57 protein-coding genes and 1 pseudogene (1 of these 58 cut by a window edge) are annotated in these 57223 nt (G+C 72.1%); 31 read left to right on the top strand and 27 right to left on the bottom strand.

The genetic code is table 11. The features are described from left to right. Window positions 1-162: 162 nt before the first annotated feature. Complete coding sequence (locus FS641_RS06275) at window positions 163-765, bottom strand: DUF1992 domain-containing protein (RefSeq protein WP_313957795.1); 603 nt, start codon at window positions 763-765, stop codon at window positions 163-165. Between the two features lie 18 nt (window positions 766-783). After that, on the bottom strand, window positions 784-2607 hold the full coding sequence (locus FS641_RS06280) for a glycoside hydrolase family 15 protein (protein WP_144761603.1): 1824 nt from the start codon (window positions 2605-2607) through the stop codon (window positions 784-786). A 100-nt stretch (window positions 2608-2707) separates the two neighbouring features. Between FS641_RS06280 and FS641_RS06285 the strand changes: the two genes are divergently transcribed. Further along, entirely contained in the window at window positions 2708-3565 is an 858-nt protein-coding gene (locus tag FS641_RS06285; RefSeq protein WP_186317607.1) for a DUF1206 domain-containing protein, read from the top strand. A 67-nt stretch (window positions 3566-3632) separates the two neighbouring features. Here FS641_RS06285 and FS641_RS06290 read toward each other — a convergent pair whose 3' ends face one another. The 3 genes from FS641_RS06290 to FS641_RS06300 form a co-directional block, all read right to left on the bottom strand. After that, window positions 3633-5345, bottom strand: a complete 1713-nt coding sequence (locus FS641_RS06290; RefSeq protein WP_144761609.1) for an alkaline phosphatase family protein — start codon at window positions 5343-5345, stop codon at window positions 3633-3635. A 73-nt stretch (window positions 5346-5418) separates the two neighbouring features. Next, a complete protein-coding gene (locus FS641_RS06295) occupies window positions 5419-6078 on the bottom strand; it encodes a response regulator transcription factor (protein WP_144761610.1) in 660 nt (219 codons plus the stop codon). Next, complete coding sequence (locus FS641_RS06300; RefSeq protein WP_260855710.1) at window positions 6075-7121, bottom strand: sensor histidine kinase KdpD; 1047 nt, start codon at window positions 7119-7121, stop codon at window positions 6075-6077. Before FS641_RS06300 ends, FS641_RS06295 begins: the two co-directional genes overlap by 4 nt. A 211-nt stretch (window positions 7122-7332) precedes the next feature. On the opposite strand from FS641_RS06300, the gene FS641_RS18410 reads away from it, so the two are divergent. After that, window positions 7333-7971, top strand: a complete 639-nt coding sequence (locus FS641_RS18410) for a DedA family protein (protein WP_395879075.1) — start codon at window positions 7333-7335, stop codon at window positions 7969-7971. Then, window positions 7968-9854 (top strand): alpha/beta fold hydrolase, encoded by a 1887-nt coding sequence (locus FS641_RS17975; protein WP_186317609.1) that lies wholly within the window; start codon window positions 7968-7970, stop codon window positions 9852-9854. The genes FS641_RS18410 and FS641_RS17975 overlap by 4 nt, the downstream gene beginning before the upstream one ends. 71 nt (window positions 9855-9925) lie before the next feature. Here FS641_RS17975 and FS641_RS06315 read toward each other — a convergent pair whose 3' ends face one another. From FS641_RS06315 to FS641_RS06330, 4 genes and pseudogenes are all read right to left on the bottom strand, one after another. Then, a complete protein-coding gene (locus FS641_RS06315; protein WP_144761612.1) occupies window positions 9926-11119 on the bottom strand; it encodes an NAD(P)/FAD-dependent oxidoreductase in 1194 nt (397 codons plus the stop codon). A 26-nt stretch (window positions 11120-11145) separates the two neighbouring features. Next, window positions 11146-11652: a Dps family protein gene (locus tag FS641_RS06320; protein WP_144761614.1), complete on the bottom strand. Its 507-nt coding sequence runs from the start codon at window positions 11650-11652 to the stop codon at window positions 11146-11148. 140 nt (window positions 11653-11792) lie between these two features. Next, the gene (locus FS641_RS06325) at window positions 11793-12314 is read right to left on the bottom strand and encodes a MarR family winged helix-turn-helix transcriptional regulator (RefSeq protein WP_144761617.1); all 522 of its coding nucleotides are present in this window, start codon (window positions 12312-12314) and stop codon (window positions 11793-11795) included. Between the two features lie 132 nt (window positions 12315-12446). Further along, window positions 12447-13003: pseudogene (locus tag FS641_RS06330) on the bottom strand (NADPH-dependent FMN reductase). Window positions 13004-13114: 111 nt separating this feature from the next. On the opposite strand from FS641_RS06330, the gene FS641_RS06335 reads away from it, so the two are divergent. From FS641_RS06335 to FS641_RS06355, 5 genes are all read left to right on the top strand, one after another. Next, complete coding sequence (locus FS641_RS06335) at window positions 13115-14752, top strand: glycoside hydrolase family 13 protein (RefSeq protein ID WP_144761620.1); 1638 nt, start codon at window positions 13115-13117, stop codon at window positions 14750-14752. Window positions 14753-14909: 157 nt separating this feature from the next. Next, window positions 14910-16838: a lectin-like domain-containing protein gene (locus tag FS641_RS06340; RefSeq protein ID WP_144761623.1), complete on the top strand. Its 1929-nt coding sequence runs from the start codon at window positions 14910-14912 to the stop codon at window positions 16836-16838. 130 nt (window positions 16839-16968) lie between these two features. Beyond that, entirely contained in the window at window positions 16969-17610 is a 642-nt protein-coding gene (locus FS641_RS06345; protein ID WP_144761626.1) for a hypothetical protein, read from the top strand. Continuing rightward, window positions 17607-17870: a hypothetical protein gene (locus FS641_RS06350; protein ID WP_144761629.1), complete on the top strand. Its 264-nt coding sequence runs from the start codon at window positions 17607-17609 to the stop codon at window positions 17868-17870. The genes FS641_RS06345 and FS641_RS06350 overlap by 4 nt, the downstream gene beginning before the upstream one ends. A gap of 61 nt (window positions 17871-17931) precedes the next feature. Continuing rightward, window positions 17932-19314: an MFS transporter gene (locus FS641_RS06355; RefSeq protein WP_395879251.1), complete on the top strand. Its 1383-nt coding sequence runs from the start codon at window positions 17932-17934 to the stop codon at window positions 19312-19314. A gap of 97 nt (window positions 19315-19411) precedes the next feature. Here the strand turns inward: FS641_RS06355 and FS641_RS06360 are convergent, their stop codons facing one another. Beyond that, entirely contained in the window at window positions 19412-20356 is a 945-nt protein-coding gene (locus FS641_RS06360; protein ID WP_186317610.1) for a LysR family transcriptional regulator, read from the bottom strand. 48 nt (window positions 20357-20404) lie between these two features. On the opposite strand from FS641_RS06360, the gene FS641_RS06365 reads away from it, so the two are divergent. Together FS641_RS06365 and FS641_RS06370 are read left to right on the top strand one after the other, a co-directional pair. Beyond that, window positions 20405-21676, top strand: a complete 1272-nt coding sequence (locus FS641_RS06365) for an MFS transporter (protein WP_144761638.1) — start codon at window positions 20405-20407, stop codon at window positions 21674-21676. Between the two features lie 65 nt (window positions 21677-21741). Further along, window positions 21742-22362, top strand: coding sequence for a hypothetical protein (locus tag FS641_RS06370; protein ID WP_144761641.1), 621 nt, complete (start codon window positions 21742-21744; stop codon window positions 22360-22362). A gap of 481 nt (window positions 22363-22843) precedes the next feature. On the opposite strand, the gene FS641_RS06375 is transcribed toward FS641_RS06370, so the two are convergent. Further along, complete coding sequence (locus tag FS641_RS06375) at window positions 22844-23758, bottom strand: cation diffusion facilitator family transporter (RefSeq protein WP_144761645.1); 915 nt, start codon at window positions 23756-23758, stop codon at window positions 22844-22846. Window positions 23759-23804: 46 nt separating this feature from the next. Between FS641_RS06375 and FS641_RS06380 the strand changes: the two genes are divergently transcribed. After that, complete coding sequence (locus FS641_RS06380) at window positions 23805-24536, top strand: DUF4166 domain-containing protein (protein WP_144761648.1); 732 nt, start codon at window positions 23805-23807, stop codon at window positions 24534-24536. Next, window positions 24529-25506, top strand: coding sequence for an epimerase (locus FS641_RS06385; protein WP_144761655.1), 978 nt, complete (start codon window positions 24529-24531; stop codon window positions 25504-25506). Before FS641_RS06380 ends, FS641_RS06385 begins: the two co-directional genes overlap by 8 nt. On the opposite strand, the gene FS641_RS06390 is transcribed toward FS641_RS06385, so the two are convergent. Further along, entirely contained in the window at window positions 25475-26506 is a 1032-nt protein-coding gene (locus FS641_RS06390) for an EamA family transporter (protein WP_144761657.1), read from the bottom strand. The genes FS641_RS06385 and FS641_RS06390 overlap by 32 nt on opposite strands. Window positions 26507-26577: 71 nt before the next feature. On the opposite strand from FS641_RS06390, the gene FS641_RS06395 reads away from it, so the two are divergent. Further along, on the top strand, window positions 26578-27486 hold the full coding sequence (locus FS641_RS06395) for a LysR family transcriptional regulator (protein WP_144761659.1): 909 nt from the start codon (window positions 26578-26580) through the stop codon (window positions 27484-27486). Window positions 27487-27534: 48 nt separating this feature from the next. Here FS641_RS06395 and FS641_RS06400 read toward each other — a convergent pair whose 3' ends face one another. From FS641_RS06400 to FS641_RS06420, 5 genes are all read right to left on the bottom strand, one after another. Continuing rightward, window positions 27535-28362 carry a L,D-transpeptidase family protein gene (locus tag FS641_RS06400; RefSeq protein WP_260855712.1) on the bottom strand — a complete coding sequence of 276 codons (828 nt, stop codon included), beginning with the start codon at window positions 28360-28362 and terminating at the stop codon, window positions 27535-27537. A gap of 2 nt (window positions 28363-28364) precedes the next feature. Then, a complete protein-coding gene (locus FS641_RS06405; protein WP_144761661.1) occupies window positions 28365-29549 on the bottom strand; it encodes a hypothetical protein in 1185 nt (394 codons plus the stop codon). A 121-nt stretch (window positions 29550-29670) separates the two neighbouring features. Next, a complete protein-coding gene (gene purB / locus FS641_RS06410; RefSeq protein WP_144761663.1) occupies window positions 29671-31056 on the bottom strand; it encodes an adenylosuccinate lyase in 1386 nt (461 codons plus the stop codon). Next, window positions 31053-31574 carry a low molecular weight protein-tyrosine-phosphatase gene (locus FS641_RS06415; RefSeq protein WP_144761665.1) on the bottom strand — a complete coding sequence of 174 codons (522 nt, stop codon included), beginning with the start codon at window positions 31572-31574 and terminating at the stop codon, window positions 31053-31055. The genes purB and FS641_RS06415 overlap by 4 nt, the downstream gene beginning before the upstream one ends. Further along, a complete protein-coding gene (locus FS641_RS06420; RefSeq protein WP_144761667.1) occupies window positions 31571-31969 on the bottom strand; it encodes a phage holin family protein in 399 nt (132 codons plus the stop codon). Before FS641_RS06420 ends, FS641_RS06415 begins: the two co-directional genes overlap by 4 nt. Window positions 31970-32012: 43 nt before the next feature. Between FS641_RS06420 and FS641_RS06425 the strand changes: the two genes are divergently transcribed. The 5 genes from FS641_RS06425 (at window position 32013) to FS641_RS06445 (ending at window position 37591) form a co-directional block, all read left to right on the top strand. Further along, window positions 32013-33110 carry a histidinol-phosphate transaminase gene (locus FS641_RS06425; RefSeq protein ID WP_144761669.1) on the top strand — a complete coding sequence of 366 codons (1098 nt, stop codon included), beginning with the start codon at window positions 32013-32015 and terminating at the stop codon, window positions 33108-33110. Between the two features lie 5 nt (window positions 33111-33115). Further along, complete coding sequence (locus tag FS641_RS06430; protein WP_144761671.1) at window positions 33116-34252, top strand: thiamine pyrophosphate-dependent enzyme; 1137 nt, start codon at window positions 33116-33118, stop codon at window positions 34250-34252. A gap of 86 nt (window positions 34253-34338) precedes the next feature. After that, complete coding sequence (locus tag FS641_RS06435; RefSeq protein WP_144762850.1) at window positions 34339-35298, top strand: alpha-ketoacid dehydrogenase subunit beta; 960 nt, start codon at window positions 34339-34341, stop codon at window positions 35296-35298. A gap of 59 nt (window positions 35299-35357) precedes the next feature. After that, window positions 35358-36950 (top strand): dihydrolipoamide acetyltransferase family protein, encoded by a 1593-nt coding sequence (locus FS641_RS06440; RefSeq protein WP_144761673.1) that lies wholly within the window; start codon window positions 35358-35360, stop codon window positions 36948-36950. Between the two features lie 65 nt (window positions 36951-37015). Next, entirely contained in the window at window positions 37016-37591 is a 576-nt protein-coding gene (locus tag FS641_RS06445; protein WP_144761676.1) for a GNAT family N-acetyltransferase, read from the top strand. Between the two features lie 33 nt (window positions 37592-37624). Here the strand turns inward: FS641_RS06445 and FS641_RS06450 are convergent, their stop codons facing one another. The 5 genes from FS641_RS06450 to FS641_RS06470 all read right to left on the bottom strand — a co-directional run bounded on the left by FS641_RS06450 (window position 37625) and on the right by FS641_RS06470 (window position 43067). After that, a complete protein-coding gene (locus FS641_RS06450; RefSeq protein ID WP_144761680.1) occupies window positions 37625-37804 on the bottom strand; it encodes a hypothetical protein in 180 nt (59 codons plus the stop codon). Further along, the gene (locus FS641_RS06455; protein ID WP_260855713.1) at window positions 37801-39147 is read right to left on the bottom strand and encodes an esterase family protein; all 1347 of its coding nucleotides are present in this window, start codon (window positions 39145-39147) and stop codon (window positions 37801-37803) included. Before FS641_RS06455 ends, FS641_RS06450 begins: the two co-directional genes overlap by 4 nt. Continuing rightward, a complete protein-coding gene (locus tag FS641_RS06460; protein WP_144761683.1) occupies window positions 39147-41147 on the bottom strand; it encodes a bifunctional lysylphosphatidylglycerol flippase/synthetase MprF in 2001 nt (666 codons plus the stop codon). Before FS641_RS06460 ends, FS641_RS06455 begins: the two co-directional genes overlap by 1 nt. A 116-nt stretch (window positions 41148-41263) precedes the next feature. Further along, the gene (locus FS641_RS06465) at window positions 41264-42448 is read right to left on the bottom strand and encodes a sensor histidine kinase (protein ID WP_144761686.1); all 1185 of its coding nucleotides are present in this window, start codon (window positions 42446-42448) and stop codon (window positions 41264-41266) included. Further along, window positions 42441-43067, bottom strand: a complete 627-nt coding sequence (locus FS641_RS06470) for a response regulator transcription factor (RefSeq protein WP_144761689.1) — start codon at window positions 43065-43067, stop codon at window positions 42441-42443. The genes FS641_RS06465 and FS641_RS06470 overlap by 8 nt, the downstream gene beginning before the upstream one ends. A gap of 75 nt (window positions 43068-43142) precedes the next feature. Here FS641_RS06470 and FS641_RS06475 point away from each other — a divergent pair, with 75 nt between their 5' ends. Next, window positions 43143-43937 (top strand): GntR family transcriptional regulator, encoded by a 795-nt coding sequence (locus FS641_RS06475; RefSeq protein WP_260855714.1) that lies wholly within the window; start codon window positions 43143-43145, stop codon window positions 43935-43937. Window positions 43938-44049: 112 nt separating this feature from the next. On the opposite strand, the gene FS641_RS06480 is transcribed toward FS641_RS06475, so the two are convergent. Both FS641_RS06480 and FS641_RS06485 read right to left on the bottom strand, forming a co-directional pair. Then, a complete protein-coding gene (locus tag FS641_RS06480; RefSeq protein WP_144761692.1) occupies window positions 44050-44502 on the bottom strand; it encodes a PTS glucose transporter subunit IIA in 453 nt (150 codons plus the stop codon). Further along, complete coding sequence (locus FS641_RS06485) at window positions 44499-44735, bottom strand: PTS transporter subunit EIIB (protein WP_144761695.1); 237 nt, start codon at window positions 44733-44735, stop codon at window positions 44499-44501. Before FS641_RS06485 ends, FS641_RS06480 begins: the two co-directional genes overlap by 4 nt. A gap of 177 nt (window positions 44736-44912) precedes the next feature. On the opposite strand from FS641_RS06485, the gene FS641_RS06490 reads away from it, so the two are divergent. The 9 genes from FS641_RS06490 to FS641_RS06530 all read left to right on the top strand — a co-directional run bounded on the left by FS641_RS06490 (window position 44913) and on the right by FS641_RS06530 (window position 53182). Further along, entirely contained in the window at window positions 44913-46178 is a 1266-nt protein-coding gene (locus FS641_RS06490; protein ID WP_144761698.1) for a PTS transporter subunit EIIC, read from the top strand. Window positions 46179-46280: 102 nt separating this feature from the next. Next, entirely contained in the window at window positions 46281-47117 is an 837-nt protein-coding gene (locus tag FS641_RS06495) for a metal ABC transporter ATP-binding protein (RefSeq protein ID WP_144761701.1), read from the top strand. Continuing rightward, on the top strand, window positions 47117-47980 hold the full coding sequence (locus FS641_RS06500) for a metal ABC transporter permease (protein WP_144761704.1): 864 nt from the start codon (window positions 47117-47119) through the stop codon (window positions 47978-47980). The genes FS641_RS06495 and FS641_RS06500 overlap by 1 nt, the downstream gene beginning before the upstream one ends. Window positions 47981-48299: 319 nt before the next feature. Next, window positions 48300-48536, top strand: coding sequence for a 50S ribosomal protein L28 (rpmB, locus tag FS641_RS06505; RefSeq protein WP_022903747.1), 237 nt, complete (start codon window positions 48300-48302; stop codon window positions 48534-48536). Next, the gene (rpmG, locus tag FS641_RS06510; protein WP_056123557.1) at window positions 48536-48706 is read left to right on the top strand and encodes a 50S ribosomal protein L33; all 171 of its coding nucleotides are present in this window, start codon (window positions 48536-48538) and stop codon (window positions 48704-48706) included. Before rpmB ends, rpmG begins: the two co-directional genes overlap by 1 nt. Window positions 48707-48708: 2 nt before the next feature. After that, window positions 48709-49014: a 30S ribosomal protein S14 gene (gene rpsN, locus FS641_RS06515; protein ID WP_144761707.1), complete on the top strand. Its 306-nt coding sequence runs from the start codon at window positions 48709-48711 to the stop codon at window positions 49012-49014. Between the two features lie 275 nt (window positions 49015-49289). Further along, window positions 49290-49577, top strand: coding sequence for an HU family DNA-binding protein (locus tag FS641_RS06520; protein WP_071299873.1), 288 nt, complete (start codon window positions 49290-49292; stop codon window positions 49575-49577). Between the two features lie 201 nt (window positions 49578-49778). Then, window positions 49779-51872: a cytochrome c oxidase assembly protein gene (locus FS641_RS06525; protein WP_144761711.1), complete on the top strand. Its 2094-nt coding sequence runs from the start codon at window positions 49779-49781 to the stop codon at window positions 51870-51872. Continuing rightward, a complete protein-coding gene (locus tag FS641_RS06530; protein WP_144761714.1) occupies window positions 51869-53182 on the top strand; it encodes an ATP-dependent RecD-like DNA helicase in 1314 nt (437 codons plus the stop codon). The genes FS641_RS06525 and FS641_RS06530 overlap by 4 nt, the downstream gene beginning before the upstream one ends. Window positions 53183-53474: 292 nt before the next feature. Here FS641_RS06530 and FS641_RS17980 read toward each other — a convergent pair whose 3' ends face one another. Beyond that, window positions 53475-53921: a DUF4383 domain-containing protein gene (locus FS641_RS17980; RefSeq protein WP_186317611.1), complete on the bottom strand. Its 447-nt coding sequence runs from the start codon at window positions 53919-53921 to the stop codon at window positions 53475-53477. Between the two features lie 361 nt (window positions 53922-54282). Between FS641_RS17980 and FS641_RS18535 the strand changes: the two genes are divergently transcribed. Both FS641_RS18535 and FS641_RS06545 read left to right on the top strand, forming a co-directional pair. Further along, window positions 54283-55086, top strand: coding sequence for a phosphatase PAP2 family protein (locus FS641_RS18535; protein ID WP_186317612.1), 804 nt, complete (start codon window positions 54283-54285; stop codon window positions 55084-55086). Window positions 55087-55173: 87 nt separating this feature from the next. After that, window positions 55174-56313, top strand: coding sequence for an LLM class flavin-dependent oxidoreductase (locus tag FS641_RS06545; RefSeq protein ID WP_144761723.1), 1140 nt, complete (start codon window positions 55174-55176; stop codon window positions 56311-56313). A gap of 138 nt (window positions 56314-56451) precedes the next feature. Here FS641_RS06545 and FS641_RS06550 read toward each other — a convergent pair whose 3' ends face one another. Both FS641_RS06550 and FS641_RS06555 read right to left on the bottom strand, forming a co-directional pair. Further along, window positions 56452-56823: a multidrug efflux SMR transporter gene (locus tag FS641_RS06550; protein ID WP_144761726.1), complete on the bottom strand. Its 372-nt coding sequence runs from the start codon at window positions 56821-56823 to the stop codon at window positions 56452-56454. Window position 56824: 1 nt separating this feature from the next. Further along, complete coding sequence (locus FS641_RS06555) at window positions 56825-57139, bottom strand: multidrug efflux SMR transporter (protein ID WP_144761729.1); 315 nt, start codon at window positions 57137-57139, stop codon at window positions 56825-56827. Between the two features lie 81 nt (window positions 57140-57220). On the opposite strand from FS641_RS06555, the gene FS641_RS06560 reads away from it, so the two are divergent. Next, a protein-coding gene (locus FS641_RS06560) for a TetR/AcrR family transcriptional regulator (protein WP_260855715.1) crosses the window boundary here: on the top strand, window positions 57221-57223 show its beginning. 576 nt of this gene lie beyond the right edge of the window; only the first 3 of its 579 coding nucleotides appear in the window; the start codon lies at window positions 57221-57223; its stop codon lies off the right edge, out of view.

Consider the following 57223-nt stretch of genomic DNA (forward strand, 5'->3'; position numbering starts at 1 on the left):
CGTCAAGGGCGGCCTCCTCGTCGGCACCGCCACCATCACCGCCAAGATCAAGTAACACCCCCCGCACCACACACCGAAGGCGTCGCCCCACCCCGGGGCGGCGCCTTCCGTGCGTCGAGCGGTTCCGGAACCCGGGCGACCGGGCTGGAGGCCCGGCTTGCCTCAGCTGCGCCGGCGCCACCAGCGCCGTGGTCGCTCCTGCTGCCGCAGCGCCTGGGCAGCCTGCGCTGCGGACGCGAGCCGGGCCTCCCGGCGCTCGCGCCAGCGCGCCACCTCGGCGTCGACCTCGCGGAGTGGCGTGACCACCGGCGGGCCGCCGAGCAGCTGCCGCCGGGCCTCCTTCACCCGCGCGTTGAAGTCGACCAGCACGTCGCGGACGTCGGCCTCCGTCGACAGGGCGTCGAGCGCACCGTCGAGCTCGGCGTCCTCCGTGCGGAGCGCGAGCGCCGGCGGAGCGATGCCGCGGATGTCCTCCCGCTCGATCTTCGCCTTGATCCACCAGTCGGGATCGTGCTGCCCGTCGATGCCGGGCAGGGGCTTGCCGTGGTACGGGTTGCCCTCGAAGACACCGCGGCGCTCCGCCTCCTCGATCTGGGCCCTGGCGTGCGCGGCGACGTCAGCGGCCTTGAGCAGCCGACGTTCCTCGCGCACCTCGTCCGGATCCAGGGATCCGCGTTCGATCTCGCTGTCCACGAGCTGCTGGTAGCGGTAGCGGGCGGCCCTCCTGAGCCGGTCCATCCGTGCGTCGACGTCGTTCATCGTCATCCCATGATGCGCCGTGCATCACTGTTCGTGCGAGAGCTCCTCGATCGTCAGCGCTGCCTGGATGAGGGCGAGGTGGGACAGGCCCTGCGGCAGGTTGCCCATGAAGTCGCCGTCGACGGCACTCAGCATCTCGCTGAAGAGTCCGACGTCGTTCGCCTGGTCGACCATCTCGTCCATGAGCGCGGTCGCGTCGTCGATCCGTCCGGTGCAGGCGAGGGCTGCCGCGAGCCAGAAGGAGCAGGCGACGAACGGTGACTCCTCGTCCTCGAGACCCGAGTAGCGGTACACGAGGGGGCCGTGCTGCAGTCGCTCCTGGATCGCCCGGATGGTGGACTCCATGCGCGGGCCGCGGTCGAAGCCGCTCATCGAGTGCAGCAGCACCGAGGTGTCGAGCACGTCGGTGTCCGGGTACATCGTGTAGGCGCCGAGCTCCTCGTTCCACCCGTGCTCGGAGACCCACTCCCGGATCAGGCCGCGGTTCTTGTCCCAGGTGTCACGTGATCCCTGGATCTGCCCCTCGTCGTGCAGCTCGATCGCGGCGTCGAGGGCCTGCCAGCAGCCCATCTTGCTGGCCGTGTAGTGCTGCGTGTCCTGCAGCTCCCACATGCCGGCGTCGGCCTTCTCCCACTGCCTGCAGGCGTCGTCCGCGAGCCCCTCGAGCACCTTCGCCGTCTTCCGGTCGAGGACGTTGCCCTGCCGGACGTACTGGCGCATGATCTCGAAGACGTCGCCCCACACGCCGAGCTGCAGCTGGTCGGACGCACGGTTGCCCTCGGTCACCGGACCGATGCCGTTCCACCCGGGGACGTCGCGTTCCTGGACCTCGTTGCTGACCTCGCCCTCGAGCGTGTAGAAGATCGGCATGCCGTCGTCGTGCTTGGCGATGGTGCGCATCACCCAGGACACGGCCGCGTGCGTCTCCTCGCGGAGCCCGAACCGGTCGAGCGCGTGCACGGTGTACGACAGGTCGCGGACCCAGGCGAACCGGTAGTCCCAGTTCTTGCCGCCGCTGCGGTCCTCAGGCAGGCTCGTCGTCGGCGCCGCCGCGATCGCTCCGGTGGGGGAGAAGATGAGGAGCTTCAGGGCCAGGGCGCTCCGCTGGACGGCGTCGGACCACGGTCCGTCGTAGTCGAACTCCTTCGACCACGCCGCCCAGTTGTCGATGGTCCGGTCGACGCCCCGAAGGGTGTCCTCCGGCTCCGGCAGGAAGATCGGTTCGTCCAGGGTGCCGACGATCGTCAGGATGTGCTTCGAGCCCGCGGTGGTGCTGAAGTGGCCGGAGAAGACCGGGCCGTCCTCGTGCACCGGCTCGAAACCCTTCTCGACGATGGCGATGGTGACGCCGTCGACGCCGATGACCGAGCCGTTCACCGTGTCCAGTCGCTTCGGCTCCGCGGTGTTCAGGAGGGTGCCGGGGACGACGGCCCACTCGAGCTCGACGGTCCCCTCGACGCCCTGCACGCACCGGCCGATCTCCGCCCACGGCAGGCGTCCGGCGACGCCCGTCACCATCGCGTCGGTCACGGTGCAGCTGCCGGTGTCCGTCGTCCACGTCGTGACGAGGACGTTCGTGCCGGGCATGTACTCGCGGTGCACCGTGGCGTCGTGGTCCTTCGGGCGGAGGGCGACGTGACCGCCGTGCTCGGCGTCGAGGATGCTCGCGAACACCGGCGGCGAGTCCATCGAGGGGATCGGGAGCCAGTCGATGCGGCCGTCGCGGGCGATGAGGGCCACCGTGCGGCCGTCCCCGATCGCCGCGTAGCTACGCAGCGGCGCGTAGCCGTCGGTGCGCTGCTGCTCGGTCTGGGCTTCGTCGGGGGTGTCCAGGGTGGTTTCCGGCATGGTCCCATCGTGCTCGCCCCCGCTGGGGTCTGCGGTCCGCCGGCGTACCCCGGCCGCGGCTCGCCGGACATCCGCAGGTCCCGACGGGCAGGCTCGACTGGTGAGTGACACCGCTGGACACGCTGCCCGTACGACCGGTCGACAGGCCAGGCGCATCGCCGACAGCCGCTGGTTCGAACTGACCGCCCGTGCCGGGTTCGTCGGCAGCGGGGTCGTGCACCTCCTGATCGGGTACCTCGCGATCCTCCTCGGCATCGGGGACGCGGCGTCCGGCAGCGGATCGCAGGGCTCGCAGTCCGGCGAGACCGACCAGTCGGGAGCGCTGGCACAGCTCGCGGCGGTCCCGGGTGGCACCGTGCTGCTCTGGGTGGTCGCCGTCGGTACCGCTGCCCTCTGCCTGCACCTGGTCCTCGGGGCGATCGTCGGCGGTCGGACGGACAGCGCCCGCGCCTGGCTCGCGCGTGCGAAGAACGCCGGCAAGGCGATCGTCTACGGCGTGATCGCCTACTCGTCCGGGTCGTTCGCGCTCGGGGCCGGCAAGAGCTCCTCCGGTTCGACGAAGAGCGCCGCGGCCCAGGCCCTCGCGACCCCGGGCGGGGTCTTCGTGCTGCTGCTCGCCGCGGCGATCGCGATCGCGATCGGGATCGGCCTGGTCGTGATCGGGATCCGCGGCTCCTGGCGGAAGCAGCTCGTCACGCCGCCGCCGTCCGTCGAGCGTCCGCTGTCGGTGCTGGCGGCCGTCGGCTACGTCGCGAAGGGCGTCGCGGTCGTGATCGTCGGTGTCCTCGTCGCCGTCGCGGCGTTCCGGAGCGATCCGGACCAGGCCACAGGACTCGACGGCGCCTTCGACGCGCTGCACCGGATGCCCGGCGGCGTGTTCGTCCTCGTCGCCGTCGGCATCGGCTTCCTGGCGTTCGGCGTGTACAGCTTCTTCCGCGCGCGGTACGCGAAGCTCTGACCGACCGACCGACCGACCGACCGACCGACCGACCGACCGACCGACCGGTTCGGGCCTCCCGCTCGCGTCAGTCCCGGTCGCCGAAGAGCCCGAGGCCGTGCTTCGTCAGCACGTCGTAGGCGTCCCCGAACGTCTCCGGTCGCGGTGCGTCCGGCTCGTACCGTGCCAGCAGCAGGCCGAGCAGTCCCTGCGCCGGCGCGGTGAGGGGGCGCCGCCGCTCGCGGTCCCCGGGTGCCTGCCGCCGGTGCTCCGGGTTCCGCGGCACGTACGGCTTCGCGACGTCCGGCCAGAGCTGCGGCTGTCTCGGGACCTTCCGGTTGAGCACGTTCTGGATGCCGCGGGCGCCGGCGTCGCGGTGGGTCAGGGGCTCGAGGCCGTGCTGCTGGGTCAGCGTGTGCACGACGGCGCCGTGGTGCATCGGGTCGTTCACGACGGTGCCGGGCTCGGTGTACGCCGACACGACGAACGTCGGCACGCGGCCGCCGAGCCGGTCGAAGGTGAAGCCCATCTCACCGGGGTCCGGTTGCCCGGACGGCGGGACGGCCCCCGGCGGCGGCACGTGGTCGTAGATCCCGCCGTGCTCGTCGAACGTCACGACGAGGGCGGTGTTCACCGCGTTCGAGCCGTGCTCGGAACGCCCACCGCGGACCGCGCCGTACACCTCGGCGAGGAGCGCCTCGGCCGCGCGGACGTCCGACATCGCGCTGTCGAACGGGGGTGCCCCGGGGACGTCGACGACCTTCGGCCGGTTCTGCGGCGGGTGCATGTCGTTGTGGTCGAACACCATCCTCGGCTCGACGAAGGCGTAATCGGGCAGGGTGCCGTTGGCCGCGTCCTCGTGGAACTGCTCCATCGAGCGGAAGTTCGTCTTCCAGTAGCGCTCGATCGAGGGTGCGTGCAGGAACCCGGTCAGCGAGACGACCTGGTCGGCGTCGTAGTAGACGCGCCAGCGCTTCCCGGCGTCCTCGAGCCGGTTGAAGACCGTCGGCACGGCCGGGGCGTCGAGCCACTTCTCCGGACCGCCGTCGCGGCTGTTCGTGACGTACCCGTGCGACGTGCTCGCGTGGAAGAACGACCGGTTGCAGAACGTCTGCGACGGGACGGCGCAGTGCCAGTGGTCGTACACCGCGAACGACTTCGCGAGCGTGGAGAACACCGGCAGCATCTCCGGCGCGAAGCCGCCCATCACGCGGGAGTACTCCTCGACCGTGGGCTCCCGTCCGCGTTCGATCCGGTAGTTGACGACGTAGTCGTGCACGAACCCCGACATCGGCGGAGCGCTCGTGTCCGACGGTGCGTTGTACGGCGGCGCGTACCCGTGCTGCTCCGGGTGCTCGTTCGACGCGGGGTCGACCCGGCCGAACCACTGGGTGTTGACGTGGGGGTAGAACTCGCCGGGATCCGGGTCCGGCTGGCTCATGACGTCGTCGGTGGACCCCGTGTAGACGTGCGCGGGGACGACGGTGCCGTCCGGGGCCGTGTTCGTGAAGGTGCCGCCCTGCAGTCCCTCGAAGGACTGGCCGTCGCGGAGCTCGTCGTCCGTGTAGAGCCGCCCGAGCACGTGGTCGAAGCTGCGGTTCTCGAACATGAGCACGACCACGTGGTCGAAGCCCGGCTCGCGGCGCTCCGGGAGCGGGGTGAAGCCGTAGCGCTCGTCCTGCACGCGGCGGTCGTACGCGGTGGCCGCACCGACGGCACCCGCACCCACGGCGGCTCCCGCGGCACCGATGCCGGCCCGGCGGAGGAACGTCCGCCGCGAGTGCTGTTCCTCTCCCGACATGACGGCAGTGTCGCGTACGGCGGCCCGGCGCACAACCACGCGCGCCGACCGGACCGGAGCCCGAGACGGGCACTCAGATCGGGGTGCCGAGCCGGTACCCGACGCCGCGGATCGTCGTCACCACGTCGCGGTCGGTCTTCCGTCGGATGTAGTGGACGTAGGTGTCGACCGTCCCCGGCTGCTCGCCGTGGTCGAACACCGCGGAGAGCAGGTGCCGCCGGGTGAAGGTCCTCGCCGGGTCGCTGGCGAGCAGTCGCAGCAGGGCGGTCTCCTTCTCCGTCAGCATCACCCGCCCGGCGTACGGGGAGGTGATGCTGCTGTCGTCCGGGTGGAACACCCAGCCCCCGATCTCGATGCCGGCACCGACTCCGGAGTAGTCGCGGGTGAGGGCACGGAGCCGGGCGTCCAGCTCCGCGAAGTCGAACGGCTTGACGAGGTAGTCGTTCGCGCCCGCGTCGAGGCCGGACACGCGGTCGCGGACCTCCCCGAGCGCGGTGAGCATGAGGGCCGGGGTGCTGACGCGCCGGCGGCGGAGCGTGGCGATGACCTCGACGCCGTCGATGCCGGGGAGCCGACGGTCGACGACCATCACGTCGAAGTACTGCGCGGCCGCCACCTCCAGCGCCCGTTCCCCGCTGACGGCGAGCGTGACGTCCCACTGCTCGCGGAGGACGTCGGCGACGAGCGGGCCCAACCGGGGGTCGTCCTCGACGAGCAGGAGGCGGAGCGTCACCGGTCCGCCTCCGTGGTCCGGCGTTCCGGCCGTGGCGACGAGATCGGCAGTCGCAGCGCGAAGACGGTGCCCGCGTCGCCGGTGCGCTCGACGCCGAGGTCGCCGCCGGTGCGGACGGCCACGTCGCGCACCAGGGCGAGGCCGATGCCGTAGCCGGTGCGGGTCCCCGCACGGGTCGGCACCCCCGGGGCGCCGTGTGCGAAGCGGTCGAACACGCGCGACGGCGCGATGCCGGTGATGCCGGGGCCGTCGTCCGCCACCCGGATCGTCACCGCCGTGCGTCCGACGTCCGCCGTGACCACGACGAGCCCGTCCGGTCGGGCGTGCGCGATGGCGTTGTCGACGAGCGCGACGAGGCACCGGTGGAGCTGTGTCGCGGAGACCGCCACGTCCGCGTCGGCCCCGGCGACCTCGAGGTGCACCTGGCGTTCGGCGGCGAGGAGGGTCATGTCCCGTTCGACGTCCAGCAGGGCGGTGGCGAGCGCAGTGGTGCTGTCGGGCTCGACGACGCCCGCAGCGGCTTCGAGGAGGTCGTTGACGATGTCGATCAGCACGCGGGTGTCCGCCGAGAGCTCCGTGACCACGGCGTCCCGCGGGTCCTCGGACGGGGTCATCATCCGGAGTCGTTGGACCCGCGCGTGCAGGACCGTCAGCGGGGTGCGGAGCTCGTGACTGGCGTCCGCGACGAAGGTGCGCTGCATCCGGGCCGCGTCGGCGAGTGGTCGCACGGCGCGTCGGGCGATCCACCAGGCTGCGACACCGGCGAACACGATCGCGAGTCCGCCGACGCCGACGACGGCGATGCTGAGGTCGAGGGTGTCGAGCGAGATGTGCACGTCGGTCGGTCCGGGGCGCTCGTGGACCTGCTCAGGGGTGAGCTGCCACAGCACGTACGCGACGACCAACCCGATGATCCCGACCACCAGGGCGGCGGAGACGACGGCGACACGGAGCCCGATCTCCACGACCGACCGCCGGTACGCCGACCGGTCCGGATCGCGGTCGAGGTCGCCGCGGAACGACCAGCGGGTCACCGCGTCCACGACCGCTGCCTGCCACCTCGACGACACGTGCACCCCGCTCTCGGACAGCGACACCGGGAGACGAGGGGGGGAGGGCCTCCCGGTGTCGCTGCTTCTGACCGATCCTGCCGCAGGGACGGCGACGACGGTCGAGGTGATCGTCGCCGACGGTCTCCAAGGAAGCTCTGAGAACCGTTTCTCGGAGCTCTCTTGGAGCCCGCGCCCGAGCATCGTGTCCGTGGTCTCCTCCGTCCCGCTCGCCGTGACCCTCTTCGACGCCGCATCCGTCCTCCATGCCTTCGGACCGTGGGTGCTGCTCGGCATCGCGGTCCTGGTCTTCATCGAGTCCGGCGTGCTGTTCCCGTTCCTGCCGGGCGACTCGCTCCTGGTCACCGCCGCGATCATCAGCGGCACCCTCGGCATCGCGCCGTGGCAGGTCGCCGTGGTCGCCGCCATCGCGGCCGTCGCCGGGGACCAGGTGGGGTACTGGCTCGGCAAGGGCTACGGCCGGCGGCTGTTCCGCGACGACGCCCGCGTCCTCACGACGGCGCGGCTCGCCGAGGCGGAGGCCTTCTTCACCAGGTGGGGTGGCCTCAGTCTGGTCATCGGCCGGTTCGTGCCGGTCGTCCGGACGTACGTGCCGCTCGCCGCCGGCACCGCGCAGATGCACTACCGACGATTCCTGCTGTACAACGTCGTCGGAGCCGTCTCCTGGGCCGTGGGCCTCACGGTCGTCGGTGTGCTCCTCGGTGGGATCCCGCTGGTCGCGCACGACATCGACGCCCTGATGATCGTCATCGTCCTCGTCTCCGTCCTGCCCGTCGTGATCGGCGCCGTCCGTCGTCGGCACGTCGCCAGGAGCGGGCGGTGACCGCTGCGCTCCCCGGTCGGAACCGCGTCCCGGACCCGTCGGCGTCGTTCTGGGTGACGAAGGTCCTGACGACCGGCATGGGCGAGGCGCTGTCGGACTTCCTCGTCACCCGCTTCGACCCGGTGCCGACCGTCCTCCTCACCGCGGCGCTCTTCGCCGTCGTGCTCGCCGCACAGCTCCGCGCCGACCGGTACCGGCCGTGGCTCTACTGGGGGGCCGTGTCGATGGTCGGGGTCTTCGGCACGATGGTCGCCGACGTCACGCACGTCGCTCTCGGGGTCCCCTACGCGGTCTCGACGCCGGTGTTCCTGGTCGCCCTGGTCGCCGTGTTCGTGGTGTGGCGTCGCGTCGAGGGCACGCTCGACGTACACGCCGTCACGAGTGGCCGTCGCCAACGCTGGTACTGGGCGGCGGTCGTCGCGACGTTCGCGATGGGCACCGCTGCCGGCGACCTCGCCGCGAGCACGGTGCACCTGGGGTACCTCGGCGGCGGGCTGCTCTTCGTCGGCCTGGTGCTCCTGGTGGTCGTCGGCCGGGCCACCGCCGTCCTCGGACCCGTGGCGGCGTTCTGGACGGCCTACGTCCTGACCTGCCCGATCGGGGCCTCCTTCGCCGACTTCGTCGCGGTGCCGGGGTCGCGCGGTGGTCTCGGCGTCGGGACGGGACTCGTCAGCGCGGTGCTGCTCGTCGCGATCGTCGTCGCCGTCGGGACCGGCGGAGGACCCGGATCCCACCGAGCAGCCGACGCCCCGCGGACGCGGGGCGAGCCGGGGTACCCTGGGCGACTGCCCGACCACGAGGAGACGCCAGTGAACGACGAGACACCGCGCCACGCCGACGCGCTGGACGACGGCGACACCGCGGACGTCGTGGTGAAGGTCGACCGCATCCCGGTCGACGGCACGTACGTCCGGGTGAGCTCCATCGGCGAGACCGGGGAGCGTCCCTTCGTGCTCGTCGCGGGCCTCGGCATCGCGGCGACGTACTACGAACGCCTCGCACCGCACCTGGAGGGCTTCGGTCCGGTCCGCGCGCTCGACCTGCCCGGGTTCGCCGGCGTCAAGCGGTTCCGGGGCAAGGTCACGATCGAGCGCTACGCCGACGCCGTCGAACGGGTGATCGAGGAGCTGGGCCTGGACGACCCCGTGCTCGTCGGACACTCCATGGGCACCCAGGTCGTCACCGAGGTCGCGGCGCGCCACCCCGAGTACACCGACCTCGTGCTCATCAGCCCGGTGATCGACTCGAAGGCCCGCACGGTCAGCGAGTCGGCCGTGCGGTTCGCCCGGTCCGCCCTGCACGAGCCGTCGGTGGTCCGCTGGCACGCCGTGACCGCCTACGCCCTGTGCGGCTGGCACTGGTTCCGCCGCGTGCTGCCGCAGATGGTCGCCTTCCCGATCGAACAGCGTGCGCCGCACGTGCAGGCGCGGACGCTCATCATCCGCGGTGAGCAGGACGCCCTGGTGCCGCGCGACTGGATCCGACGGCTCGCGCGTGTGTTCCCGTACGCCGTCCTCCGCGAGGTCGTCGGCGGCGCGCACTCGGTCATGCACGCGCAGGCCGACGCGGTCGCGGCGCTCGCCGTCGCCCACGTCCGCGGCGAGCTGCCGGACCGCGGCGTCTCGTCGCTGCAGCGCGTCCGGGACGACTCGACGTCGACCGACCTGTCCCGACTCAGCGCCGGCGAGGCCTGGCTCGTCGTCCGGGCTCGCCTCGCCGAGCTGTTCGGGATGGCCAAGGGCGACGACGAGGTCCTCGAGGCCGGCAAGTCCGCGCACGCGTTGGCCATGGCCGACCGTGCCGGTGCGCCTGTTCCGGACGCGGTGCGGCAGGAGATCGTGGAGGCCGTCGGGCCGGACCACGACCAGCGCGCGGGCGGGTAGTCGGTCCGGACGCACTGGAGGCCCGGTGCCGGTCCGTCGGACCGGCACCGGGCCTCCAGTGCGTCACCGGGTCAGGGTGCGATGCGCCCCGGCAGCATGTCTGGGGTGAGTGCGTGCGCCTCGGCGAGGACCTTGCGGGCCTCGTCGGTCTTGCCGGGCACGTTCCAGAGCAGCACGCCCCGGACCGTGTCGTCGTCGTCCAGGTAGTAGACGACGCCGGTGATCTCCGGCTCCTGCCAGTCCTCGACCGTCCGCAGATCCGTGCTCACCTGACCGACTGCCTCGTAGCCGACGTCGAACAGGTTCGAGTAGTACATCGGCGTGTGGTCGTAGGTCTCGTCCGCGTCGGCCAGGTTCCGGCCGGCCTGCCGGCCCTGCTGCTGCGCGTTGTCGACGTGCTCGACGCGGCGCGTGCCGAGGATCCGGTCCGGGTACTCGGCCACGTCGCCGGCGGCGAAGACGGCCGGGTCGTCGGTGACGAGCGTCGACGAGACGACGATGCCGTCCCGCACGGTGAGCCCGGCGTCCGCGGCGAGACCGGTGGCGGGTTCGATGCCGAGGCCGACCACGACCGCGTCCGCCCGGAGCTCGGAGCCGTCGTCGAGTGCCAGCGTGACGCCGTCGTCGGTCTGCGTGCCCTCGGACACGCGGCGACCGAGGCGGAGGTCGACGCCGTGGTCGACGAACCGCTGCTGCAGCGACGCCGCCAGTCCGGCGGGGAACATCGTGCCGCCGACGACCTCGTCCGGATCGACCAGCGTGACGCGGGCGCCGCTCTGCACGATGCCCGCCGCGATCTCCGTCCCGATGTAGCCGCCGCCGACGACCACCACGTGCGCGCCCGCGTCGACGAAGCCGCGGAGTGCGCGGTAGTCCGCGGCGCTCCGGTAGTCGAGCACCCGGTCGGACGGGCTCAGGCCGGGGAGTCCGCGCGGGTGCCCGCCGGTGGCGATGAGCAGCTGTTCGTACCCGAACGTGCCGCCGTCCGAGGTCGTCACGGACTTGCCGGCCCGGTCGATCGCCGTCACCGCGGTGCCGAGGACGAACGCGGCCCCGGTCTCCTCGGTGTGCAGGTCGACCTTCTCGTCCCAGCTGAAGTCCGGATCGGTCCAGAGCTTCTTGGACAGTGCCGGGCGCGCGTAGGGGCGGTCGACGTCCTCGCTGATGATGCCGATCGAGCCGTCGGCGTCGATCTCCCGGATGCCCCGGGCAGCGGCGTCGGCGACCATCCCGCCGCCGACGATGAGGTAGCGGTAGTCAGTCATGACCCTCCTGGATCGTGGTCCAGTGGTCAGGAGTGAGCGGACGCCTCGGCGGTGGACGGCGTGACGGCGGCCGCGAGCGGGGTGCTCGGGGCGCGGTTCTCGGCGCTGACCATCCAGGCGAGCTGCTCGAGGCGCTCGATGAAGCCGTGGAGCAGGTCGGCCGTCGTCGGGTCCTCGTCGTCGACCTCGTCGTGGACGTCGCGCATGGTGCCGGTCGCCTGGTAGAGGCGCAGGGTGACCTGGTCGATCGCGTCGTGCGTGGTGATCTCGCCCTCGGGGAACTGGTCGAGGTGGCTGGTGGCCGCGACGGTGCTCGCACGGCCGTCCGGCACGGCGTACAGCGCACGCATGCGCTCCGCGGTGTCGTCGGCGAACTCACGCGCCGCGTCGACGATCTCGTCGAGCTGCAGGTGCAGGTCGCGGAAGTTCGTGCCCAGGATGTTCCAGTGGGCCTGCTTGCCCTGGACGTGCAGGTCGATCAGGTCGACGAGGACGGCCTGGAGGTTGGCTGCCATCTTGTCCGATGCGTGCATGGTCGGCTCCTTCTGCTGGTGCGGATGTGACGACTCCGGTCTACGCGCCCCGGCCCGGTCGGTTCACAGTGCGCGGGCAGACTCCGTCCCCCGTGGGGTTCCGCGTCAGCGCGTGGCCGTCGGCGCCGCGCGGTCCCGCGTCAGTGCGCGGCCGTCGGCGCCGCGTGGTCGACCTGGTCGACCGCGTCGCGCATCTGCTCGAGGAACAGCGCCACGACCCGGGCGTCGTCGGCGGAGAGCCCCTCGGCGATGCCCATCATCCGCCGGTGCATCACGCCGAGGGTGGCGCGGACCTCGTCGTCGGTCTCCGTGGTCGGGGTGATCACGAGCGCCCGACGGTCGGTCGGGTGCGGCTCGCGCCGGACGTGGTTGCTCTTGACCAGACGGTCGATCAGGATCGTCGTCGATGCCGACGAGATCTTCAGGTACGCGGCGAGGTCCTTCGGGCTGACGATCCGCCCGGCGCGCTGCGCCTGCAGGAGGAACCGGACGGCGAGCAGGTCCGTCTCGCCCATCCCCATCGAGTCGCGAGTGCGACGGCGCATCGCGGTCTCGGCGGCGCGGTACCGGCGCAGGGCGTTGAGCACCGCAACGCCCCGTTGGGTCGCGTCGTCGTCCGGGAACCAGTACCCGGACGCTTCGGTGATCTCCTGCGTGGACATGAGGAAGAGACTAATCCGTCTCGTAGCGAGGCTGTCTAGGCAACACCTGCAAGAGTCCCGGACGCGCCCCGACGGAGACGGGAGGCCCGTGGCGGGTCGCCACGAGCCTCCTGTCCGGTGGTGGTTCCGTCGCTACGCGGCGGCCGGCTCCGACGCCGCGTCGGCGAGCGCGGTCAGCGCGCCCTGGACGAGCGCGGTGACCTCGTCGTCCTCACGCGGGTGGGTCTCGGCGAAACGCACGACCGACTGCGGGATGGCGACCTTGACGTCCGCGAGGACCTTCGCCCCGGCGATGCCGGCGGCCTTGCGGGCGTCGTCGTGCGCCCAGACACCGCCGTACTGACCGAAGGCCGACCCGATGACCGCGGTCGGCTTGCCCGAGATGGGCGAGGACCCGAACGGACGCGACGCCCAGTCGATCGCGTTCTTCAGCACGGCCGGCAGCGTGCCGTTGTACTCGGGCGTGACGAGCAGCAGCCCGTCGGCGTCGGCGAGGGCCTGCCGGAACGCGACCGCGGCGGCCGGCGCGTGTCACCGTCGATGTCCTCGTTGTAGAAGGGCAGGTCGACGATGCCCTCGTAGACCGTCGGCGTGACGCCCTCCGGTGCGTGGTGGATCGCAGCGTCGGCGAGCTTGCGGTTGATGGAGTCGGCGCGGAGGCTGCCGACGAGGACGAGGATGTTCGTCATGGTGGTCCCTGTGTCTCGTACTGCGACGGAAAGGTGTCAGTGACAACCAATCCGGACCCGGCGGGCGACATTCCCGATCCACGACGGAAGTCGTCTCGGTACGGTGGCGAGGTGACCGCGCTCAGGACGCCCGCCAGCACCCCACGCACGCCCGACCGGGACTGGTGGCGCGACGCCGTCGTCTACCAGGTGTACCCGCGGAGCTTCGCGGACTCCGACGCCGACGGCCTCGGCGACGTCGCCGGGATCACCAGCCGGATGCCGTACCTCGCCGCGCTCGGCGTCGACGCGGTCTGGCTCTCGCCGTTCTTCCCCTCACCGCTCGCGGACGGCGGGTACGACGTAGCCGACTACCGGGCGGTCGACCCGCGCCTCGGGACGCTCGAGGACCTCGACGTGATGATCCGCGCGGCGCACGAGCACGACGTCAAGGTGATCGTCGACGTGGTGCCGAACCACACCTCGTCCGCGCACGCGTGGTTCCAGGCCGCGCTCGCCGCCGCGCCCGGTTCGCCGGAACGCGCGCGGTACGTGTTCCGCGACGGAGCCGGGGACAGCGGCGAGCTGCCGCCGAGCGACTGGGTGTCGAACTTCGGCGGCAGTGCCTGGACCCGGGTACCGGACGGCCAGTGGTACCTGCACCTCTTCGCCCCGGAGCAGCCGGACCTGGACTGGACGAACCCCGACGTGCGCGCGGACTTCGAGGACACCCTGCGCTTCTGGTCGGACCGCGGGGTCGACGGGTTCCGCGTCGACGTCGCCCACGGGCTCGCGAAGGACCTGTCCACGCCGTACCGTCCCTCGAACGAGCAGGCACTGCCCCTCGACGGCTCCGACCCGCTGTACGACCGCGACGAGGTGCACGAGATCTTCGCCGGGTGGCGCCACGTGCTCGACGAGTACGACCCGCCCCGTGCCGCGGTCGCCGAGGCCTGGGCGCCGGCACCCCGCCGCGTGCTCTACGCCCGGCCGACCGAGCTCGGCCAGGCGTTCAACTTCGACCTGCTCGAGGCCCCGTTCGACCCGGCCGCCTTCCGCACGGTGATCGAGCGCAACCTCGCGATGTCGGAGGAGTCCGGGGCGTCGAGCACGTGGGTCCTGTCGAACCACGACGTGGTCCGGCACGCCAGTCGGTACGGGCTCCCCGAGGGCACCGACACCGACGCCTGGCTGCTGACCGACGGCACGGCCCCGGCACTCGACCGCGCGGCGGGGCTGCGCCGTGCCCGCGCCGCGTCCCTGCTGCTCTTCGCGCTCCCCGGGTCGACCTACGTCTACCAGGGCGAGGAGCTCGGACTGCACGAGGCCGCGGCGATCCCGCGGGACCTGCTCCAGGACCCGAAGTGGATCCGGTCGGGACACACCGTCAAGGGGCGGGACGGGTGCCGTGTGCCGATCCCCTGGAGCACGTCGGGGCCGTCGTTCGGCTTCGGTGCGGTGGCACCGTTCCTGCCGCAGCCGGCGGACTTCGGCGCGTGCTCGGTCGAGGCGGAGGAGTCCGACCCCACGTCGACGCTCGCGCTGTACCGGACGGCCTTCGCGGCCCGTCGCGAACTGCAGCACGGCGAGACACTGACGTGGCTGGAGGCACCGGCCGAGGTCGTCGCGTTCGCCCGGCACGACGGCTGGCGCTCGGTCACGAACTTCGGCGTCGACCCGGTGCCGCTGCCGGACGGCGAGGTCGTGGTGGCGTCCGGGCCGCTCGGTGACGGGGTGCTGCCGGGGGAGACCACGGTCTGGCTCCGGTAGGTCGCGCGCTGGTACGGAGCCCTGCTCCGGCGGTGCTGCGGCCGTGCTGCGGCGGTGCTCCGGCCGTTGTCCTCCACAGACAGGAGGCTCGTGGCCGCGCTCCACGGATCGGGCCGCACCGGTCCGTGGGGACCGTCGCCCTCGCGACGATCGGGGCATGACACACCACATCACCCACAGGAAACCGCCGCGAGCCGCCCGACGGGCGCTCGCCGCCGCCGTGTCGCTGGCCGCGCTCGCGGTCCTCGCCGCGCCCGCCCTGCACGCTCCACCGGCAGCCGCCGCCGACCTCACCTTCCCGTTCGACGACGAGTTCGACACGGCGTCCGGCGGCGCACTGAGCGGTGACGCCCACATCGTCGACGGTCGGCTGCGGCTGACGGACGACGTCGTCGGACAGGCCGGGTCCTGGTCGACGAACGACTCGTTCCCGTCGGACCTCGGCCTCGACATCGAGTTCACCTACGCCATGTACTCGGACGACCCGGACGTCGGAGCCGACGGTCTCCTGCTCTACCTGGCGGACGGTGCGGCGGCGCAGGGCGTCGGCGGGACCGGCGCGGCGCTCGGCTACTCGTGCCGTCCGGACGACACCGAGGGAGACGGACCATGCGACCTACCGGGCATCCCGGGTGCGTTCGCCGCGATCGCGCTCGACCGCTACGGCAACTTCTCGCTGCCGATCAACGACAGCGGTCCCGGCCGGACGCCGGACGCGGTCGTCGTCCGTGGGTCCGGGGAGGGCACCGACGGCTACCGGTTCGTCCGCAACGCACCCGCGCCGGAGGGTGTCGAGACCGACGGTCCCGCCACCCGCACCGTGCGCGTGACCCTGCTGCCGGGTGACGCCGGCGAGCTGTCGGTCTCCGTGCAGCTCGAGACCGCCAGCGGGATGCAGACCGTCTTCGACGCCGTCCCGCTGCACGGAGACGGGCAGGCGGCGCTCCCGCCGACGCTCCGTCTCGGCTTCGCCGGCGCGACGGGGGCGTTCGTGAACGTCCACGAGATCGACGCGCTCCACGTCCGGCAGCCGGTCGACCTCCGCGTCGAACACGACGTCGCACCGGTCGTCGCGGGCGAGCACGTCCGGTACTCGGTCACGGCGTCGAACCCGGGCCGGAACGCCTCCGACCCCAGCCCGCTGACGGTCGACGTGCCGGACGCCCTGCACGACGTCTCCTGGTCGTGCCACGGCGGCGACGGTGCGACCTGCGCGGTGCCCGGCGGGACCGGTGACGTTGCCGTGGACCTCGGACTCGACCGAGGGGCCGCGGCGACGGTGGAGATCGAGGGGACGCTCGACCCGGCAACGACCGGCGAACTCGTGAGCGAGGCGGTGATCGCTCCGGCGCCGCACCTGGCCGACACCGACGAGTCGGACAACGTGTCCCGCGCTGCCGTGCCGGTGCAGGCGGTCGCCGCGCTGGAGACCGACAAGTCCGTGACGTCGTCCGCCGCGGTGCGACCGGGCGACGAGGTCGAGTACGAGGTCGTCGCCCGGAACCGAGGCCCGTCGACGGCGCATGACGTCGCCGTCGTCGACGACCTGCCCGAGGCGCTCGCCTTCGTCGGGTCGGACGACCCCTGTGTCGCCGACGGGCAGCGGGTGACGTGCACCGGAGCAGAGCCCCTCGCGCCGGGCGGTGCGCAGGCGTTCCGCTTCCGTGCGGTCCTCGACGAGGGCTACCGCGGTGACGGCTCGGACGTGGTGAACGTCGCCACGGCACAGTCGCCGACCGACCCGGACGGTGGGGAGCCGTCGCCCGGGGTGGCGATCGAGGTCGTTCGTCCGGACGCGCCAGAGGCTCCGGACGACGGCGCGGACCACGCGGACGAGCCGTCCGACGGCGCGGCCCCCGTCGCCGGGCGCTCACCGGCACCCGCTGCTGCCACGGGCCCGTCGTCGCGTGGTCGCGGTGGGGCCCTGGCGTACACCGGCGCCGACGACCTGGCGCTCGTCGCCGTGGTCGGAGCCGCGCTGGTCGCGGCCGGACTCGCAGGCTGGACGGTCGCGCGACGTCGCCGCAGGGCCGTCACGGCACGAGCGGTCCCGGACGTCGTCGGGGAGGACCGCTCGGTCGACTGAGCACGGACGAGGATGCTCCGACTCCCCGGATGTCGGAGCATCCTCAGCTCGCGCGGCACCCGCACGGACGGGGCACATCGACGGCGGCGGTAGGATCGGTTGACCGATCCGCATGCCCGAAAGAGGTCTCGTGTCCGACTCCGTCGCAGACGCCCACCAGCGCGCGCGGTACTGGCCGATCCCGATCCTCCGGGCCGTCCCCGCCGCGGTCGTGGCGCTCGTCATCACCTTCTCGTCGAACCACGCCGCCGGGTACGGCTTGCTCCTGTTCGGGGTCTTCGCGGTGGTCGAGGGCGCGGTGCTCGGCATCGGCAGCCTCCGACGGCTCGACGACGACGCCCGGTCCCGGCGGACCGCCGTCGCGCAGGCCGCCATCACGGTGCTCGCCGGGGTCATCGGGATCGCGTGCAACGGCCTCGGGCTGCCCGCGTTCATCGCGGTGGTCGTGGCGTTCGCCGTCCTGACGGGAGCCCTCGAGCTCGCGCAGGGCATCCGGGCTCGCCGGACCTCGCCGTTCGCTCGCGACTGGATGACGATCGGCGGCCTGACCCTGCTGCTGGCGATCGGCTTCCTCGTCACCCCGCCCGACTACTCGCAGCAGCTCGGTGGCATCGAGCGGGTGAGCGGCGTCCTCGATGCGTCCATCGTCCTCGTCGGGCTGTTCGGCGCCTACCTCGCCATCACGGCGGTCTTCCACGTGATCGCCGGCCTCTCGCACAAGTGGGGGACGACCGCACCCGCCGGTTCCCCGAACGGAGCACCACACGCATGACCACCCCCAGCCGTCGCGACCGCCTGCGCCCCGCCGAGCTCCTCGGGATCTCCGCGATCGTCGCGGTGTTCACCGGGCTCGTCGTGCTCATGTCGACGCGGGAACTCACCCTCGCGCTGATCTTCCTCGGGGTCGCCTTCATCGTGGTCGTCGTCGTGCTCGCGATGCTCCAGCTCGCGTCGACGAGCGACCAGGACGACAACGACATGCTCGGCGGACACAAGACCCCAGGCGAAGGAGACGGCGACGGCTTCCACTGAGCTCCGGGCTCCCGAGCTGGGGGCCGCGGACCTCCCCGATCGGTACCGACACCGCTACCTGATCCTCGCGGTCTGCTGCATGAGCCTGTTCATCGTCTCGATGGACGCGACGGTGGTGAACGTCGCCCTCCCCTCGATCGGCCGGGAACTCCACAGCACCATCTCCGGGCTGCAGTGGACGATCGACGCCTACACGCTCGTCCTCGCCAGCCTGCTCATGCTGTCCGGTTCCACGGCGGACCGCATCGGCCGGCGCCGGACGTTCCAGATCGGTCTCGCGCTCTTCAGCGTCGGGTCACTGCTGTGCTCGATCGCGCCGACGGTGGGATGGCTCGTCGTGTTCCGCATGGTGCAGGCGGTCGGCGGGTCGATGATGAACCCGGTGGCGATGTCGATCATCACCGCCACGTTCGACGACGCGAAGGAACGCGCCCGGGCCGTCGGCGTCTGGGGCGCGGTCGTCGGTGTCTCGATGGGCATCGGGCCGCTCGTCGGGGGTGCGTTGACGGACACCGTCGGGTGGCGCGCCATCTTCTGGATCAACGTGCCGATCGGCATCGCCGCGATCGTACTGACCTTCCTGTTCGTCCCGGAGTCCCGCGCTCCGCGTCCCCGACGCCTCGACCCGCTCGGACAGGGGCTCGTGATCGTCCTCCTCGCCGCCCTCGTCGGCGGCCTGATCGAGGGACCACGACTGGGCTGGTCCTCACGCGGAGCCCTCGGCCTGTTCGTCGTCGCCGCGGCCGCACTCGTCGTCCTCGTCGTGGTCGAGCGCCGCACCGCCGAACCGCTCATCGACGTGCGCTTCTTCCGGAGCATCCCGTTCTCCTCCGCCGTCCTGACCGCGATCGCCGCGTTCGGTGCGAACGGTGCGTTCCTGTTCCTCAGCGCGCTCTACCTGCAGGAGGTGCGGGGCATGTCGCCGTTCCAGGCCGGGCTCTGGACGCTGCCCGCGGCGCTGGCGACGATGCTCACCTCACCGATCTCCGGCCGGCTGGTCGGGTCGTTCGGCACCCGCGTGCCGCTCGTCATCGCCGGGATCGGCATCGGGGGTGCCGGGGCGGTCCTCACGACGATCGACGCCCACACGCCGATGGGTGTGCTGGTGGTGGCGTTCGTCCTCTTCGGACTCGGCTTCGGCATGGTGAACGCCCCGATCACGAACACCGCGGTCTCTGGCATGCCCCGCGCGCAGTCCGGGTCCGCCGCGGCCGTCGCGTCGACGAGCCGGCAGACCGGCGTCTCGCTCGGGGTCGCCCTCGCCGGGACGGTGACCGGTGCCAGCGCGGTCGCGAGCGTCGGCGCCGGGTTCGCCGTCGCCACCCACGCGATGTGGTGGATCGTCGTCGGGATCGGTGCGGGGATCGTCGTGGTCGGGTTCGTGTCGTCCTCCGTCGCCGCCCGACGGTCGGTGTCGCGGATCGCGCACCTGGTCGAGGGCTGACCCGGCCGACCTCCGCACCGGAGCCGTGGGTCGTGCGGCGGCGCCGGTCGGCATCGGGCGCTCCGCGCCGGCGCCCAGGGCCGTGCAGCGGCCCTGATCAGTACCGGGCTGCGACGATGTCCTGCGCGAGCGCACGGACCGCGCGGTTCGGTTCGGTCGCCGTCCGGATCGCCAGGCCGACCCGGAGTGGCTCCACCTCGTCGACGAGGTCGAGCACGACGCCGTCGTGCTCGACCCCCTCGTGCTCGACCCCCTCGTGCTCGAACCCGGAGTCCGGAACCACGCCGACGCCGAGCCCGGCGGTCGCGAACCGGACGACCGCCGGCATGTCGTTCATCTCCGCGACGATGCGACGGCGGATGCCGAGTCGTTCGAGTGCCTGGTCGAGGATCGCCCGGTTGCCGAACCCGGCCGCCGTGTCGATGAAGGGCTCGTCGGCGAGTTCCGCGAGGGACACCGACGTCCGCCCGCTCCGCGCGAGCGGGTGGTCGGCCGCGAGGAACACCCGGAACGGCATCTCGCGCAGCGGCTCCACCCGCACCCCGGCCGGTGCCGACTGCAGGCCGCAGTAGGCCAGGTCGAGCCGGCCGGCCACCAGGTCCTGCACGAGCCCGGTCGTCCCGGTCGGCGAGGTCATCAGCTCCACCGTGACGAGCGGGTGCCGCTCCCGGAACACCCGGAGCACCCGCGTCAGGTCGACGATGTCCATGCTCGTGAAGATGCCGAGGCGCACGCGCCCCCGGAGCTCGGCGTCCGTCGCCGTCGCCAGGTCCCGCATCCGGTCGAGCGACGCCAGGACCGCGCGGGCGTGCGGCAGGAGGTCCTCGCCGGCGGCCGTCAGGACGAGGTGCCGCCCGGTGCGGTCGAACAGCCGGACCCCGAGCGTCCGTTCCAGGCTCGCGAGCCCGGCCGACACCGTGGACTGCGCCGCCCACAGGCGTTCGGCAGCGCGGGTCACGCTGCCCTCCGCCGCGACCGTGACGAACTGTTCCAGCAGCCGGGTCTCCATGTGTCCATCATCGACGCAGTCGATGATGATCATCAAGCAGATCCGTTGGACTCGATGACCGCCGGGCTGCACCATCGGACCATGGCAACCGTCCTCGAACCCGTCCCCACAGCCTCCGTCCCGGTCGTCCCCGGGCGCGCGCCGGCGCCGCGCGGCCGCCGCTCCCACAGCCGTCGTCGGCACGGTGCCGGCTTCTGGGCGGTGGCGTTCGCGTTCCTCACGGTGATGGCGTTCGCGACCGTCCCCGCCCCGCTCTACGTGATCTACCAGGCACGCGACGGCTTCCCGACGTTCACCACGACGATCGTGTTCGCGGCGTACGGCATCGGTGTCGTCGGATCGCTGTACCTCGCCGGGCACCGCAGCGACGTCCTCGGCCGGAAGCCACTCATCCTCGTGTCCATCGCCCTCGAGCTCGTCGCCGCGGTCCTGTTCCTGGTGTGGAACGACGTCACCGGCCTCGTGGTCGCGCGGCTCGTGACCGGGCTCGGCATCGGCACGCTGACCGCCACGGCGACGGCCCACCTCGGCGAGCTCCGCGTCCGCGCCACGGGCTCCGACGCCTCCGCGAAGGGTGCGAGCGTCGTGGCCGGGATGGTCAACCTCGGCGGGCTGTCCCTCGGGGCGCTCGTCGGCGGGGCCCTGGCCGAGTTCGTCGGACAGCCGCTCATGGTGCCCTACGTCGTGTTCGTCGTCGCGCTGGTGGTCGCCTTCGTCGTGGTGCTCGCCGTCCCCGAGACCGTCGACCGTCCGGAGCGTCGCGTTCCCTGGCGCCCACAGCGCGTGCAGGCGCCGGCGGGGCAGGGCGGCGCGTTCTGGGCCGCGGGCGTCGTCGCCTTCGCCGCGTTCGGGGTGCAGGGGCTCTTCACCTCGGTGGCGCCGACCTTCCTCGGGACGACGTTCCACGTCACCGACCGGCTGGCGGCAGGAGCCACCACCTTCGGGGTGTTCGCCGCGAGCGCCGTGTCGCAGCTCGTCTTCGCCCGGCTCGCCCAGCGCACGCAGATCCTCCTCGGCGTCGTGCTCCTCGTCGGCGGCCTGGTCGTGCTCGGCACCGCGGCGGTCCTGCTCCAGGTCGCCGGGTTCATCGGCGGCGGTGTCGTCGCCGGTGCCGGCGTCGGGCTGCTGTTCCGCGCCGCGATCGCCAGCGCCGGAGCCCTGGTCGGACCCGAGCAGCGTGGCGGGGTCCTCGCCGCGACGTTCCTCATCGCGTACGCGGGACTCACCGTGCCGGTCGTCGCGGTCGGCGCAGCGCTCCTCGTGCTCCCCACGCTCCCCGTCCTGCTCGGGTACGTGGTCGTCGTCGCCGCGCTCGCCGTCGTCGCCGGGACACGACTGGCCGCACGCGCCTGACGCACCACGGGCCTCCCGGCCCGCTGCGGACGGGAGGCCCGGCTCGGCTCCGGCATACTGGCCGCATGCCGACCAGACGCAACCGACCCGTCGTCACCGGGCTCGTAGCGGTGGTGGCGGCAGGGCTCGTCGCCGGGGGACTCCTCCTCAGCGCGCGGCACGGCACGGACGACCCGGTGCTGACCGGACACAGCGGTGCTGCGACGACGGCGCCGAGCACCGCCGGGTCGAACTCCGTCGCCCCGGGAGACGGTGCGGCCGTCATCGCCCGCACCGGCCCCGACCTCCCCGGTGCCTCGGTACTGGCGGCCTGCGACTCGAACTCCCGCGCAGCCGTCGAGCGGTACGACACCGCGGCGCTCGGCGACGTGGTGCTGCAGTGCGGGAACGCGTCGCAGGGCTACGAGCACATCCGGCAGCGGCACACCGCGGACTGGCAGGACGTCGTCCGCGGACACGGGTCGCGCGACTGGGACGACGCCATGCTCACGGCGGTGCAGACGGCGCTGACGACCCCGCGTGCGGGCTACCCGGTCGACGCCGGCGACGGGAAGGTCTGCTACGCCGCCCCCGTGCGCTTCGACGACGGGTCTGCGCCCGCGCCCGACGGCTTCGTGAAGGTCATCGTCTCCGCGACCACCGACCGTGTCATCACGGCGTACCCCACGCGCACCGACGACTGCTGATCGCGGGCGAGGCCGGCCGGTGGCCCGTGCGACATGCCGCCCCGCGCGACATGCCGCCCCGCTCGACATGCCCGCGCCCGCGCGACACGCCCCCGCCGCCCGACGCAGAACGACACCGTCGACGTCGTACGACATCGACCGTGTCGCTCATTGCGCGCGCGGGATGGCGCTGCCGCTGCACAGCGACGATGTCGACGTCGTACGACAGCGGCGTTGTCGTTCCGAGTCGGCAGCGCCGGGCACACGCGCCCACTCGCCCGCCGGTCGTGCCGCGCTTCCGGGCGCCGCCCCTCTCGACGCAGTACGACACCGTCGACGTCGTACGACATCGACCGTGTCGCTCGTTGCGCGCGCGGGATGGCGCTGCCGCTGCACAGCGACGATGTCGACGTCGTACGACAGCGACACTGTCGTTCCGAGTCGGCAGCGCCAGCGCCAGCCCCAGCGCCAGCGCCCCGCGCGCCAGCCCCCGCGCAGCTCCCTACGCGTGCACGTCGTGCTCGTGGCGGCGGTGGGACGCCGGCTCGAGCTGGAACGTGGAGTGCTCGACCGGCACGTCGAAGTGCTCCGCCACGCACTGCTGCAGCTCGTCGAGGATGGCCGGCGCGTGCGACGTCGTGAAGCAGTGGTCGTCCACCACCACGTGCGCCGTCAGGTTGGGCACCCCGGTCGCGACGAGTGTGGCGTGCAGGTCGTGCACCGCGATCACGTGGTCGAGTTCGAGGATGTGGCTGCGCACGTCCTCCAGGTCGAGCCCGGGCGGCGCGGACTCGAGCAGCACGTTCGCCGTCTCGCGGAGCAGCCGGATCGCCCGCGGCAGGATCAGCCCGCCGATGACGAGCGCCGCGACGGAGTCCGCCCGCTCCCACCCCGTCAGCCCCAGCACGACGGCGGCCGCGATCACCGCGACGGAGCCGAGGGTGTCGTTCAGGACCTCGAGGCGGGCGGCGCGTGACGTGAAGTTCTCGCCGGACGCCCGCAGCAGCACGGCGTAGGCGACGAGGTTGCCGACGAGCCCGATCGCACCGAAGACCAGCAGCGGCCCCGAGTGGATCTCGGCGGGCACGAACAGCCGCTGGACGGCGGAGACGATCACGTAGACGCCGACGGCGAGCAGGATGGCCGCCTGCGCCGTGGCCCCGAGCACCTCGGCACGCTGGAAGCCCCAGGTGCGCTGCGCGGTGGGGGACCGCCGGGCCAACCGCGTGGCCACGAGCCCGATCCCGATGCCGCCGGTGTCCACGACCATGTGCCCGGCATCGACGAGGAGGGCCAGGGAGCCGGTCACCACCGCGCCGACGACCTCGGCGAGCAGGATCGTCGCGGAGATGCAGAACGCCACCCACAAGGCACGCTCGTTCGCACCGCCGTGCACGTGTCCGTGGTCGTGTCCCATGCGCCAATCGTAGGGAGCCGCACCGACGACATGCCAGGATCGGCTCGTGACCCGGTCGCCCTACGAGCTGAGCGCCACTCCGGACGTCGTCGCGCGCCTCCACCCGCGCCTCCGGGCGTACTTCGGAGCGATCCCTCCGGGGCACGTCGGCCGCGGTGAGGGCGTCTTCGACGTGGTCGGCACGCCGCGACGGTGGCTCTGGCCGGTCCTCGCGGTCTTCGCGCGCGACGCCGTGATGTTCCCGGTCTGGGAACGGCACGTCCCCTTCACCGTCGAGAACCGTGCGGCACACGTCGGCCGCGGTACCCGACGGGAGGCTCGGGTCGCCGTCCGCGCGCTGCGCACCTTCCACCTCCGCGGCGGCGACCGCACGATGGTGGACGCCATCACGGCCGAACCCGCCGGCCTCGTCGACCACCTCGGCCGCCGCGGGCGCGTCAGCGCCCGCCTGCGCGTCGAGGTCGACGCGGACGGGCCGGACGTCGGCGCCCTGCGCCTGGTCTCCACGCACGTGGCGTTCCGTGCCCTGGGTCGGGAGTTCCGAGCTCGCAGGCTCGCTCGGCGCGGCCCGCGCGCCGCTGGCGCGTCGCTGCTGAGCGGGCCGCGCCCGGCACCGATCGCACCGCGTGTGACGCTCGTGGAACGATTCGATGACGAAGCCGACCTGCAGCGCGTGTCCCTGGTGCTCACCGCGCCGGTCATCGGCACGCTGTACCGGTACGAGGGGGCGTTCCGGTACGTGATCGCGCCGGACGAGGAACGGGGACGACATGGATGACGAGCGCGGCCGTGCGGTGATCGCGGGAGCCAGCGGGTTCGTGGGACAGCACCTGCTGGCGGCCTTCCGCGAGGAGGGCTACGACCTCGTCACGATCGGGCGGAGCGGCGACGCGGTGTGGGGCAACACCCTGCGCATCCGGGAGCTCGTGGACGGCGCCGCGATCGTCGTGAACATGGCCGGGAAGAGCGTCAACTGCCGGTACGGCCGTCGGAACCGCGCGGAGATCCTCCGCTCGCGCGTGGACACCACGCTCGAGCTGGCCGAGGCGATCCGCACTGCGGAGCACCCGCCGCCGCTGTGGATCAACGCGTCCACCGCGACGATCTACCGGCACGCCGACGACCGCCCGCAGGACGAGGCCACCGGAGAGCTCGGCGAGGGCTTCTCCGTCGGCGTCGCCCGTGCGTGGGAGGACGCGCTCATGGCCGTCGACCTGCCCGGTACGCGCCGGGTCGCACTCCGGATGGCGATCGTCCTCGGCGACGGCAGTGCCCTGGTCCCGCTGCTCCGCCTCGCGCAGGCGGGCCTCGGCGGCCCGCAGTACGACGGCGCCTGGTTCCCGACGCCCGGTCGGCTCGCGGCGGGGACGTACCACCACGACCGTCACACCCGCGGCCGGCAGCGGTTCAGCTGGGTGCACATCGCGGACGTCGTCGGAGCGATCCGCTTCGTCCGTGACCACGACGAGCTCGACGGCCCGGTGAACGTCACGAGTCCGAACCCCTCGGACAACCGCACGGTCATGGCGACGATCCGCGACGCGGTCGGCCGGCGCTTCGGGCTGCCGACGTGGCGCTGGATGCTCGAGGTCGGCTCGTTCGCGATCCGCACCGAGACCGAACTCGTGCTGAAGAGCCGGTGGGTGGTGCCGACCCGCCTGACCGAGGCCGGCTACGAGTTCCGCTACCCGCTGCTCCGCGGAGCCCTCGCGCACATCATCGCGGAGCGCCGCCAGCACCGGGGCTGACCGCCGCCCCGGACGCGGGCGACGACGGAGCAGCCGGACCCGGACCCGGAGCGGTCGACGTCGGCGTGTGCGTCGGTGTCGCCGGCAGCGGACCGCCGCCCGACGCGCGGAGGGCACCGGCACCGGCACCGCCACCCCGCACCGGCCGCGATGCCCACAGCACCCCGCCGACCACCACCGCACCCGCGAGGACCTCGACCACGTCCGGCACCTCGCCGAACGCCGCCCACGACGCGAGCACCCCGACGACGGGCACGAGCATCGAGAACGGCGCGACCGTGCTCGACGGGTACGTCGCCAGCAGCCGCGACCAGATCCCGTACCCCACGAGCGTGGCGACGAGCACGATGTAGAGCAGCCCCAGGTCGGCTGGCAACGCGTCCGCCGTGAACGCCGTGCCGAGCGCGGTCTCGATCCGGGTCGGACCCTCGACGGTCAGGGCGAGCACGGCCATCGGGACCGGCGGCACGACCGACCACCACAGCGTCAGGTGCAGCGGGTTCGTCGCCCCGGCCCGACGGGTCGCGACGTTCCCGATCGCCCATCCCAGGGCTCCGCAGAGGGTCAGCACGACGGGCAGCAGCGCCGCCGCCTGCGCCCGGTGGACCGCGATGGCCGCGAGGGCGCAGACCGCGATCCCGACGCCGACCACCTGCCGCCCGGTGAGCCGCTCGCGGAGGAACACCCCGGCGAGCACCACGGTGAACGGCGCCGAGGCCTGCAGCACGAGCGACGCCAACCCCGAGGGCATCCCGGCGGCCATCCCGAGGTACAGGAACGCGAACTGCAGGATCCCGAGCCCCACGCCGACGAGCACCAGCCGGCCGAACGGGATCCGCGGCCGCGGGACGAACAGCAGCGTCGGGACGGCGAGCAGGGTGAACCGCACCGCGGCGAGCAGGAACGGCGGGAAGTGCTCGAGCGCGAGCGCCGTGGCGGGGAAGTTCAGCCCCCACACGACGGCGACGAGGAGGGCGAGGACACGGTCACGGGCGAGCACCTTCCGATGCTTGCGTGTCCGACGTGGTAGCACCAGCGAACACTGCTGCACCGACGTTGTAGGGTCACTGCATGTTCGACGTCACGCTCCTCCCGGTGCTCCGCGAACTCGCCGAACGCGGCTCGGTCACCGCCGTCGCGACGGCCACGCACCGGACCCCGAGTGCGGTGTCCCAGCAGCTCCAGACGCTGCAGCGCCAGGTCGGCGTCCCCCTCGTGGAACGCGTCGGCCGCGGCGTCCGCCTCACCGAGCACGGCCGGGTGCTCGCCGGCCTCGCGACCGGTGTCGCCACCGCCGTCGCGACCGTCGAGGCCGCGTGGCAGGACCACCTCGGCGGTTCCAGCGGCACCGTCGACCTGGCGATCTTCCCCTCGGCCGCAGAGCTCCTGCTCCCCGGGCTCCTCACCAGGATGCGGGAGCACCCCGGGATCCGGCTCACCCTGGCGGACGTCGACGTCAGCGAGGACGGGTTCGCACCGCTCACGGGCGACCACGACGTCGTGGTCGGGCACCGACCCGACGGGGCACCGCCGGCCGACCGGGCGGCGCTCGAGACCGTGCCCCTGCTGCGGGAACCGCTCGACGTGGCACTGCCACTCGGCCACCGGCTCGCCGACCGCGCCCGCGTGACGATCGACGACGTGGTGCACGAGACGTGGATCGGCGTGCCCAGGGACTACCCGATCGACCGGGTCCTCACCGCGATGGCAGCGGCGACGGACACCCCGCCCGAGGTCGCGTTCCGCACCGTCCACCTGCCGGTGATCGAGAACCTCGTGGCAGCCGGGCACGGCGTCGCGCTCGTCCCGCGGTCCACGTCGCGCACACGGGCAGCAGGCCGCTTCCACCTGGCGGAGCTCGCCGACGTCCGAGCCGGACGTCGGATCGAGGCACTCGTCCGACCGGACCGCGCCGTCCGACCAGCGGTGCGCACGGTCCTGGAGGCCCTGGTCGCCACCGCCACGGACGTCACCACCTGAGGTGGTGACAGGCGAGGCGGGGCCGGGCCGGCCCTCCCGTCCGCCGCGTCAGCGGACCTGGAAGGGGGTGCCGAGCGGCAGCATCTTCGCGAGCGCCGTGATGTCGGCGTTGCGCATCCGGACGCAGCCGTGCGAGGCATCGCTGCCGATGCTCGAGGCGTCGTCGGTGCCGTGCAGGCCGATCTGACCCGGGCCACCGCCGAACGAGTTGAGCACGTCCGAGAACGCCGTCGTGCCGTACGCGTACGGGCCGTAGCCCTTGTTGGTCGGAGCGAGCAGCTCGGTGAGCGCGAAGCGGCCCGTCGGTGTCGGCGTGCCACCGGTCCCGGTCGCCACCGAGTACGAGTGCAGGACCGAGCCGTCCTTGTACAGGTCGAGGGTGTTCGTCGCCTCGTCCACGACGATCGCGTAGGGCGTGGTGGAGAGGTCCACGGCGCTCGACGGGACCCAGCCCGTGCTGCCGTTCGGCCGCTGGGCGAGCTGCACCTGGACCCAACCGTCCCGCTGGTCGGTCACCCGGAACACCAGGGGGGCGCCGGACTTCTGCGGGTTGGCGAGCTGCTCGGTCGCCTTCCCACCCGGCTCGGCGCTGACCGGCACGGTGTCACCCGTGGCCGCGGCGACCGTCGTCGAGGCGGGCGCGTCGACGGCGAGCTGCGGACCAGGGGTCCCCGACGGGCTCGGTGTCGCGGCGGGTGTCGGTGTGGCGGCTGTCGGTGTCGGCGACGACGCCGCGACCGCGCGGTGGGACGGTGCGGGGGCACCCGTGGACATCGTGCTGGTCACCACGAGGGCGACGGCACCCGCACAGACGACGGCCACGGCGGCGGCGACCAGGGTCGCGCGCCGCCGTGGCTCGGTCGGGAGGATCCGCAAGGTCAGCCGGTGAAGGTCGCCCGACCCGAGACCGGGGTCGCGACGGGAGCCACGGCCGGGTCGGCGGTCACGGTGATCGCGATCGACGCGGTCTGCGCGGAGGACGAGCCGACGAGCACGAGCGCGTAGGTGCCCGCGGTCGTGCCGGACGGCAGGACGACGGTACCGGTCACGGCGCCGTCAGCGTTCGCGACCAGCGTGCCCGGGAGCTCCGAGCCGGACTGGCCCTGGCTGAAGCCGACGGTCACGGTCTCGCCGGGGGCGAAGCCGGAACCGCTCACGGTGTAGCCCGTGGTGGTTGCCTGGGTGACCGTCAGCGAGGTCGCGGTCGCGGTGGCGGCTGCGGTCGGCTCCGGCGTGAAGTACGTCGTCAGGTCGCCGAACACCAGGTCGGCGATGCCGGACGCGGCCGGGGTCACCGCGGCGCGCAGCGCGAACGTGTTGGCGCGGGGGGCGGGCAGCAGCTTCTCCAGCGTCGACTCCGGCGTGGCGATGCGCGCGTTCGTCGTCGGGGCGCCAGCGGACTGCTCACCGGTCTGCACCGGGTCGGTCGCGGTGGCGTCGGGCTCGGTGGTGTCCGAATCGCTGCTCAGCGGCGCGGCGCTCGTGCCGTAGAGCTCGACGGCGTAGCCGATGACGACCTCGTTCTCCTGCTTGAGCTCGGCGACGAGCTCGGCGGTGGTCTCGTCACCGGTGCGGCCGTCCCAGGTCGTCGACGCACCCTGGAGCGACTCGGTGTAGGTGCTCCCCGTGATCCTGCTCGGGTCCGCGGCGTCCGCGGTGACCAGGCCGAAGTCGGTCTGCGCTCCGGTCGTGGCCGACGCGGCTGCGACGAGCGCGGGCAGGGCGTCCGGGGTGACGACCGTCTTCGTCGCGTGGACCAGCACGACGTACGAGTCGTCCTTCGCCGCGATGCCCGAGGCGCTGAACGTCGCGAGCTGGTCGATCGACGTGGGGGCGTCGTCCGACGAGTCGGGGCTGAACCCGACGAACGACCAGCCCGCGGGGATGGTGTCCGACTCGGGAGCGATCGGGGTGAAGTCGGAGGCCTTGTCGGCCCAGGTGACCGACGGGGTCGCCGCGGTGACGGTGGTGTCTGCCGCGTTGGAGACGGTGGGGACGAGCGCGGCGGTGACGCCGAGCACGGAGACGCCGACGGCGGCCGCGGCGATACGGGAGCGAAGCACGGGTTGGTTGTCCATCCGGGTTGGAGATCACCGGGTGCATCGCCAACGACGCCCCCGGCTGAGATGCACTCAGCTCGCTGAACCTAGCAGGAACCTGAGTGCCGAGGGAAGTGCGTGATGCTCAGACCTCGAGGTGGTCGACGAGCTCGTCCGCGAGACCCGTGTAGGTCGCGGGGGTGAGGTTCGTCAGCCGGGCCTTGGCGCCGTCGGAGATGTCCAGCCCGTTCACGAACGCCACGAGCTCCTGCTGCCCGATGCGCTTGCCGCGGGTCAGCTCCTTGAGCATCGCGTACGGGTCCTCGATGTCGGACTGTCCCGCGGTCACCTCGGCGCGGATGACCGTCTGGATCGCCTCACCGAGCACCTCCCAGTTGCCGTCGAGGTCCTCGGCCAGGCGCTGCTCGTTCACCGCGATCTCGCCGAGGCCGCGGCGCAGGTTGTCGAGCGCGAGCAGCGAGTGCCCCACCGCGACGCCGACGTTCCGCTGCGTGGTCGAGTCGGTCAGGTCGCGCTGCAGGCGGCTCGTGACGAGGGTCTCGGAGAGCGTGGAGAACAGCGCCGTCGAGAGCTCGAGGTTCGCCTCGGCGTTCTCGAACCGGATCGGGTTGATCTTGTGCGGCATGGTGGACGAACCCGTGGCGCCGGCGACCGGGATCTGCGTGAAGTACCCCATCGAGATGTACGTCCACACGTCGGTCGCCAGGTTGTGCAGGATCCGGTTCGCGTGCCGGATGCGGTCGTAGAGCTCCGCCTGCCAGTCGTGCGACTCGATCTGCGTCGTGAGCGGGTTCCAGGTCAGCCCGAGACCCTCGACGAACTCGCGGCTCAGGGCCGGCCAGTCCGCCTCGGGGTCGGCGGCGAGGTGTGCTGAGAAGGTGCCGGTCGCGCCGGAGAACTTGCCGAGGTACTCGCCGCCCTCGATCTGGGCCAGGACACGCTCGAGGCGGTAGACGACCACCGCGAGCTCCTTGCCGAGCGTGGTCGGCGTCGCCGGCTGTCCGTGCGTGTGGGACAGCATCGGCACGGCACGGAGTTCGGTGGCGACCTCACGGAGCCGCGCGATCACGGCCCGGTACGCGGGCAGCCAGACCTGCTCGACGGCGTCCTTGATCGTCAGCGCGTACGAGAGGTTGTTGATGTCCTCGCTGGTGCAGGCGAAGTGCGTCAGTTCCGCGACGGCGTCGAGGCCGAGGTCCGCCAGCCGACGACGGACGAAGTACTCGACGGCCTTGACGTCGTGCCGGGTCGTCGCCTCGATCTGGGCGAGCTCGGCGATCTGCTCCTGACCGAAGTCGGTGACGACGGCGCGGAGGGCGGCCTTGTCGTCGACGGACAGCGGCGAGGTGGTGAACATCGCGTGGTCGGTGAGGAAGACGAGCCACTCCACCTCGACGGCGATGCGGGCGCGGTTCAGCCCGGCCTCGGAGAGGTGCTCACCCACCGTGTGCACGACCGGGTAGTACCGCCCGTCGAGCGGGCTGATCGGCTGCGGGGGAAGGGGGGTCATGGTGCTCCCTGGCGGACTGCCGGTTCGATCTGGTGGAAGAGTGCTCGACATGCCCGCTCGACCGTGCTGAGCACGCGGTCGAACTCGTGCCGGTCCGCGTAGTACGGGTCCGGAACGTCGGCCTGCTCGGGCCAGGCGTCGTCGTACCGCAGCAGGAGCGTCACCTTGGCGGCGTCGTCCATCGTCGGTGCCCACGAGCGCAGGATGCGTTCGTGGGAGCGGTCGAGCGCGACCACCAGGTCGAGGTCCGGGAACCGGTCCGGGTCGAACTGACGGGCGCGATGCCTGCTGCCATCGTATCCGCGCGCCGCGAGTGCGGCGATCGTCCGCTCGTCAGCGGGTTCGCCGACGTGCCAGTCACCCGTCCCGGCGGACTCGACGTGGAACTGCTCGGCGAGGCCGGCCTCCTCGGCGATCGCCGCGAAGACGATCTCCGCCATCGGGGACCGGCAGATGTTGCCGCTGCACACGAAGGAGACGCGGAACGAAGCCCGTGCGTCCCCGGCGGTTCCGGTCACGCGCGCCCACGGCTGAGCGCGGGACGGGCGACGAGCCCGATGAGCCACGCGAAGACCGCGAGCACGAGGGCGCCGACGACGCCCCAGCCGAACGAGTCGACGTGCAGGCCGAAGCCGATCGCCGACGAGATGCCCGCGACGATGAGCAGCAGGACGGCGTTCACGACGAGGGAGATCAGCCCGAGGGTCAGGATGTAGATCGGGAACGCGACGATGCGGATCAGCGTGCCGATCACCGCGTTGACCAGGCCGAACACGAAGGCGACCAGCAGGTAGGTGAGCACGGTCGCGACCGGGCCGCCGTCGCCGAACGGGGTGACGGAGACGCCGCTGACGATGAGCGTGGTGAGCCACAGCGCGACGGCGTTGATGACGAGGCGGACGAGGAAACGCATGGCACCATGATGCCCGCTCGGGCCGCGGATCGGTGCGGATACCCTGGCAACCGTGACCGTGCACATCCGACCCGACATCGCATCCCTCCCCGCGTACAAGCAGGGACGGCAGGCCGCGGCCGACGCCTTCAAGCTCTCGAGCAACGAGAACCCGTTCCCGCCGCTGCCCGGCGTCGTCGAGGCCGTCCAGGCGCAGACGCAGTACAACCGGTACCCCGACGCCTCCGCCCTCGCCCTGCGCGCCGAGCTCGCGCACCGCTCCGGCCGCACCGTCGACGAGGTGCACGTCGCCCCCGGCAGCGTCGCGATCCTGCACGAGCTCGCGAAGGCCACGTCCGGCCCGGGCGACGAGGTCGTCTACGCCTGGCGGTCGTTCGAGGCCTACCCCGGCGTCGTGACCGTCGCGGGCGCCACGAGCGTCCAGGTGCCGAACCGCCCCGACGGCGGACACGACCTCGACGCGATGGCCGCCGCCGTCACCGACCGGACCCGGATGGTCATCGTCTGCACCCCGAACAACCCGACCGGGCCGATCGTGACCGGCGCGGAGTTCGACGCCTTCATGGCACAGGTCCCGGAGCGCGTCCTCGTCGTCCTCGACGAGGCGTACGCGGAGTTCGTCACCGCTCCGGACGCCGTGCGCGGTGTGCCGCTGCTGGAGCAGTACCCCAACCTCGTCGTGCTCCGCACGTTCTCGAAGGCGTACGGCCTCGCCGGGCTCCGTGTCGGGTACGCGTTCGGTCCGGCGTACGTGCTCGACGCCGTCCGTGCCTGCGCCATCCCGCTCAGCGTCACCGCGCAGGGCCAGGCGGCCGCGCTCGCCAGCCTGGAGCGCGAGGACGAGCTGCTCGCGCGCGTCGCCGAGCTCGCCGAGCGTCGCGACACCATCGTGGACCGCCTGCGCGCGCAGGGCTGGGACGTGCCGGACGCGCAGGGCAACTTCGTCTGGCTGGACACGGGGGAGCAGACCGCAGCCGCAGCCGAGGCGTTCGAGGAGGCCGGTATGGTCGTCCGGGCGTTCGCGGGGGAGGGCATCCGCATCTCCATCGGGGAGCACGAGGCTGTCGAGAAGCTCCTCGAAACCGCAGCCTCGCTTGTCGGGGGACTCACAAGGGCGGCGGGGACCCGGACGCTACGCTGACCGGCATGTCCTTCCACGCCGCGGCTCCCGCGACGACCACGATCCGGCTCCTCGACTCCGAGGGGCGGTTCGTGGAGACCGACGAGAACGCCGAGTTCGCCGCCGCCGCGCGGGCGATCCCCGACGAGACCCTGCTGGCGATGCACCGCCGCATGGTCATCACCCGACGGTTCGACCACGCCGCGCACAACCTGCAGCGCACCGGCCAGCTCGGCCTGTGGGTCCCGAGCCACGGGCAGGAGGCAGCGCAGGTCGGATCGGTCTTCGCGCTCCGCCCGCAGGACCACGTGTTCCCCTCGTACCGTGAGCACGCCGTCACGATGTCCCGCGGCGTCGAGCCGATGGAGATCATCAGCCTGTACCGCGGGCTGACCCACGGCGGCTGGGACCCGGACGAGCGCGGCAACACCCACATCTCGACGCTCGTGATCGGCTCGCAGACCCTGCACGCGACGGGCTACGCGATGGGCCAGCGCCTCGACGGCGACGTCGGCACGGGCGACCCGGAGCGTGACGCCTGCTCGATCGTGTACTTCGGCGACGGCGCGACGAGCCAGGGCGACGTGAACGAGGCGTACGTCTTCGCGGCCTCGTACAAGGCACCCGTCGTGTTCTTCCTGCAGAACAACCACTGGGCGATCTCGGTCCCGGTGTCCGTGCAGTCGCCGACCCCGCTCGTGGACCGTCCGCGCGGCTTCGGCATCCCGAGCATCCGCGTCGACGGCAACGACGTCCTCGCCTCGTACACGGCGAGCGTCGTCGCGACCGAGCACGCCCGCAGCGGTCAGGGCCCGGCGTTCGTCGAGGCCGAGACGTACCGGATCGGTGCCCACACGTCCTCCGACGACCCGACCCGCTACCGCGGCGACGACGAGCTCGCCAGCTGGGTGGAGCGCGACCCGATCGCCCGCTCTGAGGCGTACCTCCGCACCCGCGGCGTCACCGACGCCCAGCTCGCGGAGTTCGAGGCCGAGGGCGAGGCGGTGGCCGCCGACATCCGCACGCGGACCCCGCAGCTCGTCGCCCCGCCGCTGCAGGTGATGTTCGACCGTGTGTACCGCGAACCGCATCCGCTCGTGGCGGAACAGCGGGAGTGGCTCGCCGCGTACGAGGCCGACCAGGACGGAGCGTCGCACGCATGAGCACCACCGAACAGCTCTTCGACTACACCCTGCGCTCCCACCCGGGCGCCGGTCGGGTCCCCACCGACCCGACGCCGACCCTGCCGATGGCGAAGGCGCTCAACGCCGGCCTCGCCGCGGCGATGGAGGCCGACGACAAGGTCCTGCTCATGGGCGAGGACATCGGCCGTCTCGGCGGGGTCTTCCGCATCACCGAGGGCCTGCAGGAACGCTTCGGCGACACCCGCGTGATGGACACCCCCCTCGCCGAGTCCGGCATCATCGGCACCGCGATCGGCCTGGCCCTGCGCGGCTACCGCCCGGTCGTCGAGATCCAGTTCGACGGGTTCGTCTGGCCCGGGTTCGACCAGATCACCTCGCAGCTGGCGAAGATGGCGAACCGCCTGCCGGAGCACATGTCGCTCCCGATCGTGATCCGGATCCCCTACGGCGGCCACATCGGCGCCGTCGAGCACCACCAGGAGTCGCCGGAGACGTACTTCGCGCACACCCCCGGCCTGCGCGTGGTCAGCCCGAGCACCCCGAACGACGCGTACTGGATGATCCAGGAGGCCGTGGCCTCGAAGGACCCCGTCGTCTTCCTCGAGCCGAAGTCGCGGTACTGGCCGAAGGGGCAGGTCGACCTGCTCGACGGGCACGTCCCGATGCACACGACCCGGGTCGCCCGGACCGGCACCGAGGTCACCCTGGTCGGCCACGGCGCGATGGTCGCGACCCTCATGCAGGCGGCGGACATCGCCGAGGGCGAGGGCACCAGCTGCGAGGTCGTCGACCTCCGATCGATCTCCCCGATCGACTGGGAGCCGCTGCTGGCGTCCGTCCGCAAGACCGGCCGGCTCGTCATCGCGCAGGAGGCGTCGGGCTTCGTCAGCGTCGGCAGCGAGATCGCCGCGACCGTGGCGGAGCGGACCTTCTACACGCTGCAGGCGCCGCCCCTGCGGGTGTCCGGCTTCGACGTCCCGTTCCCGGTCTCGAAGCTCGAGCACCTGCACCTGCCGGACGCCGACCGGGTCCTCGAGGCCGTCGACCGCGCCCTCGCCTACTGACCGGGGCCGTTCCCCACCGCACGACCCCTCCCGCACGACAACCCGACGAAGGAGCCGACGTGGCCGTCGCAGAATTCCCCCTCCCCGACGTGGGTGAAGGCCTCACCGAGGCCGAGATCGTGCAGTGGCGTGTGGCGATCGGTGACGACATCGCGGTCGACCAGGTCCTCGTCGAGATCGAGACGGCGAAGTCGTTGGTCGAGCTGCCGTCGCCGTTCGCGGGGAAGGTCACCGGCCTGCTCGTCAGCGAGGGCGACACGGTCGAGGTCGGCAAGCCGATCATCCGGGTCGAGTCCGACGCGCACGTGCCGTCGGCACAGCCGGGAGGCTCGGCTCCCGTCGCCGACGCCGCTCCCGTCGCCGACGCCGCGCCGGTCTCACCCGACGTCGCCCCGGCTGGACCGGTGCAACCCGCAGCGGCTCCGACACGGTCCGTGACGCCGGCTCCACCCGCACCCGCCAGCACGCCGGCTCCGCCGACGCCCGTCCCGGCACCGGCCCCCGCCGCCACGGACGCATCGATCCGCGCCGCCGACGGCGCCTCCGTGATCGGCACCGACGAGTCGTCGGGCGCGGTGCTCGTCGGCTACGGCTCCGCGACGAGCGCGCCGTCCCGCCGGAAGCCGGGCGCCCGCCGGGCCGCAGCGGTCGCGGCGGAGGCGAGCCGTGCCTCCAGCCGGGAAGCCGACCTCGACATGGTCACCGACGCGGGCGAGGCGAGCACCGCCGACGCCGTCGCCGAGCAGGGCAAGCGCCCGGCGCGCCCCTCCTCGGTCCCCGCGTCCCTCGCGCTGCCCGTGATCGCGAAGCCGCCCATCCGGAAGCTCGCGAAGGACCTCGGCGTCGACCTGACCACGGTCGTCGCCACCGGGCTCGCCGGCGAGGTCACCCGCGACGACGTGATCCGTCACGCGACGCAGGCCACCGTCTTCCGCAACATCGAGACCCCGGAGTGGGGCGGCGTCCGGCAGGAGACCATCCCGGTCAAGGGCGTGCGCAAGGCCATCGCGACCGCGATGACGACCTCCGCGTTCACCGCGCCGCACGTGTCGCTCTTCGTCGACGTCGACGCCACCCGCACCATGGAGTTCGTCAAGCGCCTGAAGGCGTCACCGACGTTCGCCGGGATCAAGGTCTCGCCGCTGCTCATCATGGCGAAGGCGGTCATCTGGGCCGTCCGCCGGAACCGCTCGGTGAACTCGTCGTGGACGGACCGCGAGATCATCGTCCACCACTTCGTCAACCTCGGCATCGCCGCGGCGACCCCGCGCGGCCTGATCGTGCCGAACATCAAGGACGCGCAGGACATGTCGCTCCTCGAACTCGCGAAGGCCCTCGAGCAGATGACGCTCACCGCCCGCGACGGCAAGACCAGCCCGGCGGAGATGGCCGACGGCACGATCACGGTGACGAACATCGGCGTCTTCGGGATGGACACCGGGACCCCGATCCTCAACCCCGGGCAGGTGGCGATCGTCGCGATGGGCACGATCAAGCCGAAGCCGTGGGTCGTCGACGGCGAGGTGCGGTCGCGCATGGTGACCACGATCGGGGCGTCGTTCGACCACCGGGTCGTCGACGGTGACGTCGCGTCGCGGTTCGTGCACGACGTGGCCTCGGTCCTCGAGGAGCCGGCGCTGCTGCTCGACTGACGGACTCGTCGCGTCGTTGGCGTGGTGTTCACGCGGATGTCGGTGGCCGGGGTGATGATCGGGGCATGGTCCACCAGCTCCTGATCGCTCCACAGGAGATCCGAACGGATCGCCTCCTGCTCACGCCCGTCGCGCCGACCGACATCGACGCCGTGCACGCGGTGTACTCGGACGCCCACACGCGGACCCACCTGCCGCACGGTCGGCACGTGTCACGCGAGCAGACGGTCGACCTGGTCCAGAGGAAGATCGGCGGCCGCGTGCGCCACGGGCTCGGCTCCTGGACGGTCCGTGACGCCGAGACCGGCACGGTGCTCGGCGTCGGTGGGGTGGACATGACGGCCGGGGGCGTCTGGAACCTGGGGTACCGCCTCGCGGTGTCCGCCTGGGGGCAGGGCTACGCGACCGAGATCGCCCGCGCGGCGGTGACCGCCGCGCACGACACCGCTCCAGCGGTCCCGGTCACCGGGCGGGTGCTGACGAACAACCCGGGGTCGGCCCGGGTGCTCGACAAGAGCGGCCTCGCGCTGGTGTGGCAGGGCACGACGGCAGCTGCGACGCCCGACGGGGTCGAGCGGCAGGTCTGGGCCGACCGGGTGCTCACCGACGCGCAGCACGCCTGGCTCGTCGCGAACGCCTGACCTCCGGACGCGGATGCCACGGGTGGCTCCGCCTCAGCGCCGTCCGCGCGCGAACGCCCCGACCACGGTCGCAGCGACGACCACGACGCCGAGCACGACCGCGGCGACCGTGCAGAGCCGGCTCGGTCCGCAGGACAGCATCCCGACGAGCACGAGCACGACCGCGCCGAGCACGGCCAACCGCACGACGAGGACCCCCGGTGCGTCGTTCACGGCCGCGGGGTCCCCGGTGCCTCGGCGAGCTCCTCCGCCATGCGCGGCAGGTCCTCGCGGAGTGACCACTGCACGGTGTTCCAGTCGTGCCCGCTGCCCGGCGCCGAGCGGATCGACGTGTGGATGCCGGCGCGTTCAGCCGCGGCACCGAGCTTCCGGGCGTTCTCCACGAACTCGTGGTCGCTCGACCCGGCGGTCAACCAGAGCGAGGTGTCCGCGTACGGCTCGTTGGCGGCCATCAGCGCACTCGGCGCGGCTGCACGCCAGCGGGCGAGGGAGCCGCCGAACGCCTCGTCGGCGCTGTTCTGCGGGGAACGGTCGACCGGGTACAGCTCGCTCGAGATCGCCAGGGCGGCACTGAACCGGTCCGGGTCGCCGGTGAGGAACTGGTTCGCACAGGTCGCCCCCTGCGAGAAGCCGATGAGCCCCCACCCGCGACGGTCCGGCGTGACCCGGAGGTGCCCGGTGATCCACGCGGGGACGTCCTGCGTGATGTAGGTCGCGGCGTTGCCGACCTCCGAGTCGACGCACATCGTGTTGTGCCCGGGCACGGCGAGCTGGTCGGCGGACACGACGATCGGGGCGAGTCCGTGGTGCGCTGCCGCGTAGGCGTCCAGCACGGTGGCCAGGCCCCCGGCGGTGAACATGTCGCTCGGGCTGCCCGGCTGTCCGGAGAGCGAGACGACGACGGGCAGGGTCGGCGGGTCTGCGGTGAGGGCGGCGGGCGGCAGGTAGACGACCGCCGGACGAGCGGGGAACCCCGAGCGCGTGCCGGGGATGCGGACGGATCCGACCCGGCCGGCCGCGGGCATGTCCGCTGGCGGCGTCCAGTGCTCGGCGGGTCCGGCGTCCACGGTGTCGATCCCGGACTCGGACCCGAGGTCGAGCCGGGGGAACGGGTTCTTCTGTACCAGCGCGTTGAGCGTCGGGTACGCCGCGTAGTCGACGTTGACGCCGAGCGCCGGCACGAGGAGCGCGAGGGGCACCAGCACGGCGGCGAGCACCCGTCGCCCGCGTCCGCCGTGCACGAGGCCGGCGACGGCCAGCGCGAGGCCGGCGAACGCGAACGCCACCCACATCCGCGTGACGTCGGTCAGGTCGACGTCGAAGGCGTTGAACAGGTCGCCCACGATCCAGCAGGCGAGCAGCCCGAGGACGGCGCCCCCGCCAGCGACCGCCGCGCGGACACCGGCGCGACGCCATCCGGCCCGACTGCGCAGACCCGTCCGCAGGGCGGGCAGCAGCACCAGGACCGCGACCACGCCGAACAGCACGTCCGCCGGCACGAGCTTGGTGGGGACCTGGAGGCGGGTGCCCATCACCCAGTGGAACGGGTCGACCATCATCCCCGCGTCCCGGCGGCGGCACGGTGCGCACGCCGCAGTTCCCAGAGGTGTCGCGGGCGGAGCCCGGGCAGGTACGCGCCGGCCAGCGCTCGGGCGACCCGCGGCACGTGCAGCGGGGTCGGCACCACCAGCCAGAGCGGTTCGTGCCGCGCGCCGAACTTCTCCTTGAAGCGCTGCAGCGACCGGAACCCGTACGCCGGCTCGAGCACGCGGGCGAGCAGCCGTGAGCCACGGTCCAGCACGGCACGCGACGCCGGGTCGTGCGCGGCGAGCGGCGTGCCGGACAGGCTCAGCGTGGTGAGCCCGGCCTCGCGCGACCGGAGGGCGGTCCTGGCGATGAGGAACTCGACCACGCCGGGCATGCCGTCCTCGCCGCGACGCATCACGTCGAGGGTGTAGCCGGTGAGCGTGCCGCACGAGTACACGGGCAGCCAGCTCGTCACCGCGACGACCCGCTCCTCGGCGTCGATCGCGAGCGCGAGTCGTACGTCCGGGTCGTCGAGCTCGCGGAAGCCGCCGAGCGTGAAGCCCATCTCGGGCAGGCGGCGGTCGGCGGCCCACCGGGTGCAGATCGCCTCGACCTCGGCGCGACGAGCGAGGTCGAGCTGCTCGAAGCTGGTCCACTCGTCGCGGACGCCCTCGCGGTCGGCGCGGTTCGAGGCGGTCCGCAGGTCCTGCCGGCGCTTGCCGCGCAGGTCGAATGTCGTGACGTCGAGGACGGCCTCGACACCGACGGGCAGCGCGGTCCAGCCCTCCGGCACCAGGATCGCCCGCACCGGGTCGTGCACGCTCGTGAACGCCGGGGTCCAGCCGTTCTCCTCGCAGTGCACCGCGAACGCGCTGATCACCGCGGCACGGTCAGCGGCGCCGCACACGGGGTCGGAGACCGTCAGCGCGACGTCACCGCGCACGCGGTACGCGACCGCGCCGAGTCCGTCCGGGTGCGACCAGACGGCGTTGCCGTGCCAGGTCCCCATGTGGCCGAGCGAGCCCGCGTCGCTCCCGCGCAGCATCGATACGAGCGCCGCGTGTCCGGACGCGGCCCGGAACGGCGCGCGGACGAGCCGTCCGCGCAACGTCAGGATCGCGAGCAGGACCGAGGCGGGCACCAGCCACGCCCCGAGGAGCGTGACCTGCCACTCGAGCGCGTCCAGTCCGAGCCCCTGCCACTGCACCGAGGAGTCGGTGAGCGGTTCGATCAGGAAGACGTCGGCGAGCACCGCGGTCAGCACGACGAGGACGACGGCCGCCACGAGGATCCCGGCCCGCCGCCCGTGGTGCACGAGCCAGGCCGCGACGAGCAGCAGCACGCCGGTGAGCACGACGGCCTGGTCCGTCATCGCGTCGGCGAACGGGGAGAGCACCCCGTCCGGGTCCGGCACGACGAGCGTCACCAGGGTCCCGCCGCCGAGGGCGACGAGCGTCGCCACGACGACGGTCCTGGCCGTCAGACGGTCGCGGCTGACCGGACGGGAGGCCCGGTGCGCGACGAGCGCGCCGGCTGCGGTCCCGAGCAGGGCACCGAGGGCGCGGGTCACGTCGGAGCCGTGCCCGGCGAAGAGCAGGAGGGTCAGCGTGACCGTCCACAGCACGGCACGCACCCGCCACCGCGCCTGGGTGGGCATGCCGGCCGACGCGGCGGCGAAGAGGGCGACCGCGACCACCGAGGGGGCCAGGAGCGGCTGCCCGTGCACCTCCTCGGCGTGCGCCTCGCCGAGTGCCGACCCGACGGAGACGGCCAGCTGGGTGGCCAGCATGGCGATCGTCGGGACGGCGACCGCGACGACCGCCGTCCGGATCGACCCGAGCGTCCGTTCGGCGACCGCGGCGGCGAGGACCGTCGCGACGAGCGCGATGCAGGCGACCGGCGGGTGGTGCGGGAAGTCGGGCTCGGCGTGCGAGAGCCGTGCGCCGACGACGAGGACGACGATCGCCCCGGTCATGACCAGGGAGACGGGGTACCGGCGGAGCCGGGCGAGGACGGGACGGAGTGCCACGACATCATCACAGCCGGTCGGCGGCCGCAGGACATCGACCACAGGAGTGAACCCGGATGGCCGGTCGGCCATCGATCGGTGGCCGACGGACGGGGCCCGGCACGGTGCGACGAGGGTCATCGGGCCACCGGCAGGTGTTCGACGGGCAGGCGGAGGTCCAGGACGAAGCCGCCGTCGGGGGTCTCGCTGGCCTCGAGCGAGCCGCCGAGCAGGGACGCGCGTTCGCCGAGCCCGATGAGGCCGAGGCCGGAGCCGGGCAGCTCGAGCCGCGCGGACGCCGGCGGGCCGTTCGCGACGCGGACGGCGACGACGCCGTCGACGACCTCGCCCGTCACGCGGACCGAGGCCCCGGGGGCGTGCTTCCGGACGTTCGTCAGGGCTTCCTGCACGAACCGGTAGACGGCGCGCTGGACGGGCTGCGCGAGCGACTCAGGCAGGTCGACGGCGACCGCGGTGTCGAGCCCGGACGCCGCGACCAGCCGGTCGAGGTCGGCCAGCACCGGCTGCGGGGCGAGCTGCCGGTCGGTGCCCCCGGCGGCACGGAGCACCTGGACCATCTCCCGCAGCTCCTGCAGCGTCACGACGCAGAGCTGTCGGATCGTCCGGGCGAAGCCGCGCTCGGCGTCGTCGCGGCCGGCCATCTGCATGGCGCCGGCCTGCACGGCGATGAGCGTCACCTGGTGCGACACGACGTCGTGCATCTCCCGCGCCAGCAGCGCTCGCTCGCGGGAGAGCGCCACGGCGGCGGCCTGTCGCCGTTCCTCGGCGCGGGCGGTGTCGCGTTCGACGAGCCGCTCGGTGAGGCGGTGCCGGGTCTGGGCGAGCAGGCCGACGGACAGCGGGCCGACCGCGAAGATCAGGGCGTAGATGATCGAGACGATGACGTCCTCGAGGTTCTGCGGAGGACCGACGAACCCGCCGAAGCCGACGAACTCGACGACCGCGGCGAGCAGCATCACCCACCGCCGTTCGGTGCGCTGCCCGATCGTGAACAGGGCCACCACCGACGCGACGACCGCCGAGCCGATGAACAGCCCGGGCACGGTGAGCGCGAACGCCGTCACCGGCAGCCGTCGACGCACCAGCAGTGCCGCGGCGGCGAGGAGCGACATCGACGTCTCGAAGGTCGTCGCACCCGTGATGTCGAGCACGGCGTCCCCGACCGCGGCCGCGACGAAGAACGCGTCGACCAGCCACCACGGTGGACGGTGACCACGGAGCCAGGTGAAGCCGGCGTCGACGACGTGGTCGAGCCTCCTGTCCGTCGTGGCGAGCAGCCGGCCGAGGCCCGACCTACGCACGGAGCAGTCCCGCCGCCGCCGCACGGAGTGCGAGCTGGACGCGACTGGTGACGCCGAAGGCGGCGAGGAGGGCGCGGACGTCCTCCTTGACGGTGCCGTGGCTGACGCCGATGCGCGCGGCGATCTCCGGGTTGCTGACGCCGTCGGCGACCAGCTGGAGGACCGTGCGCTCCCGGTCGGTCATCGGCGGCACCTCGGCCGCGGCGACCGACGGCGCGAACAGCCGCGCGCGGTCGAGTTCGGACGCCAGCACGACTCCGCCGGCTGCCAGGACTCTCACGTACTGGGCCAGGCCCTCGGGGTCGGTGTCCTTGAGCAGGAAGCCCGCGGCGCCGAGCTCCATCGCCCGGCCGAGGTGCTCGGCGGCGTCGAACGTCGTGAGCATCGCGACCGCCGGCGGGTCCGGGAGGGCCGTGATCGAACCGAGCAGGTCGAGTCCGTCGACCTGCGGCATGCGGACGTCCAGCAGCACCACGTCGGGGGCGTGCGCCGTGACGACGGTCATCGCGTCCACGTCGGAGGTCGTCGCGACCACCTCGATGTCCGGTGCCGCGCCGAGGATGAGCTCGAAGCCGTACCGGACCAACGCCTCGTCGTCGACGATCACCACGGAGATCACGGCCACATCCTGGCATGGCTCCTCGACGGCACATCGACGTCCCGCTCAGCAATCGCTACTGTGAAGGAACTGGTCATGTCCGCACAGGACCACCGGGCCGACCACTTCCCGACCGCAACGGAGCACGAGAGAGCGATGACGAGCCGCATCACCGAGGGCGCGGAACCGAAGCACCAGCAGCTGCGCCGGATCCTGCTCGACCTCGCCACCGTCCGGCTCGCCCCGGGGGCTGCGATCCCGTCGGAACGCCAGCTCATCGCGGAGTACGGCGTCTCGCGGATCACGGTGCGGGAGGCGCTCGGGCAGCTCGTCAACGAGGGCTACCTGGAGCGGGTCCGCGGCAAGGGCACCTTCGTGGCGCACCGGCCCGTGCAGTCGACGCTGCACCTGGCGTCGTTCACCGAGGAGATGCGGGCGATGGGGCACGCCCCGACGACCGTCGTCCTCGTGCGCGAGGAGCGGGTGCCGCCGGCCGACACCGTCGCAGCGCTGCGGCTGGGGGAGTCCGACACGGCGTACCACCTGAAGCGGCTGCGCATGGCCGACGGAGCGCCGGTGTCGATCGACGACGCGTGGCTCGTCGCGGACGCGTTCCCCGGGCTCCTCGACCACGACCTGTCCGGCTCGGTCTACTCGCTCATCGCGTCGGAGTACGGCACGCCGATCGACCGCGCGCAGCAGACCGTCGCGGCGAACCCGGCGGCGGACGACGTCGCGACGCTGCTCGGCACGCGGACCGGCGCTCCCGTCCTCGAGTTCGACCGGGTGTCGTACGCGGGGGAGCGGCCGGTCGAGCACACGCGGAGCTGGTACCGCTCGGACCGCTACCGCGTGCAGATGGAGGTCACGGCGACCCAGCCGCCGCGGTAGGCGCGGGCGGCACACCTGGTCCGCCGCCGCTCGACGACGTCACGGCCCTGGCGACGGTCCACGCGTGCGTGGACGCGTGACGTGTCGCCAGGGCCGTGCGATCGGCGGGTGGTCAGACCCGGAAGAGGGTGTCCCCGTTGGCGACCGTGGTGCCGACGGCGTCCTGCGCGACGGAGTCCGGCGCGGAGCCGAGCACGACCACGGGACACACCGGCGAGTAGCCGGCGGCGATGATCGTCGCCGGGGTGAAGCGCACGACGGGGTCGCCGGCCGCGACCGTGTCCCCCTCGGCGGCGAGGAGCTCGAAGCCCTCGCCGGCCATCTTCACCGTGTCGATGCCGACGTGCACGAGGAGGTCCGTCCCCGCAGCACCCTGCAGCGCGAACGCGTGCGGGTGCAGCTTGACGATCACGCCGTCGACCGGGGCCACCGCGGTCACCGCGACGTCGGAGGACGACGGGTCGACCGCGACGCCGGCACCGACGAGCTGGCCGGCGAACACCGGGTCCGGCACCTCGGCGAGCGCGACGACCGGACCCGCGAACGGCGTCCGGACCGCCGTCACAGTTCGTCCTGGATGTCCTGCGCGAGGTTGTCCGCGATCGGGCCGACGATGACCTGCCACCCGGTGCCGCCACCGACGACGGCCTGGGCGCCTGCGGCCTGCAGCGCGCCCTTGTCGACGAGGTCACCGTCCTCGACCTCGACGCGGAGGCGCGTGATGCAGCCCTCGACCTCTTCGATGTTGTCGGCGCCGCCGAGCGCGGCGATGATGTCGGCTGCCTTGATGTCGGCCATCTGTTTCCTCCTCGTTGCGGGTGCGCGTCCAGGTTGACAGGTCGTGCACGGTCATCGACACTACGTACTGGTCATGACCGGACAGGACCGGGCCTGGCGACAAGCCGAGGCTACCTGCGCCAGCCGGACGACTCAACCCACCCCGACAGCTCCACCCGATGACGAGAGGAACTTGCGATGAGCGCCACCACTGCCACGGAAGTGCCGGAGAAGAAGACGCCGAAGAAGCAGAGCCGGCTCTTCGCGAACGCCCAGCGACTCGGTCGGAGCCTGCTCCTGCCGATCGCCGTGATGCCCGCCGCGGGCATCCTCCTCCGACTCGGCCAGTCCGACATGCTCGGCGCGATCCCCGGCTTCGAGAAGGGTGCGACGATCATCGCGGCCGCCGGCAACGGCGTGTTCACGTGGCTGCCGCTCCTGTTCGCCGTCGGCATCGCGATCGGCTGGGCGAAGAAGTCCGACGGCACCACGGCGCTCGCCGCGGTGGTCGGCTACATGGTCATGTACCAGGTGTTCGCGGCGATGTCGCCGATCGTCCTCGCGGGCGTCAAGGACGCGAACGGCGCGCAGGCGACGATCAACTTCGGTGTCCTCGGCGGCATCGTGATGGGGCTCGTCTCCGCGTGGCTCTGGCAGCGGTTCCACCGCACGAAGATGCCCGACTTCCTCGGCTTCTTCTCCGGTCGTCGCCTCGTGCCGATCCTCACCGCCGTCGCCGGTCTGGTCATCGCCGTGCTGATGTCCTTCGTGTACCGCTACTTCGACATCGCCCTGACGGCTGCCGGCCAGGCGGTGGCGGACAACGCCGTCATCGGCGGCGGGATCTTCGGTTTCGTGAACCGCATGCTCATCCCGATCGGGCTGCACCAGCTGCTCAACTTCTTCCCGTGGTTCCAGCTCGGCAGCTTCACGACCGGTGGTGTGACCTACCACGGTGACATCGCCCGCTTCCTCGCGGGGGACCCGACCGCCGGCATCTTCCAGACCGGGTTCTTCCCGATCATGATGTTCGCGCTCCCGGCCGGTGCGCTGGCGATCTGGCGCAACGCCAAGCCGCAGAACCGCAAGCTCGTCGGTGGCATAATGCTCTCCGCCGCGCTCACCTCGTTCGTGACGGGCATCACCGAGCCGCTCGAGTACTCGTTCATGTTCGTGGCGTTCCCGCTCTACATCATCCACGCGCTGCTCACCGGCACCTCGCTGGCCCTCGTGAACGCGCTCGGCATCCACGACGGCTTCTCGTTCTCGGCCGGCGCGATCGACTACGTGCTGAACTTCGGCAAGGCCGACGGGGCGATCTGGCTCATCCCGATCGGCCTCGGGTACGCGGTGATCTACTACTTCCTGTTCGGCTGGGTCATCCGGAAGTGGAACCTCCGGACGCCGGGTCGCGAGGAGGACACGATCGCCGAGAACACGATCGACGCGGCCACCAAGGCCTGACGCCGCCCGGTCCGCGACGAGGGGCACGGCACCGCGCACGGTGTCGTGCCCCTCGTGCGTCCTGGCGCGGTGCCGGCGCCGGAGAGAGGAGAATGGCCTGTCGTGGCAGCAGGAGACGATCGACGCAGCACCGACGAGTCGGTCGTGCTCGCGCTCCGGGACGCCGGTCTCGCCTACGGATCCAGGAGGCTGTGGTCCGGACTCGACCTCGACGTCGCCCCCGGCGAGTTCCTCGCCGTGCTCGGACCGAACGGTGCGGGCAAGACGAGCCTCCTCCGCACCGTGCTCGGTCAGCAACGGCTCACGAGCGGCACGATGGCCTTCCTCGGCCAGCCGGTCCGACGCGGGCACCGGAGGATCGGGTACGTCCCGCAGCAGCGCCTCCTCGAGGCCGGTACGCCGCTCCGGGCCCGCGACATGATCGCGCAGGGCGTCACCGGCTCCCGCTGGGGCATCCGCCCGGAGCGCAAGGCGGAACGCGAGCGCATCGACCGCATCGTGGACGAGGTCGGCGCAACGGCCTTCGCCGACGCCCCCGTCGCCGAACTGTCCGGCGGCGAGCAGCAGCGCACCCGCGTCGGCCAGGCGATCGCCGCCGACCCGGCGCTGCTCCTCTGCGACGAACCGCTCATCTCCCTCGACCTCCGGCACCAGCGGGGCGTCACCGAGCTCATCGACCGGCAGCGGCGGGAGCGCGGTGCCGCGGTGCTCTTCGTCACGCACGACGTCAACCCGATCCTCGACGTCGTCGACCGGGTCCTCTACATCGCCGGTGGCCGGTTCCGCATCGGCGCACCGGACGAGGTGCTGCGCGCCGACGTGTTGAGCGACCTGTACGGCACGCCCGTCGACGTCGTCCGGACGATGGGGCGCATCGTCATCGTCGGTGCGAACGACGCCCACGAGCACCGCACCGCCGCCGTCGGAGAGGCCATCTGATGGACATCTGGTCGACCGTCTTCTCGTTCCAGGACTACGGCGAGCTCCTCGCGCTCGTGCGGAACTCGATCATCGCCGGGGCCGTCCTCGGCATCGTCGGCGGGCTCATCGGCCCGTTCGTCGTCGCCCGGAACCTGCCGTTCGCCGTGCACGGCATCAGCGAGCTCTCCTTCGCCGGGGCGAGCGGGGCACTGCTGGTCGGCGTCGACGTCGTGACCGGGTCGCTCGTCGGGTCCGTCGTCGCGGCGGTGCTCATCGGGCTGCTCGGCTCGCGGGCGCGGGACCGGAACTCGATCATCGCCGTCCTCATGCCGTTCGGGTTGGGGCTCGGCATCCTCTGCCTCGCGCTCTACCAGGGGCGCGCGGCGAACAAGTTCGGCCTGCTCACAGGCCAGATCGTCTCCGTGGACCAGCCGCAGCTGCTGTCCCTCGTCATCGTCTGCGCGATCGTCGTCGCCGCCCTGCTGGTGATCTGGCGCCCGCTGATGTTCGCGTCCGTCGACCCCGACGTCGCCGCAGCGGCCGGGGTCCCGGTGCGCACGCTCGCGCTCGTCTTCATGCTGCTGCTCGGACTGGCGACCGCGGTGTCCGTGCAGATCGTCGGCGCCCTCCTCGTGCTGTCGCTGCTGGTCACGCCGGCCGCCGCCGCGCTCCGCCTCACCGTGCACCCCGTCCTGGTGCCGGTGCTGAGCACGGTCTTCGCGGTCGTGTCCGTCGTCGGGGGCATCCTGCTCGCACTCGGCGGCGGCCTGCCGATCAGCCCCTACGTGACGAGCATCTCGTTCGCGATCTGGGTGGTGTGCCGCGTCGTCGGACCGCGCCGTCGACGTCGCGACCACGCTCCGGCTGCGACGACGGCCTGACCGGGCGCAGGTCCGGCCCGTGCTGAGGTGACGAGGCCCCGCCAGGCCGAGCCGTGCCTCCAGGCCGAGTCGTGCCGCAGGCCGAGACCGGCCGCCGGTCCGACTTGCGACACGCCCGGACCTCCCGTAGTGTTGGTGGCTGGTCCGTGCCTGCACGGACCCGTTGTTCAGCCCTCCGTCCGTCGCGACCGCCGCGGACCGGGTGGGCGGCACGCACACCCCCCTCGCACTCCACCGTCCGGTGGTCGTGCGCGTGCGTGCCAGGCAAGTGACCTTGGGTGTGGCCGATCGGCCGCACGGTAACCATCAGGAGGAAACCATGGCAGCAGTGTGCCAGGTGACCGGAGCCACCCCCGGCTTCGGACACAACATCTCGCACTCGCACCGCCGGACGAAGCGTCGCTTCGACCCGAACGTGCAGAAGAAGACGTACTACGTGCCCTCGCTTCGTCGTAACGTCACGCTCACGCTCAGCGCGAAGGGCATCAAGGTCATCGACGCACGCGGCATCGAGTCCGTCGTCAAGGACCTCCTGGCCCGTGGGGAGAAGATCTGATGGCCAAGAAGGGTCAGGACGTCCGTCCGATCATCAAGCTCCGCTCCACGGCGGGCACCGGGTTCACCTACGTGACCAAGAAGAACCGTCGCAACAACCCGGACCGTCTCGTGCTGAAGAAGTACGACCCGGTGGTCCGCAAGCACGTCGACTTCCGTGAGGAGCGCTAAGCATGGCGAAGAAGAGCAAGATCGCGAAGAACAACCAGCGCGCCGAGGTCATCGCGCGCTACGCCGAGCGTCGTCTCGAGCTGAAGAAGGCCCTCGTGGACCCGAACGGCACGGACGAGTCGCGTGAGGCCGCTCGCGTGGGGCTGCAGAAGCTCCCCCGCGACGCCTCGCCCATCCGCTACCGCAACCGCGACGCCATCGACGGTCGCCCCCGTGGCCACCTCGGTGAGTTCGGCATCAGCCGTGTCCGGTTCCGCGACATGGCGCACCGTGGCGAGCTCCCCGGCATCACGAAGAGCTCCTGGTAAGCACCGCTTCCCGGACGCCCCGTCACCTGTACCGGTGACGGGGCGTCCGTCATTTCGGGGGACATGTTCGTCACATCAGCAACATCTGTCGCTCCGGCACCTCGACAACCCCGGAAATCCGGGCGAGTCGGCAGGTTTCGCCCGGGCCGGCTGGTAGGTTCAACCCGGTTCCACGGGCCCTCGGCCTGCTGGTCCGCCCGCCCGGGGCAACCGCTCAGGGCACCGGGTGCCACGTGCGCCCGACCGATACGCAAGAAGTCCGAGGAGGACACCCAATGGCTGACAAGTCACTGAACCGCACCGAGCTCGTCGCTGCCGTCGCGCAGGAGTCCGGCCAGAGCCAGGCCACCGTCAACGGCGTCGTCGACGCCCTCTTCAGCGTCGTCTCGGGCTCCGTGGCCGACGGCACGAAGGTCACCATCCCCGGGTGGATCGCCTTCGAGAAGACGCACCGTGCCGCCCGCACCGGCCGCAACCCGCAGACCGGCGAGGCCATCGAGATCGCCGCGAGCGACTCGGTCAAGGTCAGCGCCGGCTCGAAGCTCAAGGCAGCGGTCAAGTAGGACTGCTCCGGCACGAAGGGGACGGCGTCATGCCGTCCCCTTCGTCGTTCCCGGTGTGGGCACGGCGGTCTCGTCGTTGCCGGTGGGCGTCGTCACGTCGTCAGTCTGCGCCGGCTCGTCGTTCCTGTGGGCGTCGCGGTCTCGTCCACAGGTGCGGGGATCGATTCTGTCGGCGGTGGGGCTCGCCCGTAGGCTGTCCTGGTGAACCGGATCGCGCGCGTCAGCGGCCCAGCCGTGCTCGTGCTGGTCGCGTTCGTCGCGCTCCTCGTGGCGCTCGTGATCGGCGGGGGAGCGACGCCTGCGCTCATCGCGGACCCGGGCGCGGCCGTGCGGTTCGGGCTCCCGATCGCTCGGGTGTTCGTCGACCTGTCGGCCGCGGCGACGATCGGCGGGCTCGCGCTCGCGACCGTCGGACTGTCCCGGAGCGCTCCGGAGTGGAACCGCGCCGTCGACGTGGCCGCCGCGTCCGCCGGCGTGTGGACGGTAGCCTCCGCCGTCACGACGTTCTTCACGTTCCTCAGCGTCGCCGGGTCGAAGGTCAGCCTCGACGAGCAGTTCGGGCAGTCGATGGGGGTGTTCCTCACCGGCACCGACCTCGGCCTCGCGTGGCTGGTGACGGTGCTCGTCGCCGCGGCGGTGACGGTGCTGTGCTTCGCCGTCCGGTCCCGCGGCATGGTCGCACTCACCACGGGCGTCGCGATGATCGGCCTCATCCCCCTCGCGCAGCAGGGGCACGCTTCCGGCACCGCGAGTCACGATGCAGCGGTCACGGCCCTCGGCCTGCACCTCGTCGGTGCCGCGCTCTGGGTCGGCGGACTCCTCATGCTGGTGCTCGTCCGCGGGCTCGTCCCCGGTGACCGACTGGCGGCCGTCGTCGGACGGTACTCCAGCATCGCCCTCGGCTGCTTCGTCCTCGTCGCGGTGTCCGGCGTCGCCTCCGCGCAGATCCGGGTCGGGGCGCTGACGAACCTGTTCTCCCCGTACGGTGTCCTGATCCTCGTGAAGGTCGGTGCGATCGTCGCGATGGGCGTCCTCGGCGTCGTGCAGCGGCGACGGACCATCACGGACCTCGTCGCCGACCCCGCACGGTCCCGCCCCTTCTGGACCCTCGTCGTGGTGGAGCTCGCGGTGATGGGGGTCGCGTCCGGGTTCGCCGCCGCGCTCGGGCGGACGGCGCCCCCGGTCGACCAGATCGCGCTCAGCAAGACGACGAACCCGACACCGGCGGAACTCCTCACCGACGACCTGCTCCCGCACGCCCCCGGGCCGTGGGGGTGGCTGACGGCGTGGAACATCGACCTGTTCTGGCTGATGGCCGCCGTCCTGCTCGCGGCGACCTACGCTGCCGGGGTCGTCCGGCTGCGTCGTCGCGGCGTGCGGTGGCCGGTCCGGCGGACGGTGGCGGCGGCGATCGCCGTCGTCTGCCTGGTGGTCGCGACGTCCGGCTCGCTGCACGACTACGACCGGTTCCTCGTCTCCGCGAACGTCGGCGCCCACGTGCTGCTCGGGCTCGTCGTGCCGGCACTCGCCTGGGTGGCGGCGCCGGTGCAGCTCATCCGCGCGGCGGTCCTGCCGCGCGACGACGACAGCACCGGGGTCCGCGAGTGGACCGGCGTGCTCGTCGACAACGCCGCGGTGCGGTACCTCGTGCAGCCGTTCCCGGCGTTCCTGCTCCTGGCGGCCATCTGGTGGGCGTTCTACGACACGCAGGCGCTCCGGTGGTCCGCCTCGGACCCGATCGGCCGCACGGTGACGGACGTCGTCTTCCTGCTCGTCGGGCTCCTCGCGCTGCCGACGCTCTGCACGCCCGTGGCGGCCGGTGCGCGAACGGCCTCCGTCCCGGCGTTCCTCGTCCGGATCGTCGGCGGCGTCGTCGTGGCCGCCGGGCTCGTGTCGCTCGGCGTCGCGATGCAGGGGCCGCTCGGGCTGCTGCAGGCGTCGTGGTTCGGGGCGATGGGACGCACGTGGGGGCCGCTCCCGCTGGTCGACCAGGCACGCGGGGGCGTCGTGCTCGTCGTCGCCGGGGTGCTGCTGCTCGTCGCGGTGGTCGTCGTGGGGCTGGTGCGGGTGCGTCAGGACCGTGCCGGAGCCGGAGCCGGAGCCGGAGCGGGTGCGGGCGCGGGTGCCGGTGCCGGTGTTGATGCTGGGGCACCTGGTGCTGCTCGTGTGTCTGCGGTCGGGGGTGCTCGTCCCGCTGCTGCCGGCGGCGGGCCCCGTCGGACCGGCACTCGGCCGGCGGTGCCGGACGACGACTTCGACGAGGTCAGTGCGGACTCCGAGACGAGCAGCCCGTGAGCGTCGAGCTGAGCACCGAGCAGCGGGCCGTCTTCGAGTACATCGAGTCGACGCGCGACCACGTGTTCATCACCGGTCGTGCCGGCACCGGCAAGTCGACGCTGCTGAACCACCTGTCCTGGAACACCGAGAAGCAGGTCGTCATCTGCGCCCCCACCGGCGTCGCCGCGCTGAACGTCGGCGGGCAGACGATCCACTCGCTCTTCCGACTGCCGATCGGCCTGATCGCCGACACCGAGCTCCGGCAGGGCCCCGACACCCGCAAGCTGCTCAACACCGTCGACACGCTGGTCATCGACGAGGTCTCGATGGTCAACGCGGACCTGCTCGACGCGATGGACCGGTCGTTGCGGAAGGCGCGCGGGCGGCAGTTCGAGGCGTTCGGCGGCGTGCAGGTGGTGATGTTCGGCGACCCGTACCAGCTCCCTCCGGTGCCCGGCGACGCCGACGAGCGCGCCTACTTCACCGACCACTACCGGTCACTGTGGTTCTTCGACGCGAAGGTGTGGCTCGAGGCCGAGCTCAACATCATCGAGCTCGCGACCGTGCACCGGCAGCGCGACGACGCCTTCGCCGCGATGCTCACCGCTGTTCGGCACGGGCGGGTCACGGCGGACATCGCGAACCGGCTCAACGAAGCCGGAGCGCGGCCGGCCCCGGAGGACGCGATCACGTTGGCGACGCGGAACGACACCGTGGCGAAGATCAACAAGGCCGCGCTCGACCGGCTCCCCGGCCGGACGAAGACCGCACGGGCCGACGTCAACGGCGACTTCGGTGGTCGGAACTTCCCCGCCGACGAAGCCCTCGAGCTGAAGCCCGGCGCGCACGTGATGTTCCTGCGCAACGACCCGGACCAGCGCTGGGTGAACGGCACGCTCGGCATCGTCCAGACCATCCGGGACACCGTGTGGGTCGACGTCGACGGGGAGTCCTTCGAGGTCCAGCCGTCCGTCTGGGAGAAGTTCAAGTACTCCTACGACGCCGACAAGAAGGAACTCAAGAAGGACACCGTCGGGGAGTTCCAGCAGTTCCCCCTGCGCCTGGCCTGGGCCGTCACGATCCACAAGTCGCAGGGCAGCACGTACGACCGTGCCGTCATCGACCTCGGCAACCGGGTGTTCAGCGCGGGACAGACCTACGTCGCGCTGTCGCGGTTGACCTCACTGGACGGGCTGTACCTCAGTCGGCCGCTGCGGCCGCAGGACATCATCGTGGACCTCGACGTCCGGCGCTTCATGTCCGAGGCGCCGCGGATCGTCGCCACGCAGCTCGAGGCCGCGACGGGCGAGAGCAGCCCCGAGGCCTGAGCGCGCGCGGGTGCGCGCGTGTGTGCGTGCGTGCGCGTGTGTGCTTGGACGGCGCCCGACTCGGAACGACATCGTCGCTGTCGTACGACAACGCCGATGTCGTTCCGAGTCCGGCCGGCCACTTGCACACGCAACGAACGACGGGGTCGATGTCGTACGACATCGACCCCGTCGTTCCGAGTCGACCCAGGAGCGCGAGCGCACCCGACCCAGGAGCGCGAGCGCACCCGACCCAGGAGCGCGAGCGCACCCTGTCAGCCCAGCCCAACTCAGGCGCGCGAGCGCACCCCGGTCAGGCGTTGGAAGCGCGCAGTGCGCGGATGTTCTGCCGGTCGGCGCCGAGCCCGGTGAGGAGCAGGACGACACCGACGATGGCGTTGAAGACGTTGTCGGTGGTGTTCAGCGCGAAGACGTTCGCCGAGGTGCCCGAGAACACGAAGCCGTACACCGCGAGCACGACGAGCACGACGCCGACGAAGCGGTTGACGTTGCGGGAGCCGATCGTGTTGCCGAGGCCGACGATGAAGAACGCGGCCGCGAGGATCGTCCACAGGAAGGCCAGGGCCGGGTTCACGGAGAAGGAGTCCCAGAGCATGCCGCCCTTGTCCCCGAAGAACGCGTGGCCGGCGTCGCCGGCGAAGAAGAACCCGAGGACGCCCCAGATGGCGAGCAGCGTACCGACGGTCAGCGCGAGGGCGCGGTTCGGCGATGCGATGATGCTCGGTTCCTTGACGGCCACTTCGGTCTCCTCTGCTTGCGCCACGAGGTCCGTCGTGGCTGACTCCTGCGGCGCGGTGCGGACACCCTGCCGGAACAGGCCGATCGGTGCCTGCTTCCCAGCATTCGACCGGCCCGCCAACGGTATCGTGTCCGACCCCGACCGACCCAATCGGTGATCGGTCGATCGACCGGTGTCCCGACCCGGCCGGAGTGCCGCGACGAGGCGGACGACCAGACCCGCGACGACGACCCCGAGGAGGACGATCCCCGTGACCCGCACGCCGGAGCGCACCGCTCCCGACCCGCGCGAGGACGGGCGCGGACCGAGCGTCTCACGTCGGATGCGGTGGGCTGTGTTGGCGGCTCTGGGGTTCGTGATCGTGCCTTCCGTCTATGCGGTCGCCGTGTTGACGCCGTTGGGGCAGCGGGTCGAGGACTCCGCACTCGGCGGTGTCCGGTCGAGCGACCTGTTCGGGTCGGACACCGCGCTCAACGTCATCTCGGTCCCGGTGATCCTGCTGCTCGTGGTGGTGATCGCTGCCGTGGCGTTCGCACGGAGGCGGCTCGCCGTCGGACTGGCGGCTGGCGTCGTGGTCCTCGCCTCGGCGAGCACCTCCACGGTACTCAAAGACCTCGCTGTGCGCCCGCAGATAGCCGGGTCGACGACACCGAACTCGTTCCCGTCCGGGCACGCGACGATCGCGATGGCCGCGCTCTTCGCGGTGCTCATGGTCACCCCCCGCCGCTTCCGGTCGATCGTGCTCGTCATCGGCGCGGCCTACGCGGTCTTCGTCGCCAACCAGACGGTGGTGTACGGCTGGCACCGCGTGAGCGACATCGTCGGGGCGTGCGCGGTGGCGTTGTTCTGGCTGGGGATCGTCCGCGCGGTCGGACCCCGGGTCGACCGGGGTGCCCGGGGTGACCGGGACGGCCGACGTGGACCGCGTCGGGTCGTGACGGCCGTCCTGCTGGTGGCGACGGGTGTGGTCGCGGCCGTGGGCGTCGCGGCGGTGGTCGTGGCCGTGTCCAGGGGCAGCGCGGGCGACCACGAGGCGATGCTCGTCGCCGGGCGCATGGCGTCGTCGGCGAGTGTGCTGCTCACGGTGACCGCGGTGTGGCTGGCGGACGGCATGCACCACGTGGCCCGCACGACGGACACGAGCGGGATCCCGGCACCCGTCTGAGCCGAGCACTCGCGGGAATGCCCCGGGTGCGGTACGTTGTACCCGGTAGTTCGATGCAAACGCATTGATCTCACGGAAGGCGACACCATGCAGTTCGGCATCTTCACGGTCAGTGACGTCACGACCGACCCCACCACCGGTTCCACCCCGGACGACACGCAGCGCGTCCGCGACATCATGACCATCGCCGAGCACGCCGACCAGGCCGGCCTCGACGTCTTCGCCACCGGCGAGCACCACAACCCGCCGTTCGTCGCGTCCTCGCCGACGACGATGCTCGGGTACCTCGCCGGCCGCACGAAGCAGATCACGCTGTCCACCTCGACCACCCTGATCACGACGAACGACCCCGTGCGCATCGCCGAGGAGTACGCGATGCTCCAGGTCATCTCCGACGGTCGTATGGACCTCATGATGGGCCGTGGCAACACCGGCCCGGTCTACCCGTGGTTCGGGCAGGACATCCGGCAGGGCGTGAACCTGGCGATCGAGAACTACGCGCTCGTCCGCCAGCTCTGGGAGAACGAGGTCGTGAACTGGCAGGGGAAGTTCCGCACGCCGCTGCAGGGCTTCACGTCGACCCCGCGTCCCCTCGACGGCGTCGCACCCTTCGTCTGGCACGGCTCCATCCGCACCCCGGAGATCGCCGAGCAGGCCGCGTACTACGGCGACGGCTTCTTCCACAACAACATCTTCTGGCCGATCCAGCACACCGCACAGATGGTCGGCCTCTACCGGCAGCGCTTCGAGCACTACGGTCACGGCGCAGCCGACCAGGCGATCGTCGGGCTCGGCGGGCAGTTCTTCGCCCGGAAGAACTCGCAGGACGCCGTCGACGAGTTCCGCCCCTACTTCGACAACGCCCCGGTCTACGGACACGGTCCCTCGATGGAGGACTTCGCCGCCCAGACGCCGCTCACCGTCGGGTCGCCGCAGCAGGTGATCGACCGGTACGCCGCGATGAAGGACAGCGTCGGGCACTACCAGCGCCAGCTCTTCCTCGTCGACCACGCCGGGCTGCCGCTCAAGACGGTGCTCGAGCAGATCGACATCCTGGCCGAGGAGATCGTCCCCGCGCTCCGCACGATCAACGACGAGGGGCGCCCGGCGAACGTGCCGTCGAACCCGCCGAGCCACGCCGAGCGCGTCGCGGCGGCACGGCTCGCCGGGACGGCCGGCAGTGACCACGTCGCCGCGGTCGACGAGTTCACGGGCGCGTCGGTCTAGTCCGGACCAGCTGCCGGACGGGAGGCCCGGTGCCAGCTGGCACCGTCCCTCCAGGCACGGCCGGCCCGCCGCTGGCGCGTCGCGCCGGTACCGGCTGGAGGGGCCCACCTCCCGTCCGTCTCGGCGTGCTTCCGGTCCCTACGCGCGGTCCGACACGGCGGTGGGGACGACGGCACGCGGAGGCTCGACCGGCTTCGCAGGCAGGAGCTTCAGCCCGACCACGCAGCCGACGATCCCCGCGATGAACACCACGCGGAGGACCGTCACCGGCTCGTCGCCGGTCGCCATGCCCCACAGCACGGTGAGGGCCGCGCCCGTCCCCGTCCAGACTGCGTAGGCGGTGCTGATCGGGATGTGCCGGAGCACGTACCCGAAGGCCACGAGGCTGACGACGATCGTGGCGGCGAAGACGAGCGTCGGTCCGAGCCGGGTGAACCCCTGGCTCTGGCCGAGTGCCGTCGCCCAGACCGTCTCGAGTGCGGCGCTGACGAACAGCACGACCCATGCCACCTCAGCTCACCACCTTGAGGCCGACCACGCACGCGACGAGGCCGAGGACGAGCGCGACACGACCGACGGACGCGGCCTCCTGTCGCCTGGCGATCGCGACGAGCACGGTCAGGGACGCACCGATGCCGACCCACACCGCGTAGGCCGTGCCGACGGGGATCGCGGTCATCGCGAACGCCAGCCCGGCCATGCTCGCGGCCATGCCGAGGACGAAGACGATCGTCGGCACCACCTTCTTGAAGCCGTTCGACATGCCGAGCGCGGTGGCCCACACCGCTTCGAGCACCCCGGACAGGATCAGGACCACCCAGGTCATCGTGCCTCCTCCGAGAGTCGCACGAGTGTGCGACAACCTCTGTTCTAGCACGAGTTCGTACAGTCGTGCCACAATGACCGGGTG

It is taken from the genome of Curtobacterium sp. 9128 (genome assembly GCF_007673775.1).
Lineage (GTDB): Bacteria > Actinomycetota > Actinomycetes > Actinomycetales > Microbacteriaceae > Curtobacterium.

Bases quoted from the DNA above. Each gene is read 5' to 3' on its own strand.
- FS641_RS06320 (WP_144761614.1), bottom strand. From the start codon at position 11,652: ATGCACGCATCGGACAAGATGGCAGCCAACCTCCAGGCCGTCCTCGTC.
- FS641_RS06490 (WP_144761698.1), top strand. From the start codon at position 44,913: ATGAGCGCCACCACTGCCACGGAAGTGCCGGAGAAGAAGACGCCGAAG.
- FS641_RS06545 (WP_144761723.1), top strand. From the start codon at position 55,174: ATGCAGTTCGGCATCTTCACGGTCAGTGACGTCACGACCGACCCCACC.
- FS641_RS06485 (WP_144761695.1), bottom strand. From the start codon at position 44,735: ATGGCCGACATCAAGGCAGCCGACATCATCGCCGCGCTCGGCGGCGCC.
- FS641_RS06365 (WP_144761638.1), top strand. From the start codon at position 20,405: ATGGCAACCGTCCTCGAACCCGTCCCCACAGCCTCCGTCCCGGTCGTC.
- FS641_RS06455 (WP_260855713.1), bottom strand. From the start codon at position 39,147: ATGGTCGACCCGTTCCACTGGGTGATGGGCACCCGCCTCCAGGTCCCC.
- purB (WP_144761663.1), bottom strand. From the start codon at position 31,056: ATGACCCCCCTTCCCCCGCAGCCGATCAGCCCGCTCGACGGGCGGTAC.
- FS641_RS06475 (WP_260855714.1), top strand. From the start codon at position 43,143: ATGTCCGCACAGGACCACCGGGCCGACCACTTCCCGACCGCAACGGAG.
- FS641_RS06420 (WP_144761667.1), bottom strand. From the start codon at position 31,969: ATGCGTTTCCTCGTCCGCCTCGTCATCAACGCCGTCGCGCTGTGGCTC.
- FS641_RS06290 (WP_144761609.1), bottom strand. From the start codon at position 5,345: ATGTCGGGAGAGGAACAGCACTCGCGGCGGACGTTCCTCCGCCGGGCC.
- rpmB (WP_022903747.1), top strand. From the start codon at position 48,300: ATGGCAGCAGTGTGCCAGGTGACCGGAGCCACCCCCGGCTTCGGACAC.
- FS641_RS06520 (WP_071299873.1), top strand. From the start codon at position 49,290: ATGGCTGACAAGTCACTGAACCGCACCGAGCTCGTCGCTGCCGTCGCG.
- FS641_RS06325 (WP_144761617.1), bottom strand. From the start codon at position 12,314: ATGTCCACGCAGGAGATCACCGAAGCGTCCGGGTACTGGTTCCCGGAC.
- FS641_RS06360 (WP_186317610.1), bottom strand. From the start codon at position 20,356: ATGATCATCATCGACTGCGTCGATGATGGACACATGGAGACCCGGCTG.
- rpmG (WP_056123557.1), top strand. From the start codon at position 48,536: ATGGCCAAGAAGGGTCAGGACGTCCGTCCGATCATCAAGCTCCGCTCC.
- FS641_RS06500 (WP_144761704.1), top strand. From the start codon at position 47,117: ATGGACATCTGGTCGACCGTCTTCTCGTTCCAGGACTACGGCGAGCTC.
- FS641_RS06280 (WP_144761603.1), bottom strand. From the start codon at position 2,607: ATGCCGGAAACCACCCTGGACACCCCCGACGAAGCCCAGACCGAGCAG.
- FS641_RS06275 (WP_313957795.1), bottom strand. From the start codon at position 765: ATGACGATGAACGACGTCGACGCACGGATGGACCGGCTCAGGAGGGCC.
- FS641_RS06340 (WP_144761623.1), top strand. From the start codon at position 14,910: ATGACACACCACATCACCCACAGGAAACCGCCGCGAGCCGCCCGACGG.
- FS641_RS06350 (WP_144761629.1), top strand. From the start codon at position 17,607: ATGACCACCCCCAGCCGTCGCGACCGCCTGCGCCCCGCCGAGCTCCTC.
- FS641_RS06430 (WP_144761671.1), top strand. From the start codon at position 33,116: ATGTCCTTCCACGCCGCGGCTCCCGCGACGACCACGATCCGGCTCCTC.
- FS641_RS06445 (WP_144761676.1), top strand. From the start codon at position 37,016: ATGGTCCACCAGCTCCTGATCGCTCCACAGGAGATCCGAACGGATCGC.
- FS641_RS06435 (WP_144762850.1), top strand. From the start codon at position 34,339: ATGGCGAAGGCGCTCAACGCCGGCCTCGCCGCGGCGATGGAGGCCGAC.
- FS641_RS06375 (WP_144761645.1), bottom strand. From the start codon at position 23,758: ATGGGACACGACCACGGACACGTGCACGGCGGTGCGAACGAGCGTGCC.
- FS641_RS06555 (WP_144761729.1), bottom strand. From the start codon at position 57,139: ATGACCTGGGTGGTCCTGATCCTGTCCGGGGTGCTCGAAGCGGTGTGG.
- rpsN (WP_144761707.1), top strand. From the start codon at position 48,709: ATGGCGAAGAAGAGCAAGATCGCGAAGAACAACCAGCGCGCCGAGGTC.
- FS641_RS06370 (WP_144761641.1), top strand. From the start codon at position 21,742: ATGCCGACCAGACGCAACCGACCCGTCGTCACCGGGCTCGTAGCGGTG.
- FS641_RS06395 (WP_144761659.1), top strand. From the start codon at position 26,578: ATGTTCGACGTCACGCTCCTCCCGGTGCTCCGCGAACTCGCCGAACGC.
- FS641_RS06315 (WP_144761612.1), bottom strand. From the start codon at position 11,119: ATGACTGACTACCGCTACCTCATCGTCGGCGGCGGGATGGTCGCCGAC.
- FS641_RS06385 (WP_144761655.1), top strand. From the start codon at position 24,529: ATGGATGACGAGCGCGGCCGTGCGGTGATCGCGGGAGCCAGCGGGTTC.